Consider the following 57,671-nt stretch of genomic DNA (forward strand, 5'->3'; position numbering starts at 1 on the left):
TTACAATATAACTATTACTTTCTGGATCTCTACAAATCGTTACTTTACTTAATTCGTCTATGTCCACTTCTTCTTGTCCCTGCTTATCAATTCGATCCTTCAATCTATAAGCTTTTTGTAATTTTTTCTCAAAGCTTTTTTGACTTACATCCAGAACTATTGAATGATCATTTTTAAATAAAACTTCTACTCTTTTTTTATTCACATACTTATGATTTTTATATTGTCCAAGGAATAACCAGACACAATTATTGTTTAAAGGTGACATAGTTGGAAAGCAATATATGCTTTGTTTTTCACTAATCATAATTGGAGTCATTGTTGTATTTCCTAAGAGATATTTAGCACCATCTGTTGCGCCACGATAACTAGAAGCATGATTTAGTAGACTAAAATTAATTATTTCAATTGGTCTCATATTTACTAAAAATACACGCTCAATTTCAATTACGATAGAGAGTAGATCTCCGTATTCATCGTATTTTGGAATGATAATGCAAGTATCCGGATTCGTTACGTACTTGTTTAACTTCTTCATTTTCGACACTCCTTTAGTATTAAAATCTTACATTTTCAACTAAAATAGAGTATACTAACCTTACGTTGGTATACTCCAACGTCCCAAAACCCTTAGGCACCGTCTTCCCGGACAATGTTACCTAAGGGTTTTTTATAGTTTGTTTCACATTTCCCTCACCCCCTTTGATTTTCAAGCCATTTCACTATTTCTTTTATATTTTTCTTGTCTTTTGCTAGATAAAAGTATTTTTCTCTTCCCTTTTTTGATCCTTTAAATTGTTCCCAATCTTTATTCGTCCTTTTCCAATTTACATTTCGGATATTTCTCATTCTTTCTTGCAATTTGATTTTCCGTTTTTCTATTGGAAGATGGTATAATCCCTTATTTGAATATAAAGCAACACTAATCAATACCGGGAAACTTGCAAGCATAGATTCATGGTAATCCCCTATGGAATGTGCTGGATAGAATTCGAATAATTGATCGAACCAGCCAATAATCAATTCGGAGTATTCCGCCAATTCGTGAGAAAGGTTGACATTTAACTCAAGCGAACTAGATGCAATATTACCTGTTAGAAAAATAGAAACCAATTGTCTTAACTGTGACAGTGATAATAACTTTTTATTTCCGGGTCTTATAATTGCCTGTTTTTCTGTTTCCACACCTGCTGTTTTAAGTAATGCATGGTGTTGTAATATATAGTTGGTTATTTGATTAATTTCATTTCTCGAATCAAACTCGATTCTTTTTGATAAAGAAACTTTTTTTCCTTTTGTATTTAGGTCAATATAAAGTTGATCGGACTCAAGTTTTGTCAGTCCTTCAAAAATTTGAAATGCAAATTCGGTTTCTTTTAATGAATACATTAACATAAATGCTTTCTTTGCTTCTTCATCATTATCGCTTTTTATGGCCTTTGCAATCATGTCATCTAATTGCAATAAGGCTTTAATTCTTTTCGATCCATCTATTATTGTAAGTTTTTGCGGCTTTTTCTTACCAAGCTGAGCTTTATCCACACTCGCTACAATTGGCGGGAAATATACTTGTTGTTTATGTGCATTTTCAAAAATATATTTTTTTATCGATCTTACTTGGGATTGCCTGACCTCTTTAAACACGAGCCTATCCTCAGCAAACATACATTTTATTTCTTTCAAAGAATAAGAAATAATGGTTTGTCTCTTAGTAAAAATTTCATTAATGATCATAATTATTTCCTCTCTAATTCTAATTTGGAAAGAAAAATTAAAGATAACTTTTGAATAGCAGTTATGCTGGAATGATTTTTAATTCTACCTGATGTTGGATCATAGAGGTGGGTAAAAAGAGGATCAGTGTGCTTCCAAGTGCAGTGTTTTTTTAATGCTATAAGTTTTTCAATAGCTTCCATATGTGTGGTAGACTGATTTCTTGTAAGTTGATAGACTGTATAAGCCAAAGCTATTTGAATACCTGTTAATCCAGAAACATACTTTTTCCTATTTTCCATTTGACGTGGAAATAATCTTATCCACATTTCAAAAAAAGCTTTTGATATTATTGGAACGTCCGAAGGTTTACAATTTCGAGGATATGCTTCACCATTCTTTGCCCCTAATACACCTTCAAATAAAGCAATTAAGCATCTTCGCATAATAGCAAGTGAAGTAACTGCAGAGCTTTGGTTTGTGAGTCTTGAAAGTTTTTGTTCAATTTCTAACTTATACTCTAATTGACTTGCTAGATTTCTTGTCAATTCATTGTACTCATCTCTATGATCATACTGAACAATTAAACCGACGTGGGCTTCTTTCCTTTCAGTATTCGTATCTGTAAATAGCTGCCTTTCCTCTTGTTGCGAAAGATTTAAATAAATTTGCATTGCAATAGGATAATTCTTTAATTTATCTATGTATGTTTGAATTTTTTCCGCCTCATCAAAGTTACCAAACTCTTCAGCAGATTCTTTTTTTGAATTGAGATTACTGATGGCACTTAGGAAAGCCTTCGCCCTATGTTGTCCGTCCAAAATAAAAATCTTGCTTCCCGGATCAAGTATCCAACCTTCATTCGTCTCTTTAATCCCTGATCTACTTGAGAAAATGAAAGGAGAAAAATAAAAGTCTTCATTTTTTTCAATACATTTTAATATATATTCTCTAATTTCAAACCTTCTTTTAGGGTCTAGTTTTCTTTGAACTTCATGATCTACCTCAAAATTGGCTTCTAAAGTTTTGAATGGCAATTGGGTAACTAATACCTTTTTACCAAATTGCATGTATGGATTCCCATTTATTTTTGTTAATACACCTACATTTGACATATTTTGCACCTTCTTTCGAATTATATTATAAACGCATATAGTTAATTATGTCTATTATTAATTTCAATGTTCCGATTATTTCTTATTCTTTGATATATTCAAACAAGTTAAGTATTTATAACATTGACAAAAGTATTTAAAAGAAGTATTATTAATTTTTTATCTATTTTACAAACAAAAGACGCACAACATCCAATTTAATGTTGTACGTCTTTTACATTTTAATATTTGAAACTAGCTCTATTCCATCTTGCTTAACTTACTTCAAAAAGTAGACTTTGCTTTCCCTCTATCTAAATAAACTTGTTTCCTTGTACTCTCCATTACTTTTAAAAAAAGGTATGAACCAAAAAGCTTATACTTTCTCTTATTGTACTATCTTTTCTCGTACTTCCTGAATTTTCATTAGTTCTTTCACTTTCTGATCAATTCTTTCAATTTCAACGGCTGGATTTTTCCACCAATTACGACTCCAAATTCTTTCTATGATCCAACCACGATTTTCAAGAAATCTTTGTCGGTAAACATCTCTTTCTTTAGCATTAGAAGAACTATGGTACATTGCACCATCACATTCAATGCCCAAGATATATCTTGACGCATCATTAGGATGTACAATAGCTAAATCAATTCGATATCCTGACATTCCGACCTGGGTTGTTACTTCATATCCAAGGTTTCTTAATTGAGTATATACTTGTTCTTCAAATGGTGAATCAAAGTGTAATTCCATTGATTGGACTTGTGTGTTAACATTTTCATTGATTTCTTTAATTACAGCCTCAATTTGATCTGATTGAGATTTGGAAACTGCCCTTGCATATTTCAAATACGATTTAAGTAATTTAGGGCCAATTTGGGCAGTACCTGCAACGTTTAGCTCTTCAGGTTCAATGCTAGAAACAATTACAATTCCTTCTTTAGCCCTTGTAATTGCAACATTTAATCGATTTTCCCCACCCTTTTGGTTTAACATTCCAAATCGATTATAGATCTTACCTTCTTCATTTTTGGCATATCCAATCGAAAATAATATAATATCTCTTTCGTCACCCTGTACGTTTTCTATATTTCTCACAAAGATTCTTTCATCTAAATCCCTTGACATCATTTGATGATATGCAGCGGCTAACTCTTCATCAGTACCGGTTGCTTTTTCAATTATATCTAATATTTTCGTTTGTTGCTTTGCATTGAAGGTAATAATACCGACAGTTTTTCCGGGTTGTTCAATTAAAATATCCTTTAATGTACTCACTACTTCAATCGCTTCGACTTCATTCGATTGGTTTATCCATCTTCCATTGTCTACTTTTTTCCATTGTAATGCCGGCGGATTTTTAAACGGAACGACATTTGGTGCAATTTGAACATATCCATTATAAAAAGCATGGTTTGAGAAGTTTATAAGCTCCTCGTATTTGGAACGATAATGCCATTGAAGAATCTTCTCTGGAAATCTTCTTTTTGCTAGGTTTAATAAGCTTATTGACTCATCAATGTCATATTGCTCATCTTCATCCTCATCGTTCGAGAAAGAGGATTGAAACATATTAAATGGTGGTAGCTGTTTTTCATCTCCTGCAATTACAACCTGTTTAGCACGATAAATAGATGGGATCCCACTTTCAACGGTACATTGTGATGCTTCGTCAAATATAACTAAATCAAATAACCCGTCTCTTAATGGAAAAATAGATGAGACAATCTCCGGTGAAACTAGCCAAACTGGCAAAATATCTTCTAGGCCATCTTCAGCAAATTCGTTTATCATCTTTCTTAAGGACCAAACTCTACTTTTCTTCCCTACTTGATGTTTGAGTTCTCGCATTCTTTTTGGATGACTTGTTTGGACTTTTTCTACATTTTTTGAAAGAGAATACTTTAAATATTGAGCCGCTATGTCTCTTTTTTCATCAATAAGCTTCGCAAATGATCCTCTAATTCTCGCAAATTCATTTGTTGACACCTTTTGCACTTGTGGATATTTTTTTTCCGTTAGATCTATCCAATGAACGTATGTTGAGTTTCTTAATAAATCAGTCCAAAATTCGGATAGGGTACTATCGGTTTGCGGGGTTTTTTTCTGTAATTCGATTATCACTTCTTTCTCCAAATCTGAACTGTTATCCCAATAACGATCCATCTGTTGAAGTTCTTCAAAATCTTGATGTATATATTCTACAATTTTATCGAGATCGGATAACGGGATATCTCCTTCTGATATACGATTTTTAAATTCTTCAATTTTCGCATCACTAATGTACCTTTTTAACTTGTCAATTTCTTCGGCCATCATTTTTGTTTCTTTGCCTAATTTATGCATAATTATTAAGGATTTCTTAATTTTAATCCATTCTGTTGATTTTGTTCCTTTAAATTTTTCTCCTTCAATTAATTCTTCAATAATGGATTTACCTGAAAAAGTTGTCCATAACCACAACCGAAGACCTTGCATGGTTCGTTTATTTTCATCATCTAAATCCAGGTAAACTTTATCGAGCTTATTTTGAACTAACCAAGTATATGCAGGGGTAATTTTCTCATAGTCTAAGGAATTTAAATATTCCACAGCATATTTGGCTTTTTGAATTAGATTATTCAGTAACTCTACCGCTTCAAGCTTATCCTTTATTTCTAAATTAGCAAACGATTTGCGATCTTTTAAAGCATACTTTTCATCGCCAAATTGTTCAAACCATTCCGCGTATGTGTATACTCTTTCTAAAATATCGGCTAACAGTTCCTTGTTCAAGTGGGGCAATACTTTGCTCACATCAATGATTTGTGTCTTATCATCCACTGGTGTTGCATATCCATATAAATCGTACAAACGATAACCAAAATCCTGATATTCATATAATGCATGAGCAATATTATTCAATAATTCTTCTTGCGTTGACAACTTTTTTGAAGTAGATTTCAAATGATCTATTGCTTCTTCATTAGTTACTCGATTTTGTTCAAGATCAGATCCGATTTTTGTATATAATTTCTTCCGATCATTTTTTTCATCATGAACAAGTGCAATATGATTACTTAATCCTAATCCATCTAGTCGCTGATAAATAACATCCAGTGCAGCACGCTTTTGAGAAACAACTAATATTTTCTTTTCTTGATTGAGCGCATCAGTAATCAAATTAACAATAACTTGAGATTTTCCAGTACCAGGTGGGCCATGAACAACGATACCTTTTTCACTACGTGCTTCATTCAAAATTTCTTCTTGAGACCCATCTGCTTGTAATAAGTTTAATATATCGGGATTTTCAGTTTCAGAATCTACAACATGGTTATCATTTTCAGTATCTATTTCCCGATCTTTTGGATCAATTAATTCTCCCACTAAAGCCAAATCACTATCAATAGAGAGTTCAATCAAGCTATCGTAATCCTTAACCAAAGACGAGCCGCCTTGAGGGAAATTTCCAATGATTGCATTTTCTAAAAGTGTTAAATTCACGACCTCAGGTATATCTTCTTTTCGATATTCTTTTAATTTTGTAATTCCTTTAGGAGTAAAAGAAACATTTATATCAAATTCCCTTAAAACAGTAAGCCATGCATCGAAATTGACATTTGAGGAAAGTTCAGCTAATTTTCCAAAAAAATCTTCTGTAAATGTTATATTGTTTATTTTTTGAAAAGCTAAGAATAAAGTCCGATTGATTTGTGGTTCCCCTTCATCTTCAACCTTTAATACCCACTTTTGTGTGTTAATATTACTCTTCTCAAGTTTTACTGGATATAAGAAAAATGGAGCTTGAAAAAAGGTATTATCGGAAAACGTACCTGATAAGAATGGATACCCCAAATAAAAATCATGGATTCCTGTTTCTTCTTCTATAGCTTTTATATTTCTTGATAGATCAGTAAGCTTTCTCGATAGGACCATAGAATCTTCATTATTCAATGTTGGTTTCAATAATGTTATTTCTCGATTCGATTGCTTAATAATCTCCTCTACAATTTTAGAACTCGTACCTATCTTTACTTCTTTATCTACACTTACCTTTTTTTCATCCAATTTATCTAAATCCGTTAGATCGAAGCTCCATTTGTTGTAAAGCTTTAGTAATCTTATTGAACGATTACGCCTACTGATATCGTTGAGCTTGTCCCTCATGTGGATCAATTTTTCTTTCATTTCCTAACCTCTTCTTTCAAATTTCAATTATATTACATCTACTCATCATTTAATGATATTCCAATGTTAATAAAAATAGTATAGTTGCCAATTCTTTAGCATCTAAATTATACAAAATCGTATTTTGTAAACATTTGTAAGTAGTCATTGATATTATATCAAATTACGTCGATTAGGAACGGAAAATCTTTGAAAAGGAAAATTTCCGAAGAATGTTGAGAAATAAATTAGGAGTAAAAAGCTAATAAATGAATATTAATATTCTCGTAATGAGGATGCTATACTTTTTTCGTAAATCTGTTATACGTTTTTGTCGAAACTTCATTTAAATTTAATTTTTACCGATTTAGGCTTTACACCTTCAAATTCGTTGGGTTTAAATGATTATCCTTCTCCTTTAGCCACGTATCCTAATTATGATTTTTCTTTTCTATATACCTAACCGGATCAGGAGCCCCATCAAAAGTCAAGTAATCTTTTATGAAATTAGGGGTATGACCTTGATTCATATTCTTAAATTGATAATAGAAAAAGCTAACCACTTAATTCATAGATGGTTAGCTTTTTTCTTCTTGTAGAAACGAAAACCCTAGGCTAGGCCAAGGTTCTAAAAAGCTTTCAGCGTGGTATTAAAAAAACTCTTCCGGGGTGCTAAAATAAATGTGGTTCGCCAACCAATTATTTAGCATACGGAGGAGTTTTTATGTCCAAAGACACTAATAGTTTAGCACACACAACTTGGAATTGTAAGTACCACATCGTGTTTGCCCCGAAATACAGGAGACAAGTAATTTATGGAAAAATTAAAAAGGATATCGGGGAAATACTGCGTACTCTATGTGAAAGAAAAGGTGTAGAGATTATCGAGGCCACAGCGTGTAAAGACCATGTACATATGTTAGTAAGTATACCACCTAAGCTAAGTGTGTCGGCGTTTGTAGGATATTTAAAAGGAAAAAGTAGCTTGATGATATTTGATCGTCATGCAAACCGGAAATATAGATATGGGAACCGGAAATTTTGGTGTACTGGATATTATGTGGATACAGTTGGAAGCAACAAAAAGGTGATAGAAGAATATATACGTAACCAGATACAAGAGGACGTAGTCGCGGAACAATTAAGTATGATGGAATACCTTGATCCATTCACTGGTGAAGAGGTAAAGAAAAAGAAACGGAAGTAAGAAGAAGGTCTTTGAGGTCTGGTCAGCAACAAAGGCTTTCAGCCGCAGAGAAAACCACGCGTTCTCACGCGTGGTTTTTATTTATATTTTAAAGCTGACGGCTTTAGATCATTTGGAATCGGTTGAATATATTCATTGCCTTCTTTTCCTTGGCAAGTTCTTGTTTTGCCTTGTCGATAAGCATTGGTTGTTCCAATAGGTGCAGGGTTGTTCCGGCAAGGACTTTGGCTGCTTGTATCTTCCTTTGGTGCCGATGGTTGATCCACCTTGGGAAACTACTTGCCATGTGTGCAATGGGGTTTCAAAGACAAAGGTTATTCCCTAGAATTGTGCGGTCGGAATATTCCAGCTCATATCTCCTACATCTGTCAAGCCGAACACATACTTCTGTTGTTTCAGTCATTAATGCTGCCTTGTTGCATCTCTTTTCCCTTTCTCGATTCCTTTCTCAATCCCACGTTCCTCTGCTTTTACTTCCCATGCCGTTTTCAATTCCATCACTTTCATCGCCTCTTTTCCGTCAAGTGACTTAATATCCTTCTCCAATTGCTCTTCTTCCTCCTCATTAAGGATTAGATACTGATCAAAAAAGCTTGCAATTAAATGAGCTCTTGCTGAATTCAGTTCCATTCGCGGAATCATTCTAAGAAATTCCTTCTTTACCTGAACTTTTTCTTTTTTTATAATCCATTTTACTCAAAAGTGCGGCGGTTACTGGATTATCATGTTGTATATACTCTTTCTAATTCAAGACTTTAGGTTGTACTTTGAGAAACTTAATATATAAAACATGATGAAATGGAAATGATATCACGAACTGATTGGGTTCTTTCTTTCTTTCTTCTTTTTATAACTAAAAACAGCATATAATTTAATCGCCAAAATGCAAGTTTGGCTTTAGAATAGAATGCTTATCCCACTTTGAATTTCGTCTATTAATTCTTCCTCCGTATCCTCCCCACTTGCACAATCGATATAAAAGGAGCAACCAGTGGTGATATGCATAGCCCAGGCTTCTAATAATGCTTGATAGGTTGTCTCTAAATGATTTAAAACGTTTATTGAACCTACATATCCATTCCCTGCTGCAAATGTTTCAAATCTAACTGGATATTCTTCGATTGCGCTTGGCGTTCTATTTCCTAATTGAATTAGTTTAGGTATCCCTTAATAATCAATCACCAATGAATTGGAAACGTTATCGTCACCGTTTGATTAATACATTTTTTATTTGTTGTCTTGTGATAACTGGATTTTTCGGTTTTGTTGTACGATGTGCAACTATCTCAAAAGAATAACCATCATCGAATAATTTTCCTTCTCCTTTAGGTATAGTACTTGATTCTACTCCATTAATTATTACTCTACCAGTTGAATCAAGCCAAAACTTAGCATCTTTATATGATTTAAAAAGCATTTCTCTAGTATGATCAAACGATGTGAATTCTTCTAATGTTGTCCAAGTACCATCTTTACGTAGTCGAAATGTGTTATCAAAACCCGATAGATATTTATAAGCGTTTATTGAAAAATACATATTTCCCACTCCTTTTTGTTAAGTTGTAGAAAGCTTGAATTATCCAACCACGACAACAACTGCTCTTTTGCACTTACGTTCGTAAAACCAAATCCGTTTGCATCCCAAAACTCCATAATTTCTTTCACATCATCGGTTTTTGGAATACTTAGTGACGGATTCGCTATGTCTGGGTTATTCTCTATACTTGGATAGAGATCATTTTGTTGTTGTTTTTCTTTTTCTTTTTGTTTTTCTTTTTGCCCACGTGTCGTAAAACGAGTCGTTAACGTATCGTCAAATTGTATGCAGGAGTCTTTTTCGTCCTCTCCATTTTGTCCGCTTGTCGTATATCGAGTCGTTAACGCATCGTTAAATTCTATACATACATTTTTTTCATCCTCATCTTTCTCTCCAGTCACCATGTGCATTGCATTTTGTTGATAAAAAGCTTCATATAGGCCCCTAATCTCTTTCTTATGTATAGATTCTAAAACATATTGGATAAGTGAAAGATCCTCGACCTCTTTCAATTCGGAAACAATACAATCCATGACTGGTTTTCCACCTTTTTGGAGGTTTTCTTTTCCCCAGTTCTTAATTGCCAGTTCCCTCGTTTCAGGATTGTATCGAATCAACTGATGATGCTTTTCGAATCGCTCCATTAACGAATGCACACTTTCAATTGAATAGCCTAAATCAAACGCCATTTGTATCTTCGTAATTCGATAGATTCCAATTTGTGTCGTATGCGGATTCGTAAGCAGGTAAAGGTAAAAATACTTATCCTCCGGGGTCATCTCTTCTAGCACCATTGGACTCTTCCAAAATTCAGAACGCACCATTCTATACTTTGCCATCTTCATCCACTCCCTTTTCTTCATCTAAAATTGCTTTCATATTTTATATAGGGTTTTGTGTATAAAAAAGGCACCACATATTCAGTTGATTTATGAATATTATGTGACAAAATGCATGTAAGTCGTGATCTATTATTATAATTCGTCTTCCATTCTTCTTTTGACAACACAAATGACTCTTATATTGATTCATTTGAAGCGTCCTTTAATTTGTTCATACTTAAAATATCCAGAATATAATAAAAGGAACATTGATTGCAGCCAATGTTCCTACCCTACTAGTCTAGGATTAACCCACCTAGAGCCGGGTGAGTTATTTCCGTTTTACAAAAGAAATAACAACTGCATTCACAGTTACGATAAATGATTCAACCATATTCTAATAGATAATGTAAAATGAGCTTTAGGCATGATCCCCCAAAGCTCAAACTTTTCAACAAATTGCTTATTTAACGGATTTGTTCCACAGGTAACTATATTTGTATTGTACCTTGCCGTCTGTCAATGAAATACGATAAACATAACCGGCACTTTGTATATAAAGATCGTTGTTCTCGATAAACCCTATGATTTCATTAGTTGTTTGTATAGTAGTAGACCAAAGTACTTTTTTATTTTGCAAATTCACTTTTGAAAAAGTTAGTGAATCATCATTTCGTTTTTCATTGTATGAAATGTAGCCAGTTGAATCTTTTTTATCATAAGCCAAGATGGATAGATTGATTAAATGACTATTGATCTCTTTCAAAGCGTCCTGGATCTCTTTTTGAGTTTCATCATTGGCTGCAAACACCTGCAGATCTCCGGTTTTGAAAAATGCATTGTCAAAGGTATGATCATTGATAATCTTTTTGTAATTGTCACTTTCCTTTAGTGAAAAATCTTTTAAATCTATCTTGTAATAGTGATTATCTATTCCGTAAACATACATATCCTTCTTATTATCAATATAATAGTCTGTAAAATTATAGCTTAGCTTTCCTTCTATTCCCGGAACTTTTTGATAAAATTCCTTTTCTGACATGGATTCCTTTCCTGTGAGTAGATCGATAAAGGTAAGCTTTTTCTTTTTCGTATTGATGACAATCATTTCATTATTCGTTTGGCCAATGACATAATCCTGCCAATTTGATTTTTTTGTCCACTCTTTTTGTCCTGTCACACGATTAACTGCTATAAATTCAAAAGAAGATACACTGGTGGAAATGCCATTAGATTGTCCATTGGGCACTTTTATTGCCACTTTATTGACTATTAGCGATTTCCCATTCTTATTAATAGTTAATGAAGGTACTTCAGCTTTAACATCGACATGGCGTCCAGCTCCGTTAAAAACAAGCAGAACAAAGCAACCGATAAAAAAATACACAATAAGCATAGTACCCAATACTGTAAATGTACGCTTAAAACTGCTCTTCCCAGCTTTGATCTTCTTAATCGTTATGTATAACCAGATCGAAATTAAAAGAAACAAGACAACATAAAGAATTCCCACTACCAGATCGAGGAAAAACCATCCCCTAAATAACCAAGCTCTCAGTAAATTGATAAAAAACAAAAATTCCCCCTCCTTGTTCGATGATAATTATACCAAAATTAGTATTACCTTCCTATCAAATGGGGTTGCCATCCTAACTCCTTATTAAACACTGTCATTTCTTGTAAACTTCAATCTACTGATGGTATAATGTCACTATCATTTTTGGTGTAATCAACCAAAAATGGGTAAAATGATATATTTATATAACAATTAGGAGGAATAATTTTGAATGATTTTGGTGAACTTTTGTATGCTGGTAAGACCGACAGCAACAAAAATGGTTTTGCATTTATTTTTTTAGGCATTATAGCGATTGTCGGCGCAAATTTCATCTATGCAAAAATGATGTTAATGATTATTGGAGGCGTGTTTGCACTCATCGGATTATACTTACTTCTATTTAAACGAAGTGAAAAATTGTCAATCTATGAAAATACGATTGTTTTGACAGTAAAAGGACAAGAAGTGTTGATTCCAAAAGAACAGATTAGCCAAATCGAATATCAGAAACTAAAAGTTAGAAGAAGTCCTGTCGTGAATTATTATCCAGTACTTATATTAAACGATCAAAGAAAAGTGTTACTTAATAAGGCTTTCAATTCCATGATCAATCAAGATTTCAAGAAAGTGATCGAATCATACCTTTGATTAGCACGATTCTAAAAAAGGACAGCCAATGACAGTAGACACAATTAAAAAGGTTATGCCGCCACCTGACATCGATACTCAATCAGTGCCAAGTGGCTTAATTTTTTGAAAACGTTTATCGTTTTAAAATAAATTAGTGGTTTTTATTAAAATAATTGAAATGAAAACACCGGGAACCTTGTAACAAGGCCTATAGAAGAAGCTAACCACTTCATTACGACAAAGTGGTTAGCTTCTTCTGTTTACTTCCTATTTTAAAGCTGATGGTTTTACATCTTTCGGAATCGGTTGGATGTATTCATTGCCTTCTTTTTCACTGGCAAGTTCTTGTTTAGCCTTGTCGATAAGCTCTGGATGTTCGAATAGGTGCAAGGTTGTTCCGGCAAGGACTTTGGCTGCTTGGATCATTCCTTTTGTGCCGATGGTTGATCCGCCTTGTGAAACGACTTGCCAAGTGTGCAACGGGGTTCCAAAGACGAAGGTTCTTCCCCAGAATTGTGCAGTTGGAATATTCCAACTCACATCTCCAACATCTGTCGAGCCGAACATAATTCCGTCTGTTTTGTGAAACGGAATGACCTTTTCAATAAATGGACTACCTTGAATAAAACCTTCAATTTTTTTAACGGAGTAGCCAGTTATATTCTTGATATCATTGATTTTATTCTCAACGTCACCAGCGGTAATAGTGGCTTTTACATTGCGAGCAAATTCCAATTCCTCTTCCGTGTAATGAGGGAAGCCCACTTCTTCGAGGTATCCTCCCATGACTTCACCAAGTACTGAGTTCGGAATATAATTCGAACAAGCTTTGTCGAAACGAACCTCTACTTCTGTTTCAGTCATTAATGCTGCCCCTTTGGCAATATTGATGACCCGATTGTAGATGTCAATGACTTGGCTAATTTTCGGTGCACGAATAAGATAAAGTACTTCAGCGTCTGCCTGAACAACATTCGGTGAATTTCCACCCGTATTGGTAACGGCATAGTGAATTCTCGCTTCCGGAATGACGTGCTCTCGTAAATAGTTCACACCAACATTCATGAGCTCTACTGCATCCAAGGCACTTCTGCCTAAATGCGGTGAATTTGCCGCATGGGAAGCGATTCCTTTAAAGGAGAAATACACTTGGTAGTTTGCGAGAGAGCTTTGATGAAATACTCCGCTATATGATTCAGGATGCCACGTTAAGGCAGCGTCGATTCCTTCAAACACTCCTTCACGAACCATAAAGGTTTTTCCGGATCCACCCTCTTCACCGGGACAGCCAAAATATTTCACCGTACCTTTTATTTGCGGGTTTGCTTCGAGGAAGTCTTTTAAAGCTACAGCCGCCGATATCCCTGCAACGCCAAGCATATTGTGACCGCATCCGTGACCATTTCCATTCGGGACAACTGGCTTTGCTTCTGCTTCCTTTCGCTCTTGGCTCAAACCAGATAAGGCATCGTATTCTCCTAAAATCCCAACAATCGGTCCACCTTGATCAAATGTCGCTGTGAAGGCTGTTTCAATCCCTCCGACACCTTTTTCTACAACAAATCCGGCTTCCTCTAAGGCATTCGTTAATAGTTTTGCAGACTCAAATTCTTCAAATCTTGTTTCTGCTAATTCCCAAACTTTATCTGCTAGTTCAACAAAATTTGTTTGTTTATTTTCTACTAATTTTTCAATTTCCTTTAAATACAATGAAGTCATGATTTCAAAACGCCTCCCTAAGAATTATTTCGTCACTACGACCTTTTTTTCGGATAAGGTTCTTCGTGCTAATCGTTCTAATAATGAAACCGCATTGAATAATGCTTCTTCTTGAATATCAAATTTTGGATGGTGATGGGGTGCGGGATGATCCACACCGACAACCATATAGGTTGCTTTTCCACCATTTTCTTGAACTCTGTGAATCATGTAGGATGCATCTTCACTTCCTAATGCACTGTCTGATGAACCTTGTGAAATCGTCTTAAATCCTGGAATATGTTGTGCTTCTTGTTGGGCAAGATCGACAAGTTCCTTATCACAGTTAATTGGAATCGCACCACCTATGACCTCTATTTCAGCCGTCACACCTTGCATGTCGGCACTGCTTTTCACGATACTTTCTACTCGTTTTACCAGTTCTTTATTTACCTTTTCAGAGGAGGATCTCGTTTCCAAAATGAGCTTAGCGTGTTCAGGAATGATGTTGGCCGCTGCCCCGGATTGCAGCACTCCCACATTGACCCTTGTATCTGCTTCACTAAAACGTGGGATTGCATGAATATTTAATGTTGCCGTTGCAGCTGCTAAAAGGGCATTACGGCCATGTTCGGGCGATGCGCCTGCATGGGCAGCCGTTCCAGTGAAATCAGCTCGTAATTTCGTTGTTGCTAAAAATCCACCCGTTCCACCATGGAATTCACCAAGCGGTACTCCTACGCCCAAATGGTAGCAATAAAGATAATCCACATCGTCGAGAATCCCTTTTTGTACAAGAGAATAAGCTCCTCTTACGCCTTCTTCTGCGGGCTGGAAAATCAGTTTTACTTTTCCTGGAAAGTCACCCTTACTTAATTTCTCGGCGAGCCCAATTCCGGTTGTTGTGTGACCATCATGACCGCACGCATGCATGTTTCCTTTGTATTTCGAGCGAAAATTCTGTGCTGCAGGTACGTGATCTTCCTCAGTACTTTCTAAAATAGGCAGAGCATCCATGTCAAAACGAAAGGCGACAACAGGCCCCGGCTGATTTCCTTCAATTTCACCGATAACGGCTGTATATCCACCTTTCATTTTTTCGATGATTTCAGGATTTGCTCCATCTTTTAGAGCTCTCTCATACGCCTGTTCAAGAATTTCCTCATCGGGGACCCCTCTGCGGGATGCTCCGTCCATTACTTCTTTGCCATAGTTCACCTTAATATTAAATGACTTCAATAATTCTATGACTTTTCCGGCTGTTCTGAATTCGGTAAAGCCAACTTCAGGATGTTGATGTAAGTCTCTTCTTAATTCTATTAAGTCCACCATATGATTCACTCCTTTAAATTTTTACGTAACTTATTTCATTATCGGATAGATGCCTGGACCAATTGGAAGACCCAACAAATACCAAACGACTACGAATAAAATCCAAACGATTAAAATGATAATCGGATATGGAAGAATTAAAGAGTAATAGGTTCCCAGTTTTGCATCCGGCCGATATTTTTGAAGAAAGCCAAGAAATAACGGAACGAATGGGGAGACTGGTGACAATGGAATAACCGATGAATCCGCCACCCGAAACACGACTTGTGCAAATGCTGGATGATATCCGAGCATCATAAATAATGGGATAAAAACAGGTGCCAGCATCGACCAAATCGCTGAACCACTCGCAATAAATAGACTCATTAAAGCAGATATAAACAACAAACCGATAACGACAGGCAATCCAGAGACGCCCATTTTGTTTAAAGCGGAAACAATTGATAACGCGATAAATTTCCCCATGTCACTATAACTGAAAAGTGCGACAAATTGAGATAAAGGAAAAACAAGGATAATAAAGCCAGCCATTCCTTTCATCGGCTTTACCATTAGCTCCGGAATATCATTTTGCTTTTTGATCACACCAGCAACACATCCGTATGTAATGGAAACGACAAAGAATAACCCCATAATTAAGCCGACAATTCCGGACATAAATGGTGAAGGCAAAACCGTTCCATGCTCTGGATCTCGTAAAATACCAGATTTCGGAATTACCATACATGCAATGATTACAACATAAATAAGACCCGCTATTCCCGTAGCTTTTAGTGCCTTATTTTGCTGAGGTGTAATCTTCTCTAACTTTGCTTCTACTTTTCCTTTAAACGTTCCTAAACGTGGCTCTACAAACTTGTCCGTAATTATTGAAATCACAATCGTGAGGAGAATAACGGAAGTTGCCATAAAGAACCAGTTGTCTAGTACTGAGACAGATACAGCTTTATCAATCCTCGTTGAAATTTGGCTGCTGATTCCCGATAATAGAACATCTGTTGTTACGATGAGCATATTTGCGGTAAAGCCTGAAGCAACCCCGGCGATTGTAGCTAGAAGCCCTGCAATCGGGTGCCTTCCTACGGCCATGAAAATAATCGCTCCTAACGGTGGCATAATAACAATTGCCGCATCGGAAGAAACATGGCTGAAGAACGCGATAAATACAACAACATAACTTGCATACTTACCTGAAATGCCAGTGGTCATTTTGCGAATCAATACTTCCAATAGACCTGTTTGCTCAGCTAATCCAAATGCTAAAATTAAGGCTAAAATATAGCCCAATGGAAGAAAGCCCGAGAAGTTTTTAATCACATTCGGCAGAAACCATTGTAAGCTTTCTGCACTTAGTAAATTCTTTACTCGTACAGCTTCACCACTTGCAGGATCATGAACACTTAAGCCTAACCAAGAGATAATCGCTGTAACAACGACTAAAATTGCCGTTAAATACACGAACAAAAGAAAAGGATTCGGGATTTTATTTCCTACCCTTTCAATGGAATCAAAAAAACGATAGCTTTTTTTCGTCATGTAAACGCCCCCTTTGCCTACAAAGCTTAAACCGCAGAAAATGTCCACGCTTTCATCGTTCATTTTCGGAATATTTAAGGAATTTGTCTATAAATAATATTAATTGTCTATATTATAAATTGCAATAATTTTTTAAAAATAGACAAAAAATAAAATAAGCACCATCTGTGATGCTTATTTTATTTTATATAATTTACTTGGTCGCCCGCGATTTGTAGCTAATTCTTCTCCTACACATTGGAGAAGATCAATATTATATAGATCCGTTACTATTCGTCTAGCATTTCTTTCCGTCATTTGAAGTTGATCAGCTAAATCTTTGACGGTAAATTCGCTCCATCCTAACCGATGAATAATAGCAACAATTTTATTATAGGTTTTCGCACTAACGTTTCCCTTTTTCAATTTCTTCAAAATTTCTTGGTCATCGGTACGTGTTGAATACTCAAACAACTCTTGGTTAACCATTAACTCCGAGACTGTTCCATTTTCTTGTATAATCACAATCTCTTGTTTTGTTTTTTCCTTTGATTGTTGTAGTGCCAATGTGGCATTCACCTCCGCGAAATGAACGGTTTTCCCATAGCCAATGCCCACTGCAATTGTTGTATTTGATTCTGAAGACAAGTATTGAATCGTATTATTAATCGACTCCAATTCTCTCTCAATCGCTCCACGTGTGTTAAAAATTAAATATCTTCCATTGCCTTTTTCGACGAATGATCCATTTAATTTCTCACACAGCTTAATAATCATTTCTTTAAAACGAAGTTCCAAGTATTGTAGATGATAAGGTGTTTTTGTTTTTTCAATGATTCGATCAAATTGCTCAATTTCAATGATAATCACACCAATTTGTGTATCTTTAAAGTAAGAAGCTCGTATTTTTTCTGTAAGAATATTAAGCGTTTGCCGAATCTGCATGCGGGTCGGGGTTGTCCAGTATGCGGGAATCCCTAGTTGCTTCAAGGTTTGATATACACTTGAAAAACAGGTTAAAACCGCCTCCGTTTTTCCGGAATTCCACAAGTCCAAATGGAAATCAAGGATTTCCTTCGAATCGATATCAGACCAAAATGGTTTCGTGTAAACATGATCAAAAGAAACGGTTAATTGTTCCAACGCTTCCTCCAATTCGTTTGTTGGCATAATGACATCGACACTTACCTGTTTCAATAATTTTCCTTGTTCATAGGTCATCTCCAAAAAGGATTTATAAAAACTGGATTCCATGATTGGAACATAAGCCATATTCGCGTCATTCCCGAGTTCTTTCTTAGCAATCTCATAAGGAATCTGTCCAGAAAATAACCAGGCATTCACTTGAATGCCGTATTTCTTGATAATCTCTACCGTTTCCTTCGAATCATGATACGTATAGGGTGTAAATTGCAACTCATCCTGATATTCCTCTACCAAACTTAAAATCCGGTCGACCGATGCAGCCGGACCTACAACCCCAATTTTATACATTTTTCCCCACCAGCCCCTAAAACATGAATTTCTTTCATCATAGCAAAAAGTTGTGCAATAATCATGTGGTTGGTGGAAGTTTATAATATGGTTCAATCTTTCGAGGACTGAGGGTCCGCTATTTCTGTTAAAGAGTCATATTTTAATAGCGAAGCGGACACAGGAGACGTTATTTACAAAAAACGCTGAGAAATCACTGCTTTTTTACAAAATAACGGAACATATGTCCGCGAACATAGGGAAATAAGGTATTTTGTCACAATTAACGGAATTGGTGTCCGCATATACAAAAATCAAACTTGTACCACCAATATTTATTACCTTTCACTCGTACGCCGATTAAAATCCTTCACTACTTCTTCTTTCCAGCACCGATCAATCTTTTCCCCACTACGAATATTAAGCACTGCTTCATTTATCGCTTCATAACTTACTTGCGTTCCTTCCCGATCAGCATGATAATCAACAGCGAAGTCCTCATCAATTCCAAAGTTAGCAGCGGTTGCGATTGCATCGATATTCGCTCCAAGGAAAATGAATTCCCATCCGTATTTTTCTTTTTGATGCTGAATCATGTTCCTGATTTTGTCTGTTGTATATTCTTTGCTGGCATTTTCCATGCCATCAGTTGTCATGACGAAGACAACCTTTTCTGCACGTTCTTCCATACTTGTTTTCTTTTGAACATTAATCATCTTTTGTATGCTACAACCGATCGCATCTAATAATGCAGTAGTGCCCCCTACCTCATAATCTTTTTCTGTAATCGGTGCGATACCTTTTACATTTATTCGATCATGCAGTAATTCGTATTGGTGATTGAATAATACAGTTGTAATGATGGCTTCTCCTTCAGCTTTTTGTTGTTTCTTTAACATTGAGTTATAACCACCAATGGTATCTACTTCAAGTCCCGCCATTGAGCCGCTTCTGTCTAAAATAAACACCAGTTCAGTTGAATTCTTTTTCATCCTTAATCATCCTCCATTCTTTGATGAACTTAGAATAGCAAGAATCAGATAAAAAAAGGTCGCCTCAAAAGCGACATTTTAGGAACCTAATAGTGGCTGATCAAAAGCAAATAATGCTTCATTGATTTCATGTATATTGAAATTTTCTTGTTCGATAAAATACTTAATAATAATGTCAAATTTACTGCTGTGTGACAAAGTATAGCCTGCACTAGTCAGCAGTTCCTGTGTTTCCTCTAAACCTAATTTCAACGCGATGGCAAAAGCTACAGCCGTTTTCTTCTTTGGCGCATAGTCTATATCTTTCCTAATCTTCGAGAATAATCTGCGGTCAATATTTGCCCTTTTATACGTTTCAACATCTGTCATTTCTTTTTCATCAATGTATCGCAAAAGGCGTTCAGAGAAGGATTCATCCAGCTGATCCAAAAGAAACTCCAAAGAATTGTTTAGATCCTCATAGTGAAATTCAGCCTCCAGTGGTTCCACTCGACTCCGTATAAATTCTTTTTCAACTTCAGCTACATAATGCTCATCAATGTATTGATGGATGGATGAAAATAGCTTCTGACTGATTCCGAAGGATGTTTTATCAAAAACTACGAGATAGACAAGCATGTCGTGTTTAATTAAAAACGAACTAATAGCGGAGATTGCAATTTGTAATGCCGCTTCTTTTGGAAAGCCATATATACCGGTTGATATCAATGGGAAAGCAATGGATTCACACTGATATTCTTTTGCTAGGTTCAAAGAGTGATTGTAAGAAGACATTAATTGTTCCGCTTCTTGGTTACCTCCCCCTTGCCAAACCGGACCCGGGGTATGAATGATATATTTTGCATCTAAATGAAAGCCTTCTGTAATAACTGCTTCCCCGACTTGGCATCCACCGATTTTATCGCATGCCTTCTGAAGTTCATTGGCACCTGCAGCTCGAAAGATTGCACCACATACACCCCCACCCATTTTCAAAGCTGTGTTGGCTGCATTGACGATCACATCCACTTTCAATTTTGTAATATCATGACGAATGAGTTCTAATGGCATCATTTTCCCCTTTCTATTCTGCGATATGACCATTTATAAATGAGCGAAAAATTCGCAAGGATGGATAATTTTTAATGAGTAAAAAAACGAAAACAATAAAATAGGATGCCAAGAATGATTAATTCTCGACTTCCCATTTTGTTCATGATGTGCTATTAAATTTCCTTAATTTTTGTCAGTTCTCCACTGCATAGAGTATCAAGATTATCAAAAATTTTACGAGCGGGCCAATCCCACCATTTAATGGTAAGGAGATGATCGATAAGTTCGTCATCAAATCTTTTCTTAATAATTTTGCAAGGATTCCCACCCGCAATATGGTAAGGGGGGACATCTTTTGCAACGACAGAATTGGCCGCAATGATTGCCCCATCACCTATGTGCACGCCGGGCATGACAGTGACATTTTGACCGATCCACACATCGTTTCCAATTACAGTGTCACCTTTAAGAGGTAAGTCTTCCAGTGTTGGCGTCGATTTCTCCCAACCATTGCCCATAATGTTAAATGGATAGGTAGTGACACTATGAATTCTATGGTTTGCACCATTCATGACAAATTCAATTCCCTTTGCTATTGCGCAAAATTTGCCGATAATCAGCTTATCTCCAATAAATTCATAGTGATGTGTAACATGCTCCTCAAACTTTTCCGCACCGTTTATGTCGTCATAGTATGTGTAGTCACCGACAATAATATTTGATCGTGTGACAACGTTTTTAATAAAGCAGATACTTTTAATTGCCTCGTTTGGGTAAATGGCATTAGGATTAGGACCATAATGCATATAAAAATTCCTCCTTGCACAAAATGATATAAAAAATGTCCAATTAGCTATTTTGAGCTAGCATGAGTTCATATATTTTACGAGTGGTATTGACATTTCTGATCGTAACTTGTTTGTATATCTTTGATCCAATTATCTTTGACATTCCGCTCTTGGTTACATTTTCTTTGTCAACAGACCAGAGAATTGCACCGGGAACATATTTTACCGTGTCAATCGTTGGTTTGATGACCAAATTTTCAAGTACAAATTCATTATCAATTTCATCCCATAAAAACATGACATCACTTTTCATGTCTTTATCATTTTTCCAAGTATCCGGAATAGCGTTAATGATTGATTTGACATCATCGAAGCTACGAACGACTACTTTAATTAGTAATCCGAAAACATTATGTATCGCTTCTTCTAAAATACGTGATAGTTCCTTTTTTGATGAGCATTTGGATGAAAAAATAATATTACCTGTATTGATGTATGTTACCACATCATTCATCCCGACTTTTTCAAACGTTTGTTTAAGCAACTTCATGTCAATTTTATTTTTTCCACCTACATTTATCCCTCGAAGAAGCGCGATATAAACCATAACCTTTCTCCTTTCAACTTTTTACATATCATTTCAAAGCAACGAAGATTTCTAAAGTATTTTTATGGTTTTCACCCTTTATTCAATTCTTTCAATGTCTCAACAGAATAATAAAACATTTCTACTAAATCATCGATCATTTCCTCTACTATGAAACGTGAAAAGTTGATCATGATTTCTTCTTGAATTCCTTGTAAGGAGGAATGGATTCTACGTTCATCGTATATATAGTTAGGACCCCAATGGTGTTTTATTATTTCAAAGTAGTTTGTTTCTTCCTGATTCCATGAAAATGAAAGATAGACAAAACTCCCAACTTGCTTTTGAATTCCTACTTGTAAAAGCTCAGTGGCTAACTGATTTAGTTTTGCTTCAAGTCTTAATTTCGCACATATTTCTGATGAGTGATTTAAACAATAGGTTATTTCATACCATCTTGAAAGCGTTGCTAAATCGACAATATCCTTGCGATCAATCACTTTAATCAGGCCATCTAAATCCATATCATAAGCTGCACCCTCAACCACAACTTTCATATTTTCATATGCTGTCGGATCGAACATATTATTCACTCCTAATTTTTACATGCCTATAATTCGTAATCGTTGTTTCTCTGTTCTCTCAATTGCTTTAAGTAAGTCTCCAGAAAGATTAGTATTTTCCTTCGCATCCAGCCATTTTGTCAATGATTTGAGTGTACTTAAAAAGTCTTTCACCTGTGTCTTACTTACAGAATTGAACAGATCAAAATAATCTTTTAAAACGATTCGCTCCCAATTGGTTTGTTGCAATTTATCCCAACTAGTTAATCTATTGGTTTCAAGAATCTCTCTTAAGTCATATAAACTATTTCTATATTTTCTTATCGTATTTTCACTCTTACCATCGGTTTTTTCTTTGAAAAAGCTTACTAATGATTTTGCATAAAAGTTGTCAATTGTGTCGGGCATAAATCCTAGATATTCATAAAACGGGATATCCTCATTTTTCACGAGAGGTGGTTTGATTGGCACAATCCCCGAGAATCGATTGTCTCCTCCCGTAACAAAAGGAGAAAATGGGAGCCCTAGTTTTTTTCGGACGGTATTAAAATCTGCCGATATTTCTACTTCTCCATAATCTTTTTTTACAAGTTGATATATGGTATATTCATGTTGTTTTAACCATATTTCCACATCATCAACTCGACCGTTTTCCATCAATTCATGTGGTGAAAGCTGATCAAACATTGGAAGTGATCGATCGAGAGCAAAATTTAGATTGGTTTGAGCATAGAGCGCAAAATATTTCGGTACATCTTCATCGAAATATACAGCCATATTTTTTATCTCAACTGTATACGGAATGATGTGCGATTGTATCTTTTCATTAACTAACTCAAGGGATATTGCCCATTTGCCCGCCTTCTGTTTAAATTGTTCAAAAATTTCTTTATCATTACAATAAAATTGAAGAAGATTTTTTTCTAATGAGATCGTTCCTAATTTTTCAGCGATTTGGGCTTTTCCATTCATCTCACTATCGAAAAATTCTTTCCAATTACAAAGCCAACTAAGTTTTTTGTCATCTTTCTCCCAAGTATCTATAACAAATTCTGATTCTTCTTGCAGGAAATCTATGACGGCTACCTGATCCCTGACTTGATACTGGATTGTAAATTCGTGAATTTCTTTTACTTTTCGATCAACATCATGACCTTTTGAATCCTCGCCTATAAATTCTGCGATGATTTCAGGATAGTATTCAAAGAAAACATGATCGCGACTTAATTTCGTTTCATCCATTAACTTTTGAATAAACGCTTTTACCCTGCTAAGATTTTGTGGTCCCAAAAATATTCTAACACCATGGAAATAATCCTGATTTTCGAACTGTTCTATTAAACTAATCGTTCCAACCCATGGTGCAAAAGCAGGTACATATTCATTTTTATCTAAAATTGAATACATTTCCTTTGTATCTACCTCTTCAAATAGAATATTTGTGTTGGTCCTCCCAATAGCTTGAACGATTTTTGGTGTTAGTTTGGCCCAATTCTCAGCCAATTTTCTCTCATCGTTGGTTAGCTTAGAGCTATTTTCTCTCAAAAACCATTCAATTCCACGAAGACCATTTTCGTAAAAATTAAAGAAAATGAGCCAGTATTCGAAAAATCCATTTTCATTGTCTGGAATTTTTGCTTGTGTTCTTCTCAGGAAATCCGAATGTAATTGAAACATTTGGTTACTTGAAATTTTTCTATCTAAAAAACCTTTCAATTTCAAAACAAGTTCATGCCGTTCTTGAAGAAAACGTTCTTCCCTTACTGCACCTATTTGCACAACATTTTTCTTCAATAAACAACACTTTTTATACTTTTTCCCACTTCCACATGGACATGGGTCATTTCGATTTATCTTCATTATGTCACCTGCATTTTTAATTGACTTGAACCGAAAAAACAATTCTTAGCAATGTTCTAGGTTTTATGATAATAAATTGCTTGTGTATCGGTCAAATGGGTTGTTTTCCTTCACGCAGATATTGTGAGAAGAATTTTTTACTTGAAAAATAAAAAAAAGCATAGTAAAATAGCCAAAGTGATCACTACAAAACTAAATATAAACTGTATAACCTCTAGAATATGGCTAGAGGGTCTCTACCAGGAACCATAAAATCCTGATTACAGAAAATGAATTATTCGTTTTTTGTAATCAGGATTTTTTTTCGTTTTCTGGGGGAAATCCGCTACGCCTGTTTCTATTACTATAAATCTACGAGAAAGGATGCAAAACAACGATGAATTTTAAAGTTTTTATACTCGCATTATCGACTATTGCTGTAGGATTAGTCGAATTAATTGTTGGCGGGATATTACCAACAATCGCTGACGATTTTAACATTTCATTAAGTACTGCTGGACAGCTAATTACAGTATTTGCACTTATTTATGCGATTGCTGGGCCTGTTCTGCTTGTATTAACGAATAAAATTGAACGTAAGAAACTGTATCTTGTTTCCTTATTTGTTTTTTTCCTTGGTAATATCATGACCTATTTCAGTCCGAATTTTACCTTTATGATGGTTGCAAGGGTGCTAACAGGAACAAGTACCGCGCTTATCGTCGTACTTTCTTTGACCATTGCAGCAAAGGTTGTCGATCCAGCTCACCGCGCGAAGGCTTTAGGTCTCATTTTTATGGGTATTAGTTCATCACTTGTATTGGGCGTGCCTTTAGGTATCTTAATTTCTAATACATTTGGCTGGCGCATTATTTTCCTTGGAATCGCAGTGTTATCAATCGGCTCGATGGTACTAATTTCACTCTTTTTGGAGCGAATTCCTGGAGAAAGAACGATTCCACTTGTCCAACAATTAAAGGCAGTGGGCAGTGCGAAAATAGGAAGCGCCCATCTTGCTACCATGTTTATGCTGGCAGGCCATTATACACTCTATGCCTATTTCACACCATTTTTGGAGAAAAATCTTCATTTGAATTCTTATTGGATTAGTATCTGCTATTTCGCATTTGGGATTGCAGCAGTGTTTGGCGGTGCATTAGGCGGAACGCTTTCGGATTGGATTGGTCCTAAGAAAAGCATCCTTATCGTTATTAGTGCATTTGCGGTTGTTCTTTGCTTGTTGCCATTCACAACTTTTTCCCTTGTTCTATTTATTCCGATGATGATGATTTGGGGAGCATTGAGTTGGAGTTTGGCACCGCCTCAACAAAGTTATTTGATTCAAACCGATCCTGCTACGTCGGATATCCAGCAAAGCTTTAATAATTCAGCCTTGCAAGTAGGTATTTCACTAGGGTCAGCAATCGGCGGAATCGTTTTAAACAAAACCGGCTCTGTAACAAGCACAGCTTGGTTTGGAAGTGCTGTTGTCATTATTGCTTTGCTATGTGCCGTCTTTTCTTTGACTAGACCGACTATAAAAAGAGAAAAAACTACAGCAGCCTCTTCTTTTCAAAGTTAAGAAACCGATAATAAAAAAGTTCATGTGTGAAAATTAAGCGATTGAAGGGAAGCCATTTGACTACCCTTCACTCGCTTTTTATTATTGATTTATTTGATTAATAAATTCTCTCATAAACCCAGGAAGATCAGGCCAAGCGTGGCCAGAGACAAGATTTCCTTCCACATGAAGATGATTATCGATATACGTAGCACCAGTTGCCTCTACATCAGGTTTACATGCGATATACGCGGTTAATTCACGACCCTTCATGTATTCCTTTACCGTTGTTAGAATAAGACTGGCATGACAAATTGCACCGACTGGTTTGTTCTTCTCGAAGAAATGGGCCACAATTCGAGGGACATTTTCATTTAAACGAATATATTCCGGAGCTCTTCCGCCTGGAATGATTAGACCGTCATATTCTTCAGGATTGACATCTTCAAAGGCTAGATGTGATTCAATTAAATATCCTTTGCTCTCCGTATACGTGTCCCATCCGATGAAATCATGGACAACTGTTTGCAATTGCTTTTTGGATGGAGCAGCTATTTGAACATCATATCCCTCTTCAAGACAACGAAAATATGGATAGTAGATTTCTAGCGCCTCAACAGCATCACCGGCTAAAAGTAATACTTTCTTTGACATACATTTCTCCTCCCTTTATTTTACTCTTTTACTAGTATATTCTTCGAATCATTCGCTTTTTCCTTCAATGTTTTGAAAAAACAGCCTGATTTAAACGCTACTCTCTCTGCTCCTGTTTTTGTAATAGATTCCAGCAAATTTTACCATTATAAAAGGACGGTCCCTCCGCTCCTAAAAGCGGTTGAACCGTCCTTTTGCTTGTTAACTTATTTTCCACAACACTTTTTGTATTTTTTTCCACTGCCGCATGGACAGGGATCATTTCTTCCTATTTTCTTTTTTGAACCGATGTCGATTAAATAATTTTTTTTGATTGCTAGTGGTTCCAATTTTTTGTTCTCTAGGGCTGCTAGTTCTTTAGGAGAGTAGCCTTTGAGGACCCATTGTTTCGTGTTATTTATAAGGTCCGTCAATAATGCCATTATCGCTTGAACCATTTCGTTATTATAAAATTCTAAGCCATTTCCTAAAAATTGAAGAATATCAATAGGGTTCTCACCAATTTGAGTAGCATGTATGCATTCCTTTACAATGCGTTCTGCTTCTAATCTGGTGATTTGATAATTTTCAAGAATGAAAGAAACTAAATGTAAGTAACTATCGTTTTTCTCGACAAAATCTGTTTCACCTGCTCGAAGCAGTTGGTCTTTTGTAAACGGAAAATAATTAAGATCTTTCCTCATTTGCTGTTCTTTCAATACACTTTTAGCATCTACTAATCTCTTATTGGAAAAGTAATCTGTATCTATATGGTAACTTCTGTAGTATTCATTTGCCTCATTAATGACAGCTAAATATTCGGATAGGTTCTCTTTAATACTTGTGTATTGTTCTAATAGTTCAATTAAATCATTCTTTTTCAGGCTTCCATAATAATGAAGGAGCCCATTAGTAAGCTTAATCCATTCTGTATTTCGCTTGATAATAGCATCGAAGTGATTGGAATTCTCTAAAAGCTCTAATTTCACTACCATTTCCTTCGGTGTTGCTAGTATACGTGTACCTTCATTGGTTCCAGTGAAAATAAAACCATAGGAAAGCAAGGAATTAATTTGGTATGTTTTTAAAGTCGGTGCTGTAATACATCCGCCATTATCCATTATTTTTTTTATGATTTCATACCGTTCTTGATCCAACGGTAAACAAATTTCCTCAAGTAGTTCAGGAACCTCTTTCATTAACAAAGATACTAATTCTGATTTTTTTAAACTACTTGCATTTTTAATCTCTAATTTCTTCCGGATTGAATGCAGTTCGTCCAACGTGAATCTGGAAAGTCCGTCTTGAAAGGTGATTGGCACTTGAATATTACTCCAAATTCTCAGATCTTTTTTGTTTTGGGTTTTCTTTGACATTCCTTTTCCCCCATCTGAAACGATGCCAATTACCTTTTTCTTTGTTTTTTCATCTATATGATTAACCATGTTGTTCACCTCTTAAATTGAATTAACTAGTAGATGAATCCCTATATCCTTTTTAATACCATATTGAATATTAACATCAATAGATACTTTCGTAAAATGTTTCAATTATCTCAATTAGATTCTTTATCATCGAATGATATACAATAAACGAATCAACTAGTCATAACAATGCTTTCAATTTACTATTTCGTATATTATAATAAATACAAGAATACAATAAAATGAACGCTGATGTACCAGCATCAGCGTTCAAGTAGCTACCCGCAAGAAGTGCGGTGGCTAAAACAGTGGGAAAGTAACCCAAAATGATTTAGCCGTCAGGGAGGGTTACTTTTCTTTGATGATCATGACAATCAAAGTAGCAAAACTGATCATTAAAATCAGGGCTTCGTAGCTTGTCATCGGCAACACCTCCTCCCTTGCTTCGACTTGATTACAAAACAAGAAACGGACAAGGTGCCACCACCCTCCCTGCATATGCAGCTAAACTAATCATACCATATATTCCTCATTAAACATACGTTCTCATTTTATTTTACCATCTTTTACATAATTTTTTATCGAATATTCTTATTCACTTTTAAAAGAATTCCCCCACTGATTCTTTCAGCCCAATCGACCTATGCCTTTTAAGCAAAACTTCATAGGCACTCTTATTCATTTTTTTAATTTTCGGTATTTTATATATCAGATTATTATGAATAGTTGTATGATTTAGTGGTACGAAATAGAAAAGGTCTAAAGGGGTGGGTGTTCTGAAGTTTTTAAAAAGAATAGTAGTTGGTGCAATTAGTGTTGGATTTATTACCGTTTCTACCACAGCGTATGCGGCAAAGCCCGGGCTGGAGTCTTTTCCTGAGCCTGTCGATCCACAGTCTTGGGTTCTCCCAAGAGATATGACATGGGATGATTATCGACCAGTTCCTGGGGTAGACTGGAAAACTGCAGATGTGAAGCCTGAACGTGTGATCAAAGGAGCATTAATCATTGTAGATTTCCCTGATCGTGAATTTATGTTGAGTCAGCCTGAAGGTTCAGAAATAGCGGGAAATCCGGTTGGGACTGGAAATATTCCACGTGATCAATTAGGAAAATTCTGGGTGGATTTTTTAAGTAAGCCCCAGCCACTTAACAATTATAGTACGGTAAATGATTATTGGCGAGAAAATTCATATGGTAAATGGAAAATAGAGCTGGATTCATTCGGTCCGTACCGTATGGATTCGAATGAATTCCAATATGGACTGAATGAATTTGGACAGAATGTGAATATGCCTGAAGGGTTCAGCGGAAAGAATTTACGGACAGAAGCGGTGAATAAAGCTAAAGCGGACATGGATGCGTCCGGTGAAACTTATGATTTCAAATTTGTCGTTCATGCAGGGTATGATGAATCCGGTGTTTGGCAAGAATTTGGTGAAATGATGTTCTTAAATCCAGACGCGATTCCCGATACGTTCGGGCCACAAGTCAATGGCATGAAAAACTCAGCAGTTACCCGTTATGTTCCATGGACTTCTTGGTATGCGGCTAAAGGAATTTGGTCAAGCGCTGGTGGAGGCACATCCATCCAAGGCGAAAATGATGGAATGGGCACCTTTGCACATGAGTTTGGTCATATTATGAGTCTTGGAGATAATTATAATAATCCGTATGGTGTGCCGGTTTCCCGCTCCTATTCTGGCCCTTGGGAGCTTATGAGTCGCGGAAGCTTTAATGGCCCAGGCGGACCGCACACACGTTGGATGGTTCCTTCCGTCCTTGGTGCTTCGGCTCCTTCCCATCATATGTTGCGTAACAAGATTAAACAAGGATTCCTAGAAGATAATGAATATCTTCGATTAGATCGCGATCAATTGGCAGAAACAGGTCCCGTATTCGCGGATATTCTTGCAAGAGAGGTACCTGTTGGGGAGGAATTTGGGCGTACAGGATTACATGGAATCAATATTAGCATGGTCGATAACACGCCGAAAAATTCCTTAGAAGATGATTGGCGTGCTGATATGCAGCGCGGTGAGAAATGGTATAACAATTATACCGTTGAAGTCGTTGATCGCGTAGGTTATGACTCCTTCGCACCTGATTCAGGTGTCTTATTAGCCAAAACGAAAAATTCCGAATCTGCCCCTAATATATGGGTTGTCGATTCTCATAAAGAAGATATTAATCAAGAAGATTTCAAAAGACTAGATGGAACAACAGCTATGCTTTCAAAAGGCGACTATCAGCAGTTAGCAGATTCCTTGTTTAAAGCGGGTACGGGTGATGGTGTTGTAAGCGAGTATGAAGACAAATACAACCGTTTACATTTCTATGTGTTAGGGAAAAAATACGATAAAAAAGGTGTCTTATCCTATCGTCTAGGTGTTCGTCACATGGATGGCGCAGGCAATTACAAACGTGGCGTAGCTGTAAAATCAAGTACAACTGAAACGATTCCAGCAGTACCAGGCCGTGTAGCAGTTTATTACTTTAACGTAAAAAATACCGGTAAAGCTACAGATCTCATTCGATTGAATGTAAAAACACAGGCGAATTGGGAAACAATGCTAGAAAATAATGTCATTGAAGTAAAAGCTGGTGAAAGTGTCGATATTCCTGTATATGTTAAAATCCCACTAGGTGGCAAGAACAATCCAAAACCAACACCAAACAAGCTCACTCTTACAACTACATCTGAAACAGATTCTAGCAAACAAGCAAAAGTTGAGCGTTGGGTAGGTCCTGGCCAAGTTAGATAATATTGAGAAAAAGGAGGTGGATTTTCGTTAATTCCCTCCTTCTTTATGAAAATAGTAATCTTTGATTCTTATTCAAAAACTTTTATACACTCGTATTTGAATCCTACATATTGGTAGTTTTGCTTTTGATACATTTCCCTAGGCGTATCATTTCCATCTGCGACCAGAATAATCGTTTTTTGAGGAAAGTGATCCATCACAAACTTTTGTAATCGCCCGCCGATCCCCTTTCTCTGCATCGTATCCAAAACTGACAGCTGATCGATTTCCGCCGTATCTTCCGAAATAATGATATCTACTGAACCAGCTGGAAGTCCTCTGTAATAAGCAAGGACCTGCATTATTTGTTCATCTTTAAAATTTCTGTTGTGCAATGCTACCTTTTGTTTAGCGAATTCTTCCCCATATTCTTCATCAAAGGTATATTGCAACGTTAAAAACGCATCAAGGTTCTCGGCAGTAACTGGGTTTATATTTATATCTGGATTATCCTTTAAACGGGGAAATTGGTCCGGTTGAATCTCATACAACTCATTATATCCATAGAGAAAATCGTTATCGTTAAGATACTCAAGAAACCCTTCTGGTGGCTTTTGATTTTCCGGAAAAGTAAATTTCACATGAGATTGACCATGCTTCATATGATAATTACGTAAATAGGTGAAGGCTGCCTTAAATTCATCAATGGAAGGCATTTTCTTAAACGCTAAAAAATTACTATCATAGCGAACTAACATTTCGGGATAATGATAATGTTTGTATATTTCATTTTCAAAAACGATATTGCCAAGCGTATAAATATGGTTAAACGTTATATTTTCCATTTATTTGTTCCTTTCAACCAGTAGTGAGTGCCGGTTATTATATTTCGAATAATCATAGTATAACAAAATTTGGTGCTGGATATATAACTTAATCCCTTTGAGGACAGTTGATCTGCCGGAAAATTGTGGTTGACTTTATTTTGTTTTCGTTTTAGTATTTAAGTAAATAACTAAATACTTAAAAGGAGATGTAATGTTGAACGAGGTCTTTAAAGCATTATCAGATCCAACTCGTCGCAAAATTCTAGATTTATTAAAGGAGGAAGATTTAACAGCCGGCGAAATATCTGACCATTTTAATATGAGTAAACCGAGTATTTCGCAACATTTAAAATTACTTAAAAATGCCGGTTTAGTTCAAGATGAGAAAAAAGGTCAGTACGTATTTTATTCATTAAATACGACAGTATTTCAAGATATTATAAATTGGGCTTTTAATTTTTATGAAAAATAATAGGAGTTGAGATTATGAAAAAGCATTTTTTCCCACTTCTTATCATTGCTCTATCCGTGATTGTTTGGTTGATTGCTTTTCCGCACCTACCATCACAAATAGCCACACATTGGGATTTTAGCGGCAATGTTAATGGATATTCTACAAAAGTAGGCGCCATGTTGACGATGGTAGGCTTGTTAGTATTGCTTTATAGTATGTTTGTTTTTTTGCCTAAAGTAGATCCGAAAAAAGAAAATTACAAGTATTTTACTAAAAGCTATGGAATTATTATCAATTCATTATTGTTTATTTTTTTCATTCTAAACCTTCTAATCATCTTGTATAGTCTTGGTTATCCAATACCGATGTCAAGTCTTGGATCATTTATCATAGGGGCAATTTTTATCGTCTTAGGAAATTTTCTACAAACAGTTAGGGCAAATTTTTTCTTTGGGATTCGCACACCATGGACACTTTCTAATGATACAGTATGGAGAAAAACCCATCGTTTTGGCGGCAAACTCATGTTTTTTGCAGGAATCGTCATGATGCTTTCTACTTTTATTCCTACCGGCTGGAGAGAAGCTATCATTATAATCAGTATTATCGTATCTGTCGCGCTGCCTATTTACTATTCCTATCGTGTGTTTAAACAAGAAACGCATTAATATATTGACGGGACAGTGAATCTAAACTACTGTCCTGCTTTCAGTTATCATTTAAATACATATCGCTTTGGCGTTATCATGTTCTCTTTGCCTGGTACGTATAAGGAGATGGTTGGACCAATGATTTCTGCGGTAATTGATGAAGGAATTCTTATCTTTCCGTTTTCACCGATAAATTGAATCCCGTTTGTATTGTACCCCCAACTTCTTATTCCTTTATACATTACTGCAAGATTGTCTTCGTTCCATTGTTTAACTTCATCTTCAACCGGAATTGAATTAAGCATTTTGATGACGATCGATAAATCGTTGTCTTGTTCATATTTGGTTGTTCCATCCCCATTCCAATCCTGTTTGTGAACAGTTAGTTTATTGCTTTTGGTTTTATCATAATAGACTAAATATCCTGATTGTAATTTTTTGTTTTTGTCGTATCCGTAAATATACGTTTCAATGCTTGTGATGGTCCCATCTTTTGCAAATTTAATTTCTAAATCATTGGTCATTAAATACGGTTCTAGTTTTATTTTTGATTTGACTGAATCGATAATTCCAGTTAGTTTTGTCTGATAAAAATTATCATTTTTCAACTTAACTTTTGTATCTGTTTTCCATTCGTTTATTTTCCATGCTAATGCACCGTTAAAATTAACGGCATTGTTACCTACAAAGTACAATCCGATAATTGTAATTAATACAAAGAGAATCACCATTGGTTTCCAAATTAATTTTTTCGATTTTGTCCCTTTTATGTACTGTCCGAATAGATCTAGTGAATGAATGGCATCTTTTGAAATCGGAATAAACGTATTTTCTTGAAAGTATAAGAAAAACCACTTGTTACTTTCCTTTACCTTTGTTAACTTTTCCAACGGAAGAATCATCTTACCTCCGGTTTGGTTTGTTATCATTAATTGCTGCTCATTTATTTCGATTTGACTGCCTGTTTCAAATAGTTTTCTTTTCATTTGGCGTTGATAAATAATAAATTTATAGATTAGTAGGATAAAAATTAGTAAGCTCATTAATAAAAATAATGGAATCGTCGTTTTTAATTGTCCTATTTTTGTTATCGTATACATGACTCTCCACAACATGACGTACAGCACAAGGATTGCTAAGCTACTTTTACTCCCGAACAACTCATTTCGAAGAACCATTCTTCTGTATATTTTTTTAGTCAGTTTATTTTCAATGATCACCATCTCACACCTTTATTGATTTGCATTGTATTATTTATACTTCTTCAAATAATTTGTTATTCCTCTATAAAAACGCAGTTTCCGAAGAGTAAATGGGTCCTTTTTGAACGGCTTTTGTTAAAATTCACTCCCTTTTAAATAAGCTTCCTAAGTCGGTAACCAGAAAAGTAAATTAGGCGGAAATTTTCCGATTAAATGCAGAATGGTGGTCGTTACGGGCATATATAGGCGGAGGTTTTCCGACTATGCACAGCAAAATCTCCTTCTTTCACATTTTTCGAGTCAATAGGCGGAATTTCTCCGTCTATTTTATCCTTTTTTAATAAAAATCACCAATTAAGCGGAATTCTTCCGCCTATTTGGAAGTTGCTACACACGTTCCTTGTTTGCGACTTTTTTATAATGTATCGAAACCAATATAAAATAAAAGCCTCCTCCCATTCACAAGGAGCAAGGCTTTAAAGTAATTGTTAACTACTCTGTATAATTTTGTTCACTTTCTTCTTCACTTTCCAGCATACCATACAAGCCATTCATTGCTTGTTCTTCGATATTACTGTTGACAGTGCTATTAGTCGTTTCATTTTGATTAACATTTTCTACGTTGTTACCTATGTTCTGCTTTTTCATTGATTTCACCTCAATTTTAGAATTCCTTTATTGTGGTGAAATATGCAAATTACGATTTATTTACCTTCAACTATTTCTTTAAATAGTTCATACGATCTTTTTTGTTTATCGGGGTCATAAATATAAGATACGGCCATGATTTCATCAACATTATATTTGTCTTGGAAGTCTGTTATTTGTTTTGTAATTGTATCTTTGCTTCCCATAAATGTCATGTTTGACATCGATTCAATCATTTCTTTTTCCATCGGATTCCAAAGTTCATCTATATTATGAACTGGTGGTTGCAAAGGAATTTTAGATCCCCTCACAATATTTAAGAAAACTTGCTGCATCGACGTAGATAAAGATGCTGCTTCTTCATCTGTCTCAGCTGCAATTACGTTTAAACAAACCATCATATATGGCTTATCCAAGTACTTTGAAGGCTGGAATCGTTTCCGATAAATTGAAATTGCCGCTTCCATTTGTTTTGGTGCAAAATGAGATGCAAAGACATAAGGTAACCCCATACTTGCCGCTAAATGAGCGGAATCTGTGGACGAACCTAAGATATATAATGGGATATTTGTATCCACCCCAGGATATGCCCTTACATAACTTTGTTCATCTTCCGGACCGAAATAGGTAAGTATCTCCTTTATATCTTCAGGGAAAGTATATACTGTATCATTTTTTGATCTTCTTAGCGCACTTGCTGTTAACATATCTGTTCCCGGTGCACGGCCAAGTCCAAGATCGAGGCGATTTGGATAGATCGTTTCCATTGTACCGAATTGTTCAGCAACGACTAATGGAGAATGATTCGGAAGCATCACGCCCCCGGAACCGACACGAATACTTTCTGTATGTTCGAGTGTATGTTTGATTAAAATAGACGTTGCCGAACTAACTAATGTCGGGCTATTATGGTGTTCTGCAATCCAGTATCGCTTGTAACCCATTTTTTCCACAGCCTGTGCAAGATCCACCATTGAATCAATTGCTTCCTTTGTCGTCTGACCATCTCTTATTGGAGCAAGATTTAGTACAGAAACAGGTATATTTATAGTAGACATGATATTTATTTCCTTTCATTGTAAAGAGTATTATTATAGTAACAATTTGATCGTAAAAAACAAACTAATTTGCTTATTGATTTAGCATGAAACCACAATAGGCTTTCCGAATATAAATTCAACTTTATACTCTTAAAAAAACTCTTCACATTTATATTCCCCTCAAATGAAATATAACCTCTCTAAATTTAGAAACATTTTACACAATAAACATATTCGAATAGGTAATAATAAAAACGAGCAAATAATTTTTTGCTCAAAACTTCGTCGGGAGTGATGTATCATGGCTAGAAACAAACTTTTGGTTCCTGGTGCAGATAATGTTCTGGATCAAATGAAAGAAGAAATTGCCAATGAGTTTGGAGTTCAACTTGGTGCTGATACGACCGCACGTGCTAACGGTTCAGTCGGTGGCGAAATGACGAAACGTTTAATCGCATACGCCGAGCAATCATTACAAAATCAACAGAACCAATAACTGGTTTGGTTGATTTCACAAAAAAATGGGTGTCCAACTCTTGGACACCCATTTTTGGGACAACCGCACGTCTTAAACGATGAATACAAAATAAGCCAAAAATGCAAGGCTTAAAATATAGATTAGCGGATGAACGGCTTTCCATTTACCTAAAGCAATCATCGTTATTGGATATAAAATAAATCCTAATGCGATGCCTGTTGCAACACTAGATGTAAGAGGCATCATGATAATTGTTACAAATGCAGGGAAAACTATTTCAATTCGATCCCAATTGATCCGTTTAATTTCAGAAGCCATTAATGCCCCAACAATAATTAAAGCAGGTGCGGTAACTTCAGAAGTGACAATTGACAATAATGGCGAAAAGAATAAGGCAATGAAAAAACCACAAGAAATGATGACAGACGTGAATCCCGTACGCCCCCTGCTGCAATTCCCGCACTAGATTCAACCATTGATGCGGTTGTAGACGTACCCAGTACTGAACCGACAACAATTGAAGTTGAATCGGCAAGAAGCGCTCTACCGATATTTGGAATTCTATTATCTTTTATGAGACCCGCCTGACTGGCAATTGCAATTAATGCACCCGCTGTATCAAAAAAGGCAACAAATAAAAAGGTGAAAATGACCGCCAATACATCAGGGGATAAAACTTGATCTAAATGTTTGAACACGACTCCAAAAGTTGGAGATAAACTTGGAATTTTTCCGACTATATGTGTTGGTTTATCAATCACATGACATACAATCCCTATAGCAGTGGTGATAACCATTCCATAAAAAATTGCCCCACCAATTCGTCTAACCATCATTATTACAGTAATAACTAAGCCAATAATAGCTAAAATTGTTGTTGTTTTCGATAAATCCCCTAAAGACACAACTGTATCTTTGTTTGAAATGATAAAACCCGCGTTTTTTAATCCGACAAAAGCAACGAAGAACCCAAGTCCGCCTGAGATGGCGTATTTCAAATCCTCCGGAATAATATTAATGATCATTTCGCGAATTTTAAATAAGCTTAATAAAATAAAAAGAATACCAGCGATAAATACACCTGTTAATGTTGTTTGCCACGGAATGCCCATACCGATACATACAGAAAATGTAAAAAATGAGTTTAACCCCATGCTTGGTGCAATACCAATTGGGAAATTCGCTAACAATCCAATTAATAATGACCCGATAATGGCCGAAATGGCTGTCGCCGTAAAAACAGCCCCTTTATCCATGCCTGATTGACTTAATATAATTGGATTGACAACTAATATATAAGCCATCGACAGAAATGTAGTAATTCCTGCCATCGTCTCTTGCTTATAGGATGTTTGACGTTGCGCAAACTGAAAAAATTGCTTCACAATATTTATCCTCCAATTCTATAGAACAAAAAAACATGCATGTGTTTCTACCTATTAGAGTGGCTTTAAATGAAAAAAGAATGAGTTTCTTAATAAACACATTTTGTGTAATAAAAAAGCCTCCACGCATAGTGGAAGCTGCCGTTAGATAGATTCAAGAAGATATTGCTACTATCAATATATTGTAGTAAGAACAACAACTTCTTGTAGTCAAGCCATTTACGGCAGCTTGGTAGAAACGATTAGGCCGTATTCCTAATCATATACAAGACATGTTGTTAATTATACTCAAAGTAACTTTCATTTCAATAGAACTGAAAAAAGAATGACTAATTTTATTTTTCTACTTTTTCAAACAAGCAAAAAAACAGAAACTTTCCCCTTACTAAACTCCAAATATTATCCGGGTTTCCAGCAGGTTCCTTCTCCATATCATATGATCACTGCCTTCACCCCAAAAATTCTGCATCAAATAATTGGGATCTCCAAATTTCTTCTGCCAAATTTTCTGTGCTTGTTTATATCCGCTATCTAAACAAAATTCTTTTATTCCTTTATGTTGTAAAGTAAGAAAAATACTATTTAGGAGAATAGCCCCTATCCCTTTTCTTTGGTAATGAGGATGAACAAACACAGTGCCAATCTCAATTAGATTTTTATAAACGCCATCTGTACAACGATTAATCAGTTCATTCGAAGGTCCATATGCAATAGTTCCGACGATTTTATTTTTTACTAGAGCAATTAAAAAATAGTGATTCTCCCCATTACTCTCAAGGTCAGATTTTAAGAAAGCATTCTTTTCCGCTATTTCATGTTCAATATCCTCAACTAACTCCGACAAACCTTCCCTTGCAAATGTATCCTTGATGACTAAGCTAAAAAAGATATTTAACTCTTCAATATCCCCTATCCTCGGTCTTCGTATCTCAACCCTAAACATAGTATTCCCCCTAAGGGTCATTGGTCGTCCCTACCGTTCTAAATACTCTCTCATTTTAACCATATATTCCGGTGCGTCAAGTGGATTAGTAATAAGCATTTCAATCATACAAAGCTTATTTGAACTTTCTGCTTCGGCTTGTTTAATTGCATCATCGAGCTCCTTATTCGTTTTTACGACAGCAGTGAATGCACGCTCACCAAATGCTTCCGGAAGCTTAGTATATTCCCAATTAGGTACTTGATTATATAACTGATTTTTCGTTTTGACATTTAAATACTTTTCGATTGTGTATCCACCATTATTCAAAACAAAAATAATTGGTTTACAGCCGTTGGTAAGCATCGAACTGATTTCTTGTGCAGTTAACTGGATTGATCCGTCCCCTGTAAATAACAATACTCTCCGATCCGGTGCAGCAATACTAGCACCAAAAGTGGAAGGTGTTGCATATCCAATGGATTGCCAGCCTCCTTGTGTAATATATGTCACCCCGCGTGGCAGTCTTACTTGTGATAAACCGTAAAAAAAGCTTCCGGTTTCACCAATTACAATGTCATTTACTTTTAACATTTGCTGGATACGCGGATAATAGCTTTTGGCACTTAATAATGCTTCAGGATTTTGCTTTTCCTCAACGTATGGATAAGGAAAAGTTGGAATTGGTTCCTTTTGTTTATACCCCATGCTTTTTAGCCCTTTTATCATATCTTGAGCCAGCACATTCGGATATTCAGCGTGTCCAATTTTTACTTTTTCAGGTTGAATGTCAATCATTTTCAGTGGGTCAAGCATTGCTGAAAATTTCGCGGTATTCGTATCCGCCCAGACGAGCCCAATCGTAATAACGCTTTGTGCAGATTCTATCATAGAACGAACGGTATCACTGCCAAATTGTCCCGCATACATTCCGATGAAATTCGGATGACTTTCATCAAACCCTCCCTTGCCGAACATCATACTTGCAACAGGCAAATTCATTGCTTCTGCTAATGCCAGTGCATCCTGTTGAAGATGGAACCGCATCATTTTCACATCAACAAGTAAGACGGATTGTTCACTGCTTTCTAGCAATTGCTTTGCATGAGCAAGTGCCGCTTGCAATGTTTTAGGATTGGTCATTGTAGACTTTGGCAGCATGGGCTGACGCATTACTACTGGTTTCGTGACTAAATCGTCAGCAATAACCAAGTATACGGGCTTTTTCTTTTCTTTTGCTAGATGAATAGCCGTAGGAATTTCCTGCATTGCATTTTCAAGGGTAATCTTAACTGAATACGCTGTAATGGGTTCGTATACTTTACGAAACGTATCAAAATTCCCATCCATTAACGTATGGTGCATAAGCTTGTGCTCCTGTTGGTCCATCGATGGTGGAGCTCCCACAATATGAATAACAGGTACATGTTCACTGTTGGAACCTGCAATCGCATTACAAGCACTCAATTCACCTACACCAAAAGTAGTAATCAGTGCTGCAATGCCCTTAACTCTTGCATAGCCATCAGCTGCATATCCTGAATTTAACTCGTTTCGTCCATTTACAAAATTAATTCCTTCATAGTTCTCTAAATGATCAAGCAGTGAAAAATTATAATCCCCAGGCACGCCGAATATTTCTGTAATGCCTTCTTTTTTCAAACAATCAAACAAATACTCACCTAACACTACCTTCTCTTCATTTCCTACGACTGGACTCTCACTATTATTAAACATTATACAACCTCTCCTCCTACGATTGTGACGGTAAACTCCTTATAACATTACCCGTAAAAACCAACAGTTATTCGGAATGTTTAGTAGGTTTAAGAGAGGATAAACATTTATTCAGTTAACATAATTATTTTATAGTTAATTTAAAGTATTTATTATATTATATTTTTAATTCTTTTCCCCAGTTCTAATCCCAAATTAACGGTCTTTCCAAACCAATCATTCGTAAGTATTGTAAAAATTGCCCGGCATGAACTGCATCGTGATAGGCAATTCGCAAAAGCATGTCCCCTAAATATCGCTGATAGCCTACATCACCGCGATCAATCAGTCTAGTTGTTAATTCTTCGGCTGAAAGTGATGTAACATATGAAATGAAATCATCAAAATATGGGCTCGATAATTCAATCTCCTTTTCTATTGAGGTAATAGGTTCCTGATCGAATGGCGCGGGTGCCTCTTCTTTTATTGAACCATTGTTTTGTAACATTAAATGATAGTAGAAGCTTCCAGTCCAAACATGACGGATCATTTCACCAAAAGACATTGCCTCTTTATCTGGTCTCCAATCTATCCAGCTGTCTGGTAGTGATCTCCATAGTTTTATTGAACGACGACGTGTTTCTTGTAAATTTAAAATACTTAACTCAATCGAATTCATGCAAATTCCTCCCGTTAATTCTTTACTAGATTATTGTAGTATAAATACATTTAGGGTATCATCGAAATATGAATGTATATCCAAATATTTCATATATTGCAAAACTAATAGCAGAGCCGACAAGGGCAATTATTTTAGATCGTTTAATGGATGGAAAAGCACTGCCAGCCAGTGAATTAGCTTATATGGCGAAAGTATCCCATCCAACAATTAGCTCACATCTTACGAAACTTGTAGAAGGAAATCTCCTAATAATGGAACAGCATGGAAGGCATCGTTACTATCGACTAGCAAATGCGGAAGTGGCTGAAGTAATTGAAAAATTAGGAACGATTGCACCGCAAGCAGAAATTCGTACATTACGACAATCTAGTCAAATGAAACAAGTTCGTAAAGGTCGAACTTGTTACGATCATTTAGCTGGGGAGCTTGGAGTAACAGTTACCCAAGCAATGTTGGATAAGAAAATCATCATTTTAGACAAGGAGGCATTTATTGTTACAGAACAAGGGAAAAACTGGTTTCTTCAATTAGGAATTAATATTGATAAGGCTACGATTAAAAGGAGGATTTTTGCAAAACCATGTCTTGATTGGAGTGAAAGACGCTATCATATGTCAGGCTGGCTAGGCGCCGCAATTGCAAATCATTTTTTTACTCAAAAATGGATAATAAAATCTGAGTCAAGCCGCGCGGTTCATCTTACTCCAAATGGGAAACAAGCATTGAAACAATTTTTGGGAATTGAAATGTAGGTCCAGCCCTTTGTTCAAAAATATCTAGGGAGATGAAAACGTGTCTATTTTAAATAAGCCTAAAATAGTTGTTGATTCATACGTTTCACTTATTGATTGCCCCATTAAAATTGAAGCCCATGGCTTACAGCCCGACCAGGAATACATTTTAAGATTGAACCGACGTTCGATTACGCAAAAAGCCATTAAATATTGGGAATCGAAAACCGTTTTTTGCGCAGATAATAACGGAATGATTTCATTAAATGAGCAAGCTCCCCTTTCCGGGTCCTACACCGTTAAAGATGGAATGGGATTATTTTGGTCTTTGGAAGTGGTAAAGACACATGAAAATATCAATGAACCCTATCATATGCTAGCACCACATAAGTTTAGTATATCGCTTGAACACGAAGGAAAAATTGTTGATGAAAAGCAAATCACTCGTCTTTGGTATTCTTCAAATGTAGACCGGATTCCAGTCAGAGAGGAAGGACTTGTTGCAACGTATTTTCAGCATAAAAGTGGCAAAAAGCTACCAGGTATCATTGTTGTTGGTGGGTCAGAGGGTGGAATCTTTGAATTTCTCGCTGGGCTTCTCGCCTCGAATGGATTTAACGTCCTAGTACTTGGGTATTTTGGTATTGACCATCTACCGGAAAGACTCGTGAATATCCCTCTTGAATATGTTCAAAAAGCCATTTATTGGCTAAAGGATCGGAAAGAAATTGATGATCGATGGCTCGGAATTCACGGAACTTCCAGAGGTGGAGAATTAGCTTTATGGTCAGCATGTTTATATCCTGACATTAAAGCAGTCGTTTCCTTAAATGGATCGGCCGTTTCTTTTTCCGGTATTGTCCCTTGGTCGGATGATGCAAATTTACCACCTGCATGGACATATAATAATAACCCACTCCCCTATGCTTCTCAAAGGAACCCAATTGAGATGGCATTAAAATGTAAACAAATGTGGGAAAGTAATCAGAATCCACTATCTATTTGGTATCAAACACTAATATCAGATCAAAATATTTTGGAAGAAGCAATCATCCCAGTAGAAAAGAGTAACAGTTCATTTTTATTCATTTCTGGTGAAGATGATGCGAATTTTGACTCGGCATCTCTAAATCAGAAAGCGATGAAGCGGTTAAAAACAAGGAAACATCCTTATTCGTATGAGCAACTTGTATATTCGGGAGCAGGTCATGAAGTCGGCTTTCCCTACATACCAATTTTGGCTAATGCATGGACTGGAGGAACGAAACAGCAAACAGCCCATGCCAGTCAAAAAGCATGGAAGAAAACGATTGAGTTTTTTAAGGAAAGTTATAATCGTTCCGAAGTGTAGTTTTGGAATAAAGTTTGATAAAAATGGAGTATCAAATCCTTATTTAGTAGCTAAACAAAAACTCCATTTTGAATAAAGATTGATCAAAATGGAGTTAATTTTGCTATAAGTATGAGATTTTTATAGAAAAGTCTGATCAATACTAAATGTCGTTATAAAAGGAAAACACCTCTTTTAGTTCAACAAGATATACTACACTATACTCTCTTCACAAATCCTTTTTCTTTTAAAAATTGAAAACCATATAAAAGCAAGGCATCAACCATAAATACATACATTAATTGAAATTTTTTCATTCGTACCAAGGAGAATATCTTAAATTTTTGTAAATAATACATCAAACCATAAGTAAACGCACCATCGACAATCAAATTCAACAGCATATAGCGAAAAAAATTCCCGTATGTCCATTTTAAAATCCAGAAAGAACCTACTAAGAACGGTCCCCACGTAAATGGAAATACCCAAGTTACCTTCGGAGAAAGGACTTCATACCACCGCCACCATCTTCGCTTTTTGGCGATAGAATTAACAATTAGTACCACAAATGAAATAAATATACAAGATGGTAAATATCGCTTAAATGCATCCTTCCCCAACATAGGAACTGAAAACCAAGGAAGAATCATCATTAATAACAATGTCTTAGAACAATTCCGGGATTTCATTTTTACAACCTCCTATTCCATCCATCAAGAATAATATTCCCTAGAATAGGAAAATTCCGTCTCATTTTTTTCAAAACGGTACAACTTTTAAACAGTTAAATTTTATTTTAAATCTACATATTTTACTCCAGCTTTATTATTAAGTCAGTCCGCACGCTTCTGCAAGGATTTCTACCAAATGCATACTACGTATGTTTTCGGATGCCTCCATGCGATCAATGCCTAGACTCATTTGTAATTGGCAGCCCGGGTTTGTCGTAATGACTGCTTTCGGCTGTAGCTCGATGACCTCTTTCATTTTCTTATCTAAAATCTTCATGGATTCTTGAAAATGAAGAAGATTATATATTCCACCGGAAGCACAACAACGATTTGCCCCTTCCATTTCTACATAAGTAATCCCTGGAATTGACTGGAGTAGCTGCCTAGGTTCTTGATATACCTTTTGAACATTTCTTAGATGACATGAATCCTGATAAACGACGATACCCTTCCATTCCTTTATAAATGGAAGTGGACCATATTCAGTAAGAATCTGACTGATATCTCTTGATTTTTTTGCAAATTCCCCTGCAGTTTCGGCCCATTCTTCATCCCCTTTTAACAAGTAATCATATTCTGAAAGTGCTGCACCACATCCCCCTGCATTATTTACATAAAATTCCGCTTCAGACTGAGTAAATGATTGTATATTTGCCTTAGCTAGTTCCTTCGCCTTTTCTGTAGCACCTTGATGTGCATGTAATGCACCACAACAAGTTTGATGATTCGGAATCACTACCTCACACCCAACAGATGTAAGCAATTCAATTGATAAACGGTTCACTTTATACATAATTGAATCCATAATACATCCGGTGAAGAAAGCAACTCTTACTTTTCTTTCGCCTTTTGCCGGAAATACTGTACCATGCTTCAATCGTTTACTCGGATTTTCTAAAGGAGGTAGAATTTTTTCCATTTGCGCCAATGGTTCCGACAGTATAGGAAAGAGCTTCGTTTTTCGAATGAGCCTGTCTAATTTAGATTTTTTATACAGCCACACAGTACTACCTAGAAACTTCATACGATTTGGATATGGAAACAATTGATTCATAGCCATATTTTTTAATAAGAAATGTGAATTTTCACGTTTTTGTTGCTTCGATTGGGCTATGGCATCTTTCGCAGCTTCAAGCATATGGCCATAAGGAACACCTACAGGACATGCTATTTCGCATGCACGGCAGCCTAAGCAAAGTTCGATAGGTTCAGCCATATGTTCTGATATATCAATTTTTCCTTCAGCGGCCATTTTCACTAAATTAATTCTTCCGCGAGGTGAAGCTGATTCCTTCCCCATCGATTCGTATGTAGGGCAAACAGGTAAACAATAGCCGCATTGAACACACTGGTTTGTCCAATTATATGTTTTATCATGAAGATTTTTGACAACTGGATTTAGGGAAGTCTTTTTCATACAAAGACCACTCTCTTCTGATCTTTTTCCGGAAAAATCTTTCCTGGATTCAGGATATTATTCGGGTCCCAAGCCTCTTTTATTTTTTTCATCATGTATAAGCCGGATTTTCCCAGCTCCATCTCCATATAGGGTGATTTTAATGTTCCAATCCCATGTTCACCAGATAAAGTACCACCCAGTTCAATCGCAGCTTCAAATATTTCACTAACAGCCAATTCTACTTTTTTCATTTCTTCAATGTTTCGTTTATCGGTAATTATATTCGGATGTAAGTTCCCATCACCCGCATGACCAAATACAACTAGGTTCAGCTTATATTTATCCCGTATACGATTTAACCTTTCCATCATTGCAGGAATTTTGCTTCTTGGTACTGTTGCATCCTCTGATATTTTCGTTGGACCCATTTGTGTAATTGCCGGCGAAACCATTTTCCTTGCACTCCAAATTTTTAACCTTTCTGATTCTGTTTCTGCAACTTTTACATAGGTTGCTCCTGAATTCCTACACATCTTGGCACATTGTTTAATCTCTTCGTCAATGGCTGCTGGGTGTCCATCCACTTCGACTATAATAATGGAATCGGCATCAACCGGTAATCCGGATGGACTAAAGGATTCAACAGCACGAATACATGCATTGTCCATTAATTCTATTGCAGAAGGTAGAATACCAGCCGATAATATGGAAGTGATCGCATGTCCGGAATCAAGAAGGTGAGCAAAGTGAGCGAGCAATGTTTTCCTCGCTTGTGGTTTTGGTATCAATCGAACAATGACTTCCGTTACAATACCCAATGTGCCCTCTGAACCAACAATTAGTCGGGTGATATCATATCCCGTTACATTTTTTACTGTTTTTCCGCCCGTTCGGATAATATCTCCCAATGGTGTGACGACTTCTAGACCGATTACATATTCTTTTGTCGTCCCATATTTTAACCCTTTTGGTCCGCTTGAGTTTTCAGAAATATTTCCTCCAATCGTGGCTACATGTGAGCTGCTAGGATCAGGAGGATAGAATAAACCAACCTCTTCAGCTTTTTTATGTAAATCTCCCGTAATCACACCCGGGGAAACAATGGCAAGCAAGTTTTCACGATCAATGACTAGTTTTTCATTAAACTGAGTCATATCTAAAACCATTCCACCTTTAACAGGCAATGGACCACCACTTAAAGATGTTCCTGCTCCTCTTGGATAGATTGGAATCAAATACTCATTTGCAAGTTTAACCAGCTCACTTATTTCGCTTGCATTCTTTGGTTGGATGACGATTTCAGGCAAATATTCACCAAATGATGCATCATAACTATAGGAATACAGCTCCGCTAATTCAGTAAAAATTCGTTCCAAAGGGATGATAGTCTTTATCTTTTTTAATGCTTCTTGATTCAATTACATCACTTCCTTCTTTTTCACGATGTCACTTTGTAAGACGAGAGCATTTTCACCACTTCTTTGCCAATTTCAATCGAGGCAGTAGCCGCAGGAGATGGTGCATTACATACATGCACTGATCGTTTTCCATTTACAATAAAAAAATCATCAACGAGTGTTCCATCATCTCGTAATGCCTGTGCTCGTATGCCGGTCGGACCAGGAATTAAATCTTTTCCCTCGATACTCGGAATAAGTATTTGTACGCTTTCAACAAATTTCTTTTTATAAAAGGAACGGACCATTTCATTCATCCCTTCCTTCATATAAGTTGAAGCTAGCTTCCAAAATCCTGCATAGGTTAACGTTTCAGTTGCATCCTGAAGTTTAAAGGATAGTTTCTTATAGCCTTCACGATCTAGGTTTAACACTGCATTTGGTCCTACATCAATCGTTCCGTCGATCATTCTTGTAAAATGGACACCAAGAAATGGAAAATTTGGATTTGGCACCGGATAAATAAGATTTTTGACAAGATGCCTTTTATCTGATGCAAGCTGATAATACTCTCCACGAAATGGGACAATTTTCATATCTAACTTATAACCCGTTAATTTCGCTATGCGGTCACTTTGTAAACCCGCACAATTTATTAGCATTCTTCCCCGCAATACTTGATTGTTCGTTTCTACTATAATTTCATCCTCTAATTCTTTAATATTTTTCGCTTCACTATTTAAATAAATTTCTCCCCCACGGTTACGAATAATATTCCCTATTACTTCACAAACCGATTGATAATTAACAATACCTGCCATTGGTACATGGATTGCTTCAAGTCCTTGAACATGAGGTTCTAATTCTTGCAATTCGTCTCTATTAATCTTTCTGATTTGTAAACCATTACTTATCCCTCTATGATAAAGTTTATCTAGTAGCAAGCGTTCGCTTTTAGAAGTGGCAACGATTACTTTTCCACATTGATCATAAGGTATTTCATGTGACTCACAAAAAGCAACCATACTTTCATTTCCTTCTTTGGCTAAACGGGCTTTTAAACTACCAGGTTTATAATAAATACCTGAATGAATCACACCACTGTTATGCCCCGTTTGATGTGAAGCTAATTTCTCTTCTTTTTCAATAATGGCCAGTTTTATACCTGGATGCTTATCGTATAAGGCCATCGCCACTGATAAGCCGACAATGCCCCCACCAACGATGATGTAATCATACATTTCAGTTCCTTCTTTCTATGCTTAATAAGTTGGCTATGTTAAACTTGTCCGTTGATTTTCGCAGCAATCAACTAAATGGAAAAATTAACATTTTCTTTAACATAGCTGATAATTTCTATACTATTCATACAAAATTACTGATTATTTCGTTATAATGAATCAAAAAAGGAGGAATGTAATTTTGAAAGTTGGACTCATTCATGCTACAACGACCGCTATAAAGCCAATTGAACAGGCTTTTCAAGCAGAAGCCCCAGAAATTGAACTACTTCATTTCATGGATACAAGTCTGCTCTCTTTGATAGAATCGAGTGGTTCACTGACACCAGAAATTATGCGCAGGTTTGTCGTATTATTAAATATGGCAGCGGATTCAAATGTTGATTGCATCCAATTGACGTGCTCTGCTTTTAATAACATTACAACGTTTTTGCAGCCGCTCTATTCAATTAAACTATTTCGGTCGGATGAAGCTATGCTTGATGAAGCACTTGCTTATCATCGAATTGGATTAATCTCTACCGTCAAAGAAACACCTGAAGCTTTAATCACCTATTTAAGGGAAAAGAAACCAGATTGTCTCATTGAATCATTAGTTGACCCGGGAATTATCCATCTTTTATTCCAAGGGAAAAAAGATGAACACGATTTAAAGGTAAAAAACATGATACGGGAAATGGACGGACAGGTGGACGTCATTGTACTTTCGCAATACAGCATGGAACATGTAGCTCATCAAATCCGAACTTCCGTGCCTATTCTTACTGCTCCTTTAGCTACAGTGAAAAGATGTTTATCTTATTTACAGCACCATGGATCTTAATTATTTTGCCGGTCCGATTGTTCTTTACCACAAAAGGACCGGCTTGGGACAAATTCCTTAAATTAACTTCACGTTAACACTATTACCCACTTGTATGATTCGATCCTCCGAACACATTACCAACTCCTTGAAGTTTTTCAAGGATGATAATTAAAATTACTGAAATTAAGATCACCACTGTTGAAACAGAAGCAACAATTGGATTATAAGCATCCTGCATCGTTGAAAAAATCTCAATCGGGAGTGTTCTCATCTCTGGAGAAATCATAAACAATGAAACGGTTACATTATCAAATGATGTAAGAAATGCAAATAACCCACCCGAAATAATTGCAGGACGAATCAATGGAAGTGTCACTTTCCAAAACACAACGATAGGATTCGCACCTAGAATCGCCGCTGCTCGTTCCAAATTATAGTCAAAGCCGCTTAAACCAGTCAGCACCAGTCGAATAACATACGGAATACAGATAATAATGTGAGCAATTAAAAATCCAGTAGACGTACCGGAAAGCAACAATGGCGTAAAATAAACAAGCAGTGCAATCCCTAATACTAGCTGGGGTACACTTAGAGGAGCGGTCAAGATTGACGTTATATACGCCTTTCCAGGTATTTCATATTTTGCAATACCGATCGCACCTAATGTTCCGAATAAAACAGAGAAAAACGCCGCTAGAAAAGCAAATTGTACACTATTAAAGAAGGCCTCCATAAATTCAGGTCGCTCTAAAATTTTGGAATACCATTGAAGCGAAAACCCTTCTGCAGGAAAACTTGGAAAATTTGCACTTGTAAAGGAAGCAGGTATGACAACAATTAATGGGATTAAGATATAAATAATCCCTATGACTGCTAGGGAAACTCTTAGCTTGCCCAATGCATTCATCATCGAAATACCTCCTTAAACTTGCTCTTTTCTATTGAACGAGTAAACACCAAGACTAAAAGAAGTGTTGTCGCCAGAAGAACATATGATAAAGCAGAACCAAATGTCCATTTCAACAAATTATTAATTTGATCATATAAAACTACCGGCATAACAGGAACATTCGCCCCTCCCATTAATGCTGGGGTTACATATGCACTCATTGACAAACTAAAGACAAGAACACAACCGGAAACAACACCCGGTAAGCTAAGTGGAAGTGTAATCGAAAAAAAGCTTCGCAGTGGACTGGCACCAAGAATCGCTCCCGCTTTTTCTAATGAAGGATCAATATTATACAAACTTGTTACAATCGCTAGAACCATAAATGGTAAATAGGCATTCGATAGACCAATAACAACACCAAGCTCTGAAAATAATAGTTTAAGAGGAGTGTTAATAATGCCCAAATTTATCAACAATTGATTAATTGTGCCATTCGGTAATAATAATAAATACCATCCAAAATTACGTACAACAATGCTTACTAAAAGGGGTGAAGCAATGAGTAAAGTAATATATCCTCTAACTCGCGGCGAACTTTTTGCCATTGTTAATGCAATGGGATAACCAAGTAAAAGGGCAACAATAACTGAGTAAAAGCTGATTTTTACTGTAAGCGATAAAGAAGACAAATAATAGCTGTCGGTAAACAACTCAATATAATTTTTCAAGCTGTAAACGGCATCTGCACTGTTCAAATTATCAGTCGAAATGAAGCTTAAATACAAAATGTACAACATAGGTACAATAAAGAAACCAAAAATAAATAATAGAATCGGAACGAGAAGAAGCAGCCCCGGAATCCAACCTTTTCTTTTTTTGATTTTTGATGTTTTTCTTTCTACTTTTAATTTTGCTGGTTTATTTATTTCTTGATCAGCATGATGTCGGACGGGTTCCATTTAATATATACCTCGCTTCCATACTGCCATGATGGGTCATACGAATTCGTTAATATTTGAACAGATTCTCCAAATAAAGAAACAGCTATTTCCCATGATGTGCCGAGATAATTTAGTTGGCTAATTTCAGCTTTATGATATTCTATCATTGATGATGATCGTTCTTGAGTTGAAGCAATTTGGACATTTTCAGGACGAATATATAGCTTCACCTCATCTCCCATTTTTAAAGAGCGATCCTCCCCCATCATATTCGCTTTTTTTGCATTAGTAATCATCTCGCCCACTTTCACTGATATGTTTTGATTATCCATCGCCACAACCTTTCCCATAAGCGAGTTTGATTTACCAATAAATTGAAAAACGAATTCTGATTCAGGATGATCGTATATTGAAGTTGGTGTACTGATTTGTTCAATTTTCCCTGCATTCATTACAACAACTCGATCTGACATTGAAAGAGCTTCTTCCTGGTCATGTGTAACAAAAATGGTTGTTACACCAATCTCTTTTTGCAAGCGTTTAATTTCTGTTCTTAATTCATGTCTTAACTTTGCATCAAGATTAGACAAAGGTTCATCAAGAAGTAGTAACTCTGGCTCAACAACTAGCGCACGAGAAATCGCTACACGTTGTCGTTGTCCACCTGATAATTCCCTCGGATAGCGATGTTCAAGCCCAGACATTTTAACAAGTTCGAGCGCCCTTGCAATTTTCTTTTTTTGTGCTTCCTTAGCAACTTTTCTTAATTTCAACCCAAAGCTTAAATTCTCATATACTGTCATATGAGGAAATAAAGAATACGTTTGAAACACCATACCTAGATCCCGTTTATAAGGTGGTATTTTGGTTACTTTTTTGCCTTTAATATATACATCACCTTGATCTGCTTCCAGAAATCCGGCAATTAAATTTAAAGTGGTCGTTTTCCCACACCCGGAAGGGCCAAGTAATGTTAGTAACTCCCCTTGCTTCACTTCTAAATCAATTCCATTTAGAACTACGTTAGGACCGAATTGCTTAATTGCACCTTTTATTTCCACATCATTTTTAACCGTACTCATAGGTGTTTTATCCCTCCAATGTTACTCAATTTATAAATAAATTACGCGGGTTCGAATTGCCTTCTTTATTGCTTAAAAGCAATTCTCCCCCTCACGAATTAAATGAACAAAGCTTTTATTTAAGTAAAGTACTAAGTTTTGGTGTAACTTCTTTCGCCCATCGATCCGACCATTCTGCACGCACTTCCGCAAATTTTGCAAAATCAGGTTTGAATGTTTTATCTGTATCCTTTAGTCCGATTGATTCTTCATACTTTTCTGGTAATTCAACACCCTCGACAACCGGGTAAAATCCTTTATCTGCAATTAAAGCTTGTGAATCTTCACTGATCAAATAATTAATGAAATTTATTGCATCTTCATTATGTGGACTATTTTTCACAAGTGCCGCACTAAATGCTTGAAGCGGTACACCTTCTTTTGGAACAGCAAGCTTAATTGGAATACCTGATAGAGCAAGCTCGCCAACTGCATAACTTCCCATAACGGTGACATCAGCAGCACCTTGTTGAATAGCTGGCATCATTTGTGTCGAATTTTTATAAAATGTGGATGAGTAACCGGCAAGTTCTTTCGCTTTTTCTAGACCAGGCTCCATATTATCTACACTTCCATTGTTTGCTAGTGCAAGCCCATATAGTGTATTGAATCCCCAGTCATTTGAGATATCGGCGAAGGCTGTTTTCCCTTTATAATCCGCTGATGCGAGATCATTCCATGATTGGATTGGCTTTAAATTATTCTTTTTAAAGGATTCTGTATTATAAGCCGGTGAAATGACTAGTCCAAAAACCGGTGCTGCCGCGCCTTCTACTGAAACAAAGTTTGGTTTCACATTTTTCATATTTGGAACATTGGAATCATTTATAGTCTCCGTCAGTCCTTTTTCCATCGCTCGTTGAACATCTACCGGAACAAAAAAGGCAATATCGATTTGTGGTGCACTTTTTTGTAATTCTACTTTCGATAAAATTTCACCAGATAACCCTGGTAGGTAATTCACGGTGATACCCGTTTCTTTTTTATATTTTGGGGCTATGACATCGCGAATCGCCTTCTCAATTACACCGCCATTTCCAGCTATTGTAATCGTTTTTCCTCCTTTTTCGGTTCCGCTTGCTTTAGCTGTTTCTCCAGCCTTCTTTGGGGTTGGGTTTCCACAGGCTGATAAAGACAATAATAAGAGAATGGACAGTAAAGAAATTAGTTTTTTCATAAACATTGATCTCCTTTTTTATTAAACGGATTTGAATTATTGCTTGATTTCATTTAAATATTGGAGTGCACCAGGATGAAATTGTAAGGGAATCCCTTGCATTGCGTCTTCGGGGTGAATAGACAAAACAGCTGGGTGGACCTTTTTTAGTTCTGGTAAATGTTTATAAAACGTTTTTACTAGTTGATACGCTACTTGATCTGGCATATCAGCATAAGTTAACAGTACATTTTTCACTGATATCGTTTCCGTATTTTCTGCGACCCCTTTATATGTTCGGGCATTAATTTTATCCCGATCATAGAATTCATACTGATTATGAAGTACATCGGCAACCTTTTTTGGAATTGAAATAAGCGATATATCCATCTCAGCAGCTAAATCGGAAATTTCAGGGTTTGGTAACCCGGATGAAAAGAAGGCAGCGTCAATTGTTCCGGTCCTAAGGGCGTCAGCAGATTGTGTAAATGAAAGATAAGAAATATCCATTTCATTACTTACTAGATTAGCAGCTTTCAATACACGTTCTGACATAAGCTTTGTTCCACTCCCGACTGTACCCACGCTAACTCGTTTATTGCGTAAGTCCCATAAGGAATGAATATTACTTTTCTCAGTTGTTACAATTTGAATGTAGTTAGAATAAAGACCAGTCAATGCACGAAGTTTTAACTTTTTTGTTTCAGGTAAAGTTAAAGCATCGACTGTACTGAAGCCAAGTTCAGCACGCTTTTGACTTACTAGTTTGGTATTATGGATTGAAGCTTTCGTCACTTGAGTCCCTGTTGCGTCACCATTATATTTTTCATATAAGTTTGCCAATGCTTTACCTAAAAGAAAGTAAACTCCAGACATATCACCCGTAGCGATTAATAATGTTGGCTGAACGCTTGCCAATTTCTTTGCCGGCGCAGGGCCTTTAGTTGACTGTTCCTGATTATCATTAGTACACCCAAAGAGTAAAATGATTGATACAATCACAATGCATAAACGTGTTCCTAATTTCAATGATGGTCCTCCTTTATACTTAAAAGAATAAATGCAATTTTCATGCCAACTTTCTATAAACTAAAAAATGTATACGCTTACACCGGCAGATGGAAACGTAAAAATAATAACGGCAAAATTTGCCGATTAATCCAGAAAATTTTGCCGTTTTTATTTTTACACATTAACATGTGTATCAATTTCATATTGTTTAATTTTATCCCGAAGACTTCTCTCAGAAATTTGTAAAATTTGAGCGGTTTTCTGTCTATGGTTCCCGCAATAGCGGAGGGATTCACCAATCACTATTTTTTCTATTTTCTTCATCGGAAGTCCAAGCGGGATATGGATGATGTCCTCATTATTAGCAGAACAATTTAAAGCCGTTTTTCTTTGTTCTTGTACATAATATGGTAAATCATCTTCATCAATTTCATTATGAATAGAAAGCGCTACAGCATATTCAATAATATTCCCTAATTCACGAACATTTCCGGGATATTGATAGCCTAATAGAAGTCTACGAGCACTTGTTGACAATGATTTCTTTTCCTTATTCATTTCCCTACAATATTTTTTCAAAAAATAATCAATCAATAATGGCAAATCTTCCGTTCTCTCTCTTAACGGTGGTGTTTTTATCGGTATTACATTCAATCGAAAATATAAATCCTCTCGAAACGTACCCTCAGTAATCATTTGTTCAATATTTTTATTGGCCGCACTTATGATGCGTACGTCTAAATTAATTTTTCGATTCGAGCCTAATGGGGTCACTTCGCGCTCTTGAATAACACGCAATAATTTAGCTTGCAGTGCTAAAGGCATTTCACTGATTTCATCAAGGAATAATGTCCCTCCATTTGCCGCTACCCATTTCCCCTTTTTACTTTGGGTAGCACCGGTAAAAGCACCCTTTTCATATCCAAATAATTCCGATTCAAGCAAAGCTTCTGGAATGGCTGCGCAATTCAATATTTCTAATGGACCATTTTTTCGTTTTCCTGTATTATGAATGCGCTTTGCAACTAATTCCTTTCCGGACCCACTTTCTCCGGTAATTAAAACACTGGAATCAATATCCTTTATCCTTTCAATCATTGAAAATACTTGTTTCATTGCTTTACTTTTCCCTAAAAAGCAATCTGAATTTCGTCTTGACTCCAACTCCTCATTAAGAGTTTCAACTTGTTGAGACATAAACAAAAACTCTGATGCCCTTAGTAAAAGCAACGATAGTTCTTCAATATTAATCGGTTTTTCAATATAATAATAAGCACCTTTTTTAATTGCTTCAATCGATGTTTCGATTGTTGCATAGGCAGTCATGATAATAACAGTAACAGTTGCATCTTTTTGTTTTATTTTTTGTAGTACGTCCAGCCCATTGTAGCTGCCTATTCGAAGATCTAGCAAAATAATATCAACTTGGCTTTGATCCATTATCATTAAACCTTTTTCGGGATCCGTGGCAGTCATAACTTGATAATCATTTTCAAGGGCAAAGCTGAGCGAGGTACAAATCGCTTGCTCATCATCAATGACTAGAACATTGGGCTTCATTTTCGAAATTCCTCCTCCACAATAATGATAATTAAATAGAAATTCAATCATCTAGCGTTGCTTCGACCTTTTTATTCGATAAATAAAGGCAATACTACCGTAAATTTCGTACCTTGTGCAGGAATACTCGTAACTTGAATATCCCCCTTATTCTCTTTTATAAGATTATAAGATAATGTTAGGCCTAACCCTACTCCCTTTTCCTTGCTAGTATAAAAGGGTTCAAATATATGATTTATTTCGTCCTGACTCATTCCTTTGCCTGTATCAATAATCAAAATTCTCCCCTTTTTACTATTCTTCTTTTCCATTATGATTTTAATCTTTTTTTCATTCGTCTTTTCAACTGCATGAATCGCATTTAATAATAGATTGAGAAGGACCTGACGAATTTGTTGGGGATCAATAAAAAAAATAAGACCCTGTTCTATCGTTTGTTCAAATTCAATATCATATTTATTCATGGTAACTTGTAAAAACGCTAACAATGACGTAAGTTCATATGCTGAACAAGATTGGATGTTCGGAGGACGCGGACGAGCATATTCAATTAAATCTGTTACGATCATATTTAATCTATTTACCTCTGCAGGTAAATGTTTCATAAGAACTTCACGAAATTGTGGTCGGTCATACTTACTTGGCAGCAGGTCAATGAACGTTTTTATTGATGTTAATGGATTCCGAATTTCATGGGCTACACCCGCTACCAACTGTCCAAGCGCATGCAGTTTTTCTTGTGTTAGTAATTTTTGCTCGAGTTTCTTTTTTTCAGTTTCATCATTAATTGATAGTAAATAGCCAATCTCATTTTCCATAGAATCAAACATTTTATGCATCGAGTAATAAATGACCTTTCTTTTTCCTTCATCGTTTGTTTCTAAAGTATGAAATATTGCCCCATCCCCTTGTTGAGAAAGTTGCTTAAAGGGATTATTTTCAAATAGCTTTGTATAAATAGGAGAATCTTGCAGTCTATAATTTAGCGTAGAAGTTATGTCGAGAATTTCTAATGCACGTTTGTTGCAGCTGGATATTGTTCGGTCCATTTCAAAAGTTATAATACCCGTGTCGATATTATTTAGAATTTGTTCTTTAAATGCATTACTATCTGCATTACTTTGACGTTGTCTTTTAAGATCTTCATTTAGGTGAAGCAACTTACGGGTTTGGGCATTTACTGCCTTTTTTAACCGTTGATTCCATATGTAAATAGCAAAAAAGATTAACACTCCGATGGACATAAATAAAACTAAAAAATATATAAATTGTTTTAATTTAACAATCACATCCTCATTTTGAGGTCTTAACCATGCATCTACTAAAATATTTACTTCCCCTTTAGCTTTTAAATCAGTAAGGGATTTATTAATCATTGAAAGGAGAAAGTGATTTCCTTCCTTAACAGCAATCGTATAATCTGCCGGTTCAATCACTTCATCGCGAATGACGTAGTTTTTTTCTTGCTTCCACTTTTTTAAATAGAAGGATGTCGTCCATTTATTGCCGACAAAAACATCGGCCCGTCCTTGAATTAGTGTTAATAGACCCGAAAATTCATTTGTCGTTAATGTGAGATTCGTATTTCTCATATTTAATAATGTACTAAGCACAGGAGAATTATTTTCTAATACCACATGTAAGTCCCTTATATCAGCAATACCTTTTACCTTGTTTTGATTGGATGCAGGAACAATCAATGAATTCGACATAGTAAAATAAGGAATGGAAAAATCAAATTCTCGATCTTTTTCCGTGCTGTATGTTATTCCCGCTATCGCATCAATTTTTCCTTTTTTTAATGCTTTCTCGGCTTCATGGATCTCCATTGGAATGTATTTAAAATGAACTCCATTTTCATTAGCGACTTTATTCATTAAATCGATTGTTAATCCAGACAATTTTCCTTGTTCATTTTCATACGAAAAAGGAGGCAATGCACTTTCTCCTGCTATTTTATATGTTTTTTGCCCGGCGAATATATGAATTGGAGAGGAGGAACCTAGTAAGATAAAAAACAATATAATTACGAACCACTTCAAATGCCTTGCGATACAAGATCCTCCTTTCAGAGCGGTTTTGAAAATATTAGAAAAGGAAACTTTTTTCTAGCATACTATATTTAATACAACTTATTATAGTATTCATTTTAATATTGTCAATTATCTGACCATTCGTTCCATCTAAGGATCTAGACTACTATTTACCTATTCATATTCTGTTAATATCGTTAGGTGGTTGATGCAAATATAGAAACGGGTATACTATAAAATAATACTCATTTAACAGGAGGTTACTATGAACCCCATTCCTGACTATTTACAGAATGAATTATCGATTCTTTTTGTTGGTTTCAATCCTAGCATTCGTTCGGGTGAGACTGGCCATCATTTTGCCAATCCCAATAATCGATTTTGGAAAATATTATTTGAAGCGGGCTTAACACCGCGAAAGTTTCTAGC

The 57,671-nt window shown here is 36.0% G+C and carries 50 protein-coding genes, 1 pseudogene and 2 riboswitches (2 of these 53 cut by a window edge); of the genes and pseudogenes, 11 read left to right on the forward strand and 40 right to left on the reverse strand.

The window, feature by feature from the left end; genetic code table 11:
• The 4 genes from I5776_RS11310 to I5776_RS11325 form a co-directional block, all read right to left on the reverse strand.
• A protein-coding gene (locus I5776_RS11310) for a competence protein ComK (protein ID WP_202776519.1) crosses the window boundary here: on the reverse strand, positions 1-538 show its 5' portion. Its footprint begins 8 nt before the window's first position; the window shows 538 of its 546 coding nt (coding positions 1-538); its start codon is at positions 536-538; the stop codon falls past the left edge of the window.
• Positions 539-693: 155 nt separating this feature from the next.
• Positions 694-1,734: a DNA sulfur modification protein DndB gene (locus tag I5776_RS11315; protein WP_202776520.1), complete on the reverse strand. Its 1,041-nt coding sequence runs from the start codon at positions 1,732-1,734 to the stop codon at positions 694-696.
• Between the two features lie 2 nt (positions 1,735-1,736).
• Complete coding sequence (locus I5776_RS11320) at positions 1,737-2,783, reverse strand: DNA sulfur modification protein DndB (protein ID WP_246483774.1); 1,047 nt, start codon at positions 2,781-2,783, stop codon at positions 1,737-1,739.
• A gap of 412 nt (positions 2,784-3,195) precedes the next feature.
• On the reverse strand, positions 3,196-6,978 hold the full coding sequence (locus I5776_RS11325; RefSeq protein ID WP_202776522.1) for an AAA domain-containing protein: 3,783 nt from the start codon (positions 6,976-6,978) through the stop codon (positions 3,196-3,198).
• A gap of 703 nt (positions 6,979-7,681) precedes the next feature.
• Here I5776_RS11325 and tnpA point away from each other — a divergent pair.
• The gene (gene tnpA, locus I5776_RS11330) at positions 7,682-8,164 is read left to right on the forward strand and encodes an IS200/IS605 family transposase (protein ID WP_202776523.1); all 483 of its coding nucleotides are present in this window, start codon (positions 7,682-7,684) and stop codon (positions 8,162-8,164) included.
• Positions 8,165-8,241: 77 nt separating this feature from the next.
• On the opposite strand, the gene I5776_RS11335 is transcribed toward tnpA, so the two are convergent.
• From I5776_RS11335 to I5776_RS11355, 5 genes are all read right to left on the reverse strand, one after another.
• The gene (locus I5776_RS11335) at positions 8,242-8,430 is read right to left on the reverse strand and encodes a hypothetical protein (RefSeq protein ID WP_202776524.1); all 189 of its coding nucleotides are present in this window, start codon (positions 8,428-8,430) and stop codon (positions 8,242-8,244) included.
• Between the two features lie 136 nt (positions 8,431-8,566).
• Positions 8,567-8,794, reverse strand: coding sequence for a hypothetical protein (locus I5776_RS11340; RefSeq protein ID WP_202776525.1), 228 nt, complete (start codon positions 8,792-8,794; stop codon positions 8,567-8,569).
• A gap of 574 nt (positions 8,795-9,368) precedes the next feature.
• Positions 9,369-9,701 (reverse strand): hypothetical protein, encoded by a 333-nt coding sequence (locus I5776_RS11345; RefSeq protein WP_202776526.1) that lies wholly within the window; start codon positions 9,699-9,701, stop codon positions 9,369-9,371.
• The gene (locus tag I5776_RS11350; protein WP_246483775.1) at positions 9,686-10,540 is read right to left on the reverse strand and encodes a DNA replication protein DnaD; all 855 of its coding nucleotides are present in this window, start codon (positions 10,538-10,540) and stop codon (positions 9,686-9,688) included. Before I5776_RS11350 ends, I5776_RS11345 begins: the two co-directional genes overlap by 16 nt.
• Positions 10,541-10,985: 445 nt before the next feature.
• Entirely contained in the window at positions 10,986-12,035 is a 1,050-nt protein-coding gene (locus I5776_RS11355) for a PA2928 family protein (protein ID WP_202776527.1), read from the reverse strand.
• A 270-nt stretch (positions 12,036-12,305) separates the two neighbouring features.
• Here I5776_RS11355 and I5776_RS11360 point away from each other — a divergent pair, with 270 nt between their 5' ends.
• Positions 12,306-12,728: a hypothetical protein gene (locus I5776_RS11360; protein WP_202776528.1), complete on the forward strand. Its 423-nt coding sequence runs from the start codon at positions 12,306-12,308 to the stop codon at positions 12,726-12,728.
• 249 nt (positions 12,729-12,977) lie between these two features.
• Here I5776_RS11360 and I5776_RS11365 read toward each other — a convergent pair whose 3' ends face one another.
• From I5776_RS11365 to I5776_RS11410, 10 genes are all read right to left on the reverse strand, one after another.
• Positions 12,978-14,429 (reverse strand): M20 family metallopeptidase, encoded by a 1,452-nt coding sequence (locus tag I5776_RS11365; protein ID WP_202776529.1) that lies wholly within the window; start codon positions 14,427-14,429, stop codon positions 12,978-12,980.
• Positions 14,430-14,453: 24 nt separating this feature from the next.
• Positions 14,454-15,740, reverse strand: coding sequence for an amidohydrolase (locus I5776_RS11370; RefSeq protein ID WP_202776530.1), 1,287 nt, complete (start codon positions 15,738-15,740; stop codon positions 14,454-14,456).
• Positions 15,741-15,770: 30 nt separating this feature from the next.
• Positions 15,771-17,276: an AbgT family transporter gene (locus tag I5776_RS11375; RefSeq protein WP_202776531.1), complete on the reverse strand. Its 1,506-nt coding sequence runs from the start codon at positions 17,274-17,276 to the stop codon at positions 15,771-15,773.
• Positions 17,277-17,450: 174 nt separating this feature from the next.
• A complete protein-coding gene (locus I5776_RS11380; RefSeq protein ID WP_202776532.1) occupies positions 17,451-18,749 on the reverse strand; it encodes a hypothetical protein in 1,299 nt (432 codons plus the stop codon).
• Between the two features lie 317 nt (positions 18,750-19,066).
• Positions 19,067-19,720, reverse strand: coding sequence for a vWA domain-containing protein (locus tag I5776_RS11385; RefSeq protein WP_202776533.1), 654 nt, complete (start codon positions 19,718-19,720; stop codon positions 19,067-19,069).
• 78 nt (positions 19,721-19,798) lie between these two features.
• Positions 19,799-20,770, reverse strand: a complete 972-nt coding sequence (locus I5776_RS11390) for a macro domain-containing protein (RefSeq protein WP_202776534.1) — start codon at positions 20,768-20,770, stop codon at positions 19,799-19,801.
• Between the two features lie 155 nt (positions 20,771-20,925).
• On the reverse strand, positions 20,926-21,558 hold the full coding sequence (locus I5776_RS11395; RefSeq protein ID WP_202776535.1) for a Vat family streptogramin A O-acetyltransferase: 633 nt from the start codon (positions 21,556-21,558) through the stop codon (positions 20,926-20,928).
• 43 nt (positions 21,559-21,601) lie between these two features.
• Positions 21,602-22,147: a DUF1697 domain-containing protein gene (locus I5776_RS11400; protein WP_202776536.1), complete on the reverse strand. Its 546-nt coding sequence runs from the start codon at positions 22,145-22,147 to the stop codon at positions 21,602-21,604.
• 71 nt (positions 22,148-22,218) lie between these two features.
• The gene (locus I5776_RS11405) at positions 22,219-22,710 is read right to left on the reverse strand and encodes a hypothetical protein (protein WP_202776537.1); all 492 of its coding nucleotides are present in this window, start codon (positions 22,708-22,710) and stop codon (positions 22,219-22,221) included.
• A gap of 18 nt (positions 22,711-22,728) precedes the next feature.
• The gene (locus I5776_RS11410) at positions 22,729-24,549 is read right to left on the reverse strand and encodes an SEC-C metal-binding domain-containing protein (RefSeq protein WP_202776538.1); all 1,821 of its coding nucleotides are present in this window, start codon (positions 24,547-24,549) and stop codon (positions 22,729-22,731) included.
• Positions 24,550-24,732: 183 nt separating this feature from the next.
• Positions 24,733-24,832, forward strand: a riboswitch (purine riboswitch).
• A gap of 93 nt (positions 24,833-24,925) precedes the next feature.
• On the opposite strand from I5776_RS11410, the gene I5776_RS11415 reads away from it, so the two are divergent.
• Complete coding sequence (locus tag I5776_RS11415; protein WP_202776539.1) at positions 24,926-26,110, forward strand: MFS transporter; 1,185 nt, start codon at positions 24,926-24,928, stop codon at positions 26,108-26,110.
• Between the two features lie 81 nt (positions 26,111-26,191).
• Here the strand turns inward: I5776_RS11415 and I5776_RS11420 are convergent, their stop codons facing one another.
• Together I5776_RS11420 and I5776_RS11425 are read right to left on the reverse strand one after the other, a co-directional pair.
• Complete coding sequence (locus I5776_RS11420; RefSeq protein ID WP_202776540.1) at positions 26,192-26,743, reverse strand: DJ-1/PfpI family protein; 552 nt, start codon at positions 26,741-26,743, stop codon at positions 26,192-26,194.
• A gap of 206 nt (positions 26,744-26,949) precedes the next feature.
• The gene (locus tag I5776_RS11425; RefSeq protein WP_202776541.1) at positions 26,950-28,167 is read right to left on the reverse strand and encodes an SEC-C metal-binding domain-containing protein; all 1,218 of its coding nucleotides are present in this window, start codon (positions 28,165-28,167) and stop codon (positions 26,950-26,952) included.
• 746 nt (positions 28,168-28,913) lie between these two features.
• Between I5776_RS11425 and I5776_RS11430 the strand changes: the two genes are divergently transcribed.
• Entirely contained in the window at positions 28,914-30,911 is a 1,998-nt protein-coding gene (locus tag I5776_RS11430) for a M6 family metalloprotease domain-containing protein (RefSeq protein ID WP_246483776.1), read from the forward strand.
• 68 nt (positions 30,912-30,979) lie between these two features.
• Here the strand turns inward: I5776_RS11430 and I5776_RS11435 are convergent, their stop codons facing one another.
• Positions 30,980-31,735: a GNAT family N-acetyltransferase gene (locus I5776_RS11435; protein WP_202776542.1), complete on the reverse strand. Its 756-nt coding sequence runs from the start codon at positions 31,733-31,735 to the stop codon at positions 30,980-30,982.
• Between the two features lie 196 nt (positions 31,736-31,931).
• On the opposite strand from I5776_RS11435, the gene I5776_RS11440 reads away from it, so the two are divergent.
• Together I5776_RS11440 and I5776_RS11445 are read left to right on the forward strand one after the other, a co-directional pair.
• Positions 31,932-32,189: an autorepressor SdpR family transcription factor gene (locus I5776_RS11440; RefSeq protein WP_107921016.1), complete on the forward strand. Its 258-nt coding sequence runs from the start codon at positions 31,932-31,934 to the stop codon at positions 32,187-32,189.
• 14 nt (positions 32,190-32,203) lie between these two features.
• Entirely contained in the window at positions 32,204-32,839 is a 636-nt protein-coding gene (locus I5776_RS11445; protein ID WP_202776543.1) for an SdpI family protein, read from the forward strand.
• 47 nt (positions 32,840-32,886) lie between these two features.
• On the opposite strand, the gene I5776_RS11450 is transcribed toward I5776_RS11445, so the two are convergent.
• The 3 genes from I5776_RS11450 to I5776_RS11460 all read right to left on the reverse strand — a co-directional run bounded on the left by I5776_RS11450 (position 32,887) and on the right by I5776_RS11460 (position 35,729).
• Positions 32,887-33,921, reverse strand: a complete 1,035-nt coding sequence (locus I5776_RS11450) for a YcxB family protein (protein WP_202776544.1) — start codon at positions 33,919-33,921, stop codon at positions 32,887-32,889.
• Positions 33,922-34,515: 594 nt separating this feature from the next.
• A complete protein-coding gene (locus I5776_RS11455; RefSeq protein ID WP_202776545.1) occupies positions 34,516-34,671 on the reverse strand; it encodes a DUF4021 domain-containing protein in 156 nt (51 codons plus the stop codon).
• Positions 34,672-34,727: 56 nt separating this feature from the next.
• Positions 34,728-35,729 (reverse strand): LLM class flavin-dependent oxidoreductase, encoded by a 1,002-nt coding sequence (locus I5776_RS11460; RefSeq protein ID WP_202776546.1) that lies wholly within the window; start codon positions 35,727-35,729, stop codon positions 34,728-34,730.
• 283 nt (positions 35,730-36,012) lie between these two features.
• Between I5776_RS11460 and I5776_RS11465 the strand changes: the two genes are divergently transcribed.
• Complete coding sequence (locus I5776_RS11465) at positions 36,013-36,207, forward strand: alpha/beta-type small acid-soluble spore protein (RefSeq protein WP_202776547.1); 195 nt, start codon at positions 36,013-36,015, stop codon at positions 36,205-36,207.
• Between the two features lie 72 nt (positions 36,208-36,279).
• Here the strand turns inward: I5776_RS11465 and I5776_RS11470 are convergent.
• From I5776_RS11470 to I5776_RS11485, 4 genes and pseudogenes are all read right to left on the reverse strand, one after another.
• Positions 36,280-37,574 (reverse strand): annotated as a pseudogene (locus I5776_RS11470) (NCS2 family permease).
• 187 nt (positions 37,575-37,761) lie between these two features.
• Positions 37,762-37,863, reverse strand: a riboswitch (purine riboswitch).
• A 96-nt stretch (positions 37,864-37,959) separates the two neighbouring features.
• On the reverse strand, positions 37,960-38,517 hold the full coding sequence (locus I5776_RS11475) for a GNAT family N-acetyltransferase (protein WP_202776548.1): 558 nt from the start codon (positions 38,515-38,517) through the stop codon (positions 37,960-37,962).
• A gap of 30 nt (positions 38,518-38,547) precedes the next feature.
• Positions 38,548-40,233, reverse strand: a complete 1,686-nt coding sequence (locus I5776_RS11480; RefSeq protein ID WP_202776549.1) for an alpha-keto acid decarboxylase family protein — start codon at positions 40,231-40,233, stop codon at positions 38,548-38,550.
• Between the two features lie 184 nt (positions 40,234-40,417).
• Complete coding sequence (locus tag I5776_RS11485) at positions 40,418-40,891, reverse strand: DinB family protein (protein WP_202776550.1); 474 nt, start codon at positions 40,889-40,891, stop codon at positions 40,418-40,420.
• Positions 40,892-40,959: 68 nt separating this feature from the next.
• Here I5776_RS11485 and I5776_RS11490 point away from each other — a divergent pair, with 68 nt between their 5' ends.
• A complete protein-coding gene (locus I5776_RS11490; protein ID WP_202776551.1) occupies positions 40,960-41,646 on the forward strand; it encodes an ArsR/SmtB family transcription factor in 687 nt (228 codons plus the stop codon).
• A 40-nt stretch (positions 41,647-41,686) separates the two neighbouring features.
• Positions 41,687-42,976 (forward strand): acyl-CoA thioesterase/bile acid-CoA:amino acid N-acyltransferase family protein, encoded by a 1,290-nt coding sequence (locus I5776_RS11495; protein ID WP_202776552.1) that lies wholly within the window; start codon positions 41,687-41,689, stop codon positions 42,974-42,976.
• Positions 42,977-43,173: 197 nt separating this feature from the next.
• On the opposite strand, the gene I5776_RS11500 is transcribed toward I5776_RS11495, so the two are convergent.
• The 4 genes from I5776_RS11500 to lhgO all read right to left on the reverse strand — a co-directional run bounded on the left by I5776_RS11500 (position 43,174) and on the right by lhgO (position 47,723).
• A complete protein-coding gene (locus I5776_RS11500) occupies positions 43,174-43,644 on the reverse strand; it encodes a hypothetical protein (protein WP_202776553.1) in 471 nt (156 codons plus the stop codon).
• Between the two features lie 139 nt (positions 43,645-43,783).
• Positions 43,784-45,103 (reverse strand): (Fe-S)-binding protein, encoded by a 1,320-nt coding sequence (locus I5776_RS11505; RefSeq protein WP_202776554.1) that lies wholly within the window; start codon positions 45,101-45,103, stop codon positions 43,784-43,786.
• Positions 45,100-46,503: an FAD-binding oxidoreductase gene (locus tag I5776_RS11510; protein ID WP_202776555.1), complete on the reverse strand. Its 1,404-nt coding sequence runs from the start codon at positions 46,501-46,503 to the stop codon at positions 45,100-45,102. The genes I5776_RS11505 and I5776_RS11510 overlap by 4 nt, the downstream gene beginning before the upstream one ends.
• Positions 46,504-46,523: 20 nt before the next feature.
• Positions 46,524-47,723, reverse strand: a complete 1,200-nt coding sequence (gene lhgO, locus I5776_RS11515) for an L-2-hydroxyglutarate oxidase (protein ID WP_202776556.1) — start codon at positions 47,721-47,723, stop codon at positions 46,524-46,526.
• Between the two features lie 181 nt (positions 47,724-47,904).
• Here lhgO and I5776_RS11520 point away from each other — a divergent pair, with 181 nt between their 5' ends.
• Positions 47,905-48,546: an aspartate/glutamate racemase family protein gene (locus I5776_RS11520; RefSeq protein WP_202776557.1), complete on the forward strand. Its 642-nt coding sequence runs from the start codon at positions 47,905-47,907 to the stop codon at positions 48,544-48,546.
• An 82-nt stretch (positions 48,547-48,628) separates the two neighbouring features.
• Here I5776_RS11520 and I5776_RS11525 read toward each other — a convergent pair whose 3' ends face one another.
• The 7 genes from I5776_RS11525 to I5776_RS11555 form a co-directional block, all read right to left on the reverse strand.
• Positions 48,629-49,435, reverse strand: a complete 807-nt coding sequence (locus I5776_RS11525) for an ABC transporter permease (RefSeq protein ID WP_202780778.1) — start codon at positions 49,433-49,435, stop codon at positions 48,629-48,631.
• Positions 49,435-50,379: an ABC transporter permease gene (locus I5776_RS11530; RefSeq protein ID WP_202776558.1), complete on the reverse strand. Its 945-nt coding sequence runs from the start codon at positions 50,377-50,379 to the stop codon at positions 49,435-49,437. Before I5776_RS11530 ends, I5776_RS11525 begins: the two co-directional genes overlap by 1 nt.
• Entirely contained in the window at positions 50,343-51,443 is a 1,101-nt protein-coding gene (locus I5776_RS11535) for an ABC transporter ATP-binding protein (protein ID WP_202776559.1), read from the reverse strand. Before I5776_RS11535 ends, I5776_RS11530 begins: the two co-directional genes overlap by 37 nt.
• Positions 51,444-51,558: 115 nt before the next feature.
• Positions 51,559-52,659 carry an ABC transporter substrate-binding protein gene (locus I5776_RS11540; RefSeq protein ID WP_202776560.1) on the reverse strand — a complete coding sequence of 367 codons (1,101 nt, stop codon included), beginning with the start codon at positions 52,657-52,659 and terminating at the stop codon, positions 51,559-51,561.
• A gap of 36 nt (positions 52,660-52,695) precedes the next feature.
• Positions 52,696-53,667 carry a TAXI family TRAP transporter solute-binding subunit gene (locus I5776_RS11545; RefSeq protein ID WP_202776561.1) on the reverse strand — a complete coding sequence of 324 codons (972 nt, stop codon included), beginning with the start codon at positions 53,665-53,667 and terminating at the stop codon, positions 52,696-52,698.
• Between the two features lie 156 nt (positions 53,668-53,823).
• Positions 53,824-55,209, reverse strand: a complete 1,386-nt coding sequence (locus tag I5776_RS11550) for a sigma-54-dependent transcriptional regulator (RefSeq protein WP_202776562.1) — start codon at positions 55,207-55,209, stop codon at positions 53,824-53,826.
• 71 nt (positions 55,210-55,280) lie between these two features.
• Entirely contained in the window at positions 55,281-57,251 is a 1,971-nt protein-coding gene (locus I5776_RS11555) for a transporter substrate-binding domain-containing protein (protein WP_202776563.1), read from the reverse strand.
• A 256-nt stretch (positions 57,252-57,507) separates the two neighbouring features.
• On the opposite strand from I5776_RS11555, the gene I5776_RS11560 reads away from it, so the two are divergent.
• Positions 57,508-57,671: the 5' portion of a mismatch-specific DNA-glycosylase gene (locus I5776_RS11560; protein ID WP_202776564.1), read on the forward strand. Its footprint extends 349 nt past the window's final position; the window shows 164 of its 513 coding nt (coding positions 1-164); it begins with the start codon at positions 57,508-57,510; its stop codon lies beyond the right edge, outside the window.

The organism is Heyndrickxia vini (assembly GCF_016772275.1).
Classification (GTDB): Bacteria; Bacillota; Bacilli; order Bacillales; family Bacillaceae_C; genus Heyndrickxia; species Heyndrickxia vini.

Excerpts from the sequence above, each read along its gene's own strand:
- I5776_RS11315 (WP_202776520.1), bottom strand. The coding sequence starts at position 1,734 with ATGATCATTAATGAAATTTTTACTAAGAGACAAACCATTATTTCTTAT.
- I5776_RS11320 (WP_246483774.1), bottom strand. The coding sequence starts at position 2,783 with ATGCAATTTGGTAAAAAGGTATTAGTTACCCAATTGCCATTCAAAACT.
- I5776_RS11325 (WP_202776522.1), bottom strand. The coding sequence starts at position 6,978 with ATGAAAGAAAAATTGATCCACATGAGGGACAAGCTCAACGATATCAGT.
- tnpA (WP_202776523.1), top strand. The coding sequence starts at position 7,682 with ATGTCCAAAGACACTAATAGTTTAGCACACACAACTTGGAATTGTAAG.
- I5776_RS11340 (WP_202776525.1), bottom strand. The coding sequence starts at position 8,794 with ATGGAACTGAATTCAGCAAGAGCTCATTTAATTGCAAGCTTTTTTGAT.
- I5776_RS11345 (WP_202776526.1), bottom strand. The coding sequence starts at position 9,701 with ATGTATTTTTCAATAAACGCTTATAAATATCTATCGGGTTTTGATAAC.
- I5776_RS11350 (WP_246483775.1), bottom strand. The coding sequence starts at position 10,540 with ATGGCAAAGTATAGAATGGTGCGTTCTGAATTTTGGAAGAGTCCAATG.
- I5776_RS11365 (WP_202776529.1), bottom strand. The coding sequence starts at position 14,429 with ATGACTTCATTGTATTTAAAGGAAATTGAAAAATTAGTAGAAAATAAA.
- I5776_RS11370 (WP_202776530.1), bottom strand. The coding sequence starts at position 15,740 with ATGGTGGACTTAATAGAATTAAGAAGAGACTTACATCAACATCCTGAA.
- I5776_RS11375 (WP_202776531.1), bottom strand. The coding sequence starts at position 17,276 with ATGACGAAAAAAAGCTATCGTTTTTTTGATTCCATTGAAAGGGTAGGA.
- I5776_RS11380 (WP_202776532.1), bottom strand. The coding sequence starts at position 18,749 with ATGTATAAAATTGGGGTTGTAGGTCCGGCTGCATCGGTCGACCGGATT.
- I5776_RS11385 (WP_202776533.1), bottom strand. The coding sequence starts at position 19,720 with ATGAAAAAGAATTCAACTGAACTGGTGTTTATTTTAGACAGAAGCGGC.
- I5776_RS11390 (WP_202776534.1), bottom strand. The coding sequence starts at position 20,770 with ATGCCATTAGAACTCATTCGTCATGATATTACAAAATTGAAAGTGGAT.
- I5776_RS11395 (WP_202776535.1), bottom strand. The coding sequence starts at position 21,558 with ATGCATTATGGTCCTAATCCTAATGCCATTTACCCAAACGAGGCAATT.
- I5776_RS11400 (WP_202776536.1), bottom strand. The coding sequence starts at position 22,147 with ATGGTTTATATCGCGCTTCTTCGAGGGATAAATGTAGGTGGAAAAAAT.
- I5776_RS11405 (WP_202776537.1), bottom strand. The coding sequence starts at position 22,710 with ATGTTCGATCCGACAGCATATGAAAATATGAAAGTTGTGGTTGAGGGT.
- I5776_RS11410 (WP_202776538.1), bottom strand. The coding sequence starts at position 24,549 with ATGAAGATAAATCGAAATGACCCATGTCCATGTGGAAGTGGGAAAAAG.
- I5776_RS11415 (WP_202776539.1), top strand. The coding sequence starts at position 24,926 with ATGAATTTTAAAGTTTTTATACTCGCATTATCGACTATTGCTGTAGGA.
- I5776_RS11420 (WP_202776540.1), bottom strand. The coding sequence starts at position 26,743 with ATGTCAAAGAAAGTATTACTTTTAGCCGGTGATGCTGTTGAGGCGCTA.
- I5776_RS11425 (WP_202776541.1), bottom strand. The coding sequence starts at position 28,167 with ATGGTTAATCATATAGATGAAAAAACAAAGAAAAAGGTAATTGGCATC.
- I5776_RS11435 (WP_202776542.1), bottom strand. The coding sequence starts at position 31,735 with ATGGAAAATATAACGTTTAACCATATTTATACGCTTGGCAATATCGTT.
- I5776_RS11445 (WP_202776543.1), top strand. The coding sequence starts at position 32,204 with ATGAAAAAGCATTTTTTCCCACTTCTTATCATTGCTCTATCCGTGATT.
- I5776_RS11450 (WP_202776544.1), bottom strand. The coding sequence starts at position 33,921 with ATGTATACGATAACAAAAATAGGACAATTAAAAACGACGATTCCATTA.
- I5776_RS11455 (WP_202776545.1), bottom strand. The coding sequence starts at position 34,671 with ATGAAAAAGCAGAACATAGGTAACAACGTAGAAAATGTTAATCAAAAT.
- I5776_RS11460 (WP_202776546.1), bottom strand. The coding sequence starts at position 35,729 with ATGTCTACTATAAATATACCTGTTTCTGTACTAAATCTTGCTCCAATA.
- I5776_RS11465 (WP_202776547.1), top strand. The coding sequence starts at position 36,013 with ATGGCTAGAAACAAACTTTTGGTTCCTGGTGCAGATAATGTTCTGGAT.
- I5776_RS11475 (WP_202776548.1), bottom strand. The coding sequence starts at position 38,517 with ATGTTTAGGGTTGAGATACGAAGACCGAGGATAGGGGATATTGAAGAG.
- I5776_RS11480 (WP_202776549.1), bottom strand. The coding sequence starts at position 40,233 with ATGTTTAATAATAGTGAGAGTCCAGTCGTAGGAAATGAAGAGAAGGTA.
- I5776_RS11485 (WP_202776550.1), bottom strand. The coding sequence starts at position 40,891 with ATGAATTCGATTGAGTTAAGTATTTTAAATTTACAAGAAACACGTCGT.
- I5776_RS11490 (WP_202776551.1), top strand. The coding sequence starts at position 40,960 with ATGAATGTATATCCAAATATTTCATATATTGCAAAACTAATAGCAGAG.
- I5776_RS11500 (WP_202776553.1), bottom strand. The coding sequence starts at position 43,644 with ATGAAATCCCGGAATTGTTCTAAGACATTGTTATTAATGATGATTCTT.
- I5776_RS11505 (WP_202776554.1), bottom strand. The coding sequence starts at position 45,103 with ATGAAAAAGACTTCCCTAAATCCAGTTGTCAAAAATCTTCATGATAAA.
- lhgO (WP_202776556.1), bottom strand. The coding sequence starts at position 47,723 with ATGTATGATTACATCATCGTTGGTGGGGGCATTGTCGGCTTATCAGTG.
- I5776_RS11525 (WP_202780778.1), bottom strand. The coding sequence starts at position 49,435 with ATGAATGCATTGGGCAAGCTAAGAGTTTCCCTAGCAGTCATAGGGATT.
- I5776_RS11530 (WP_202776558.1), bottom strand. The coding sequence starts at position 50,379 with ATGGAACCCGTCCGACATCATGCTGATCAAGAAATAAATAAACCAGCA.
- I5776_RS11535 (WP_202776559.1), bottom strand. The coding sequence starts at position 51,443 with ATGAGTACGGTTAAAAATGATGTGGAAATAAAAGGTGCAATTAAGCAA.
- I5776_RS11540 (WP_202776560.1), bottom strand. The coding sequence starts at position 52,659 with ATGAAAAAACTAATTTCTTTACTGTCCATTCTCTTATTATTGTCTTTA.
- I5776_RS11550 (WP_202776562.1), bottom strand. The coding sequence starts at position 55,209 with ATGAAGCCCAATGTTCTAGTCATTGATGATGAGCAAGCGATTTGTACC.